Origin of the sequence: Bradyrhizobium sp. A11 (assembly GCF_042077125.1) — a bacterium.
Lineage (GTDB): Bacteria > Pseudomonadota > Alphaproteobacteria > Rhizobiales > Xanthobacteraceae > Bradyrhizobium > Bradyrhizobium japonicum_B.
Genome location: NZ_CP149509.1, coordinates 4,654,176 through 4,711,604, shown reverse-complemented (window position 1 = coordinate 4,711,604; position 57,429 = coordinate 4,654,176). Strand labels below are relative to the sequence as shown.

Below are 57,429 nucleotides of genomic sequence, written 5' to 3'. Positions count from 1 at the left end.
AATCCCCCTACGATTCAAGCCTGCTCGGGCTGGCCGATGCTGACCTTCAGCGTGCCGACACCGTCGACGCCGCATTCGAGCTTGTCGCCGGGCTGGAGCTGCGACACGCCGGCCGGGGTGCCGGTCATGATGATGTCGCCGGCGGCAAGCTTCACCTGCTGCGAGAGCTGCCAGATGATCTCGGGCACGTTCCAGATCAGCTCGGTGAGGTCGCCCTTCTGGGCTTCCTTGCCGTTGACCGTGAGCCAGATCTTACCTTTGGCGGGATGGCCGATCTTGGAGGCCGGCTGAATCGCCGAGCAAGGAGCGGAGCCGTCGAACGACTTGCCGATCTCCCAGGGCCGCTCCTTCTTGCGCGAGGCGATCTGGAGGTCGCGGCGGGTGAGATCGATGCCGACGGCGTAGCCGTAGACGTGATCGAGCGCCTTGTCGGCGGGGATGTTGAGGCCGCCGCTCTTCATCGCCACGACCAGCTCGACCTCGTGATGGAGGTCCTTGGTCAGCGGCGGATAGGGAACGGTGGCGCCGTCGGGCACCAGCATGTCGGCATGCTTGGCGAAGAAGAACGGCGGGGCGCGCTCGTCATTGCCCATCTCGCGGATGTGCTCGAGATAGTTGCGGCCGACGCACCAGATGCGGCGAACCGGATAACGGCCGCTTTCCCCGACGACGGGAAGCGAAGCCTGGGGCGGAAGCGGGATGACGTAGGAGGCGGCGTTCATGAAGCGGTCTCGCTGCTCTTGAGGTGGAACGAACTCTATGCGGTTGCGCTGATCGGCGCCAGCGCGCCGGAATCGTGGTGGTGTTGCAGGCGGAAGAACGAGGCGTAACGGCCGCCCCGGCGGAGCAGTTCGTCGTGCCGGCCCTGCTCGACGATCTCGCCGCCCTCGACCACGAGAATCGCATCCGCGTGCATGATGGTGTGCAGACGGTGGGCGATCACGATGGTGGTGCGGTTTCGGCACAGATGCTCGATCGCCTCCTGCACCTGCCGCTCGGACTCCGAATCGAGCGCCGCGGTGGCCTCGTCCAGGAGGATGACCGGCGCATTCTTGATCAGCGCGCGCGCCACCGCGATGCGCTGGCGCTGGCCGCCGGACAGCTGCGTGCCGTGCTCGCCAACCGGGGTGTCGTAGCCGAGCGGGAAGCCCATGATGAAATCATGCGCGCAGGCGGCCTTCGCCGCCTCGATGATCTCGTCCTCGCTCGCGCCCGGCTTGCCGAAGGCGATGTTGCTCCGGATGGTGTCGCGGAACAGATAGACGTCCTGGCCGACATAGGCGGTCTGCGAGCGCAGGGATTTGCGCGAGACCGCGCCGATCGACTGGCCATCGATCACGATGTCGCCCTGCGTCACCTCATGGAAGCGCAGCAGCAGCGCCAGCACGGTCGATTTGCCGCCGCCGGACGGGCCGACCAGCGCGGTGACCTTGCCGGGCTCGGCGACGAAGCTCATGCGGTTGAGCACGGTCTCGCCGGTGCGGTAAGCGAAGCTGACGTCACGCAGTTCGATCCGTGCGTCGGTGAGCTTCAACGCGGGCTTGTCGTCGTCGGAGCGTTCGCTGGCCGGGCTGTCGACCACTTCGAGCAGCATGCGGGCGCCGACGAGCTGGCTGTTCAGATCGATGTTGAGCCGCGCCAGCCGCTTGGCCGGCTCGGTCGCCATCAGGAACGCGGTCATGAAGGAGAAGAACGCGCCGGGCGTGGCGTTGAGCGCGACCACGCTGTAGCCGCCGTACATCAGGCAGCCGGCGACCGCGAAGCCGCCGAGCATCTCCATCAGCGGATTGGAGCGGTTGGCGACGCGCGCCATCTTGTTGGCGTTGCGCTCGACGATCGCGATGTTCTCGTCGATGCGCTTCTGCATGGTCTCTTCCAGCGTGAACGCCTTGACCGTGCGGATGCCCTGCAGCGATTCCTGCATCGTCTCCATGATGTCGGCGGTGCCGGTGAACTGGTTGTAGGCGAGGCCTTTGATGCGCTTCACCAGCTTGCGCAGGACCAGCATCGCCGGCGGCACCGCGACGAGGCCGATGAACGACATCAGCGGATCCTGCCACACCATCACGCCGATCATGGCGAGCAGCATCAGCAGGTCGCGCCCGATGGCGTTGACCAGCATGTTGAGCACGTCGGTGATCGACTTGGCGCCGGCCGTCAGCCGCGCCAGGAATTCGGAGGAATGGCGCTCGGAGAAGAAGCCGACGCTCTCGCGCATCAGCTTTGCGAAGAGCTGGCGCTGGTTGGTGGCGAGGATCGCGTTCGAGATCTTGGTCAGGATCACCATGTGGCCGTAGGTGGCCACGCCCTTGATGAAGAGCAGAGCGACCGTGATCCCCGAGAACATCGCGATGCCAGGGATGTTCTTGTCGACATAGGCCTGGTTGATGACCTGGCCGAGCACGTAGGTCGCGCACGCCGTCGCGGCCGCGGCCACCGCCATCAGCGCGAAGGCAACGAGGTAGCGCCGCCAGTAGACGATCCCCTGTTCCGTGACGAGGCGGCGCACCAGGGCCATTGCCGCGTAGGGATCGTCGGTGATCTTCTTTGGAAACTGGGCCATCCGGGGTCCATTGACGGCGCAGGACAAAGCCTGCCCGCGCGTCAGGGATCGATGGGCCTCTGTGCCCGCTCAGCTACGGTTTTTCAAGCCCAATTAAGGGCTTGCGCTTGGGATGATTCTAGGCCGAGGCGGCGTGGCGAAGCTCGCCATGGCGCTCGTGGAACAGCTTGTCCTCCCATGCCAGCGCGTGGGCCGCGATAGTCTCGAGGTCCTCGTACTGCGGCTTCCAGTCCAGCAGTCCGCGGATGCGGCTGGTGTCGGCGACCATGGTCATGATGTCGCCCGGCCGGCGCGGCGCGTATTGCACGGCAAAGCTACGGCCCGACACGCGGCGCACGGCGTCGATGGTCTCCAGCACCGAATAGCCGCGGCCATAGCCGCAATTCAGCGTCGTCGAGGCGCCGCCGTTGCGCAGATATGCGAGGGCCGAACGATGCGCCTGCGAGAGGTCCGTGACGTGGATGAAGTCGCGAATGCAGCTGCCGTCGGGGGTCGGATAGTCGGTGCCGAACACGTCGATCTTGGCGCGCTGGCCGGTCGCAGCTTCCACCGCGATCTTGAGCAGATGCGTGGCGCCAACGGTGGCAAGGCCGATGCGGGCGTGCGGATCGGCGCCGGCGACGTTGAAATAGCGCAAGGTTACGTATTGCATGCCGTAGGCGGCAGCAACGTCGTGCAGCATGATCTCGGTCATCAGCTTCGACGAGCCGTAGGGCGACAGCGGCCGGGTCGGCGCGTGCTCGGGCACCGGGACCTGGTCAGGATTGCCATAGACGGCGGCGGTCGAAGAGAAGATGAAGCGATTGATACCGCGCTTGACCGCCACGTTGAGCAAGTTGCGCGCGGTCGTGAAGTTGTTGCGGTAATAGCCGAGCGGATCGCGCATCGAGTCCGGCACGACGACCGAGCCGGCGAAATGGATGATGCTTTCGATGTCGTGCTGGGCGATCACGCCTTCGAGCAGGTTCTCGTCGCCGGCGTCGCCGATAAACAGCGGCACGCCCTCAGGCAGGTAGGCGGAGAAACCGGTCGAGAGATCGTCGATCACCACGACGTCCTCGCCGGCTTCCGCCAGCGCGAGCACCGTGTGACTTCCGATATAGCCGGCGCCGCCGGTGACTAGCACAGTCATGATCTCACCCGTCTTCGATCAACGCTGCAAGCTAACGTCTGCGTGGTGAAGAGGGGGTATCGGCGCGGCCGAACTGGTCACTATGCTTAATGTTGCGTATAGGGGGCCGGTCAAACGGAGCGTGATGTGGCCAATTCCCCCGGCGATCTCGAAGTGATCGTGCCAAATCTGCACAGGCGCTATTCCGGGGTCACCGCGACCAACCGGATGGTGGCGCCGCGGCTGGCAAAGCTGTATCGCGCCGCCTGGTTCGGCTCCGACGCGCCGGCCGGGATTGCGCGGCTGGGCGCTGCCGATTTTCTCAAGCTATGGCGCCGCAAGGCGCCGCTGATCTGGCATGCGCGGCGCAACAACGAGATGATCGCCGGCGTCGTGCTGCGCGCGCTCGGCTGGCCCTTGAGGCTCGTGTTCACCTCGGCGGCGCAGCGGCATCATAGCTGGATCACGCGCTGGCTGATCCGGCGCATGGACGCGATCATCGCGACGAGCGACATCTCGGCCTCGTTCCTCAAGGTGAAGGCGACGGTGATCCCGCACGGCGTCGACACCGACGTTTACGCGCCGCCGATCGATCGCGCCGCTGCTTTCGCGGAAAGCGGTCTGCCGGGCCGCTACGCCATCGGCTGCTTCGGCCGCGTGCGTGCGCAGAAGGGCACCGACCTCTTCGTCGATGCGATGTGCCGCCTGTTGCCGCGCTATCCGGACTTCACCGCGGTCATCGTCGGCCAGGTCACGGCCGAGCAGACGCCCTTTGCCAACGATCTAAACAAGCGGATCGAGGCCGCCGGCCTGCAATCGCGCATCGTCATCACCGGCGAGCTGCCGATCGACGCAGTGCAGCGCTGGTACCAGCGGCTGACGATCTACGCCTTCACCTCACGCAACGAGGGCTTTGGCCTGACGCTGATCGAGGCGATGGCGGCGGGCAGCGCGCTGGTTGCCGCGCGCGCCGGCGCGGCCGAGCTCGTGGTCGAGGATGGTGTAAGCGGCGTGCTGATCCCGACGGGAGATGCCGACGCGCTGGCCGCGGCGCTGGAGCCGTTGATGCGCGATGTGACGCTTGCGACGGCGATGGGCGAGCGGGGGCGGGCGCGGGTGCTGGCAAAGTTCAGCCTCGATGCCGAAGCGACGCGGATCGGCGAGGTCTATCGGTCGCTGCTCTGAACTGCCGCGGTCGCGCCGGCAAACAAAACCGCGAAAACAACCCCATGCACAGTAGACGAGGTCAGCGAAATCAACGGCTTGGCGCCTGCGTAGCTTTGCAGATTCGTGACGCTGGTTTGACACGTCGGACAAAACACCGGCGTGATGTTACCATCCGCACAGGCCCCGCCCGGCTCACGTCGTCGCCTTCGTCCCGGCCTCGCTCAGCACCCGCTGCGCCATCGCCGCCACCTCGCTCGCCGCGATATTCCGCATGCACCTGTGGTCGTTGATCTTGCAGATCGTGCTCTGGCAGGGCTGGCAGGACAGCACTTCCTTGTCCTGCACCACGGTGGCGGCAAGGCCGTTGAGCGGGGCCCAGAGATAGGGGCTGGTCGGGCCGAAGATGCCCATGGTGGGCGTGCCCAGGGCGGCCGCGATGTGCATCAGGCCGGAATCGTTGGAGATGGCGACGCCGGCGGCCGCCATGGCCAGCACGCCGTTGCGCAAATCGTTGCCGGTGAGGTCACGCACGCCGGGGCCGCCAGCCGCGACGATCTCCTGGGCGAGGCCCTTTTCCGCGGGGCCGCCGACCACCCACACCTCCAGCCCGCGCCCGGCGAGCAGGCGGGCGGCCTCGGGATAGTACGTCCAGCGCTTTGAGACGCCCACAGAGCCAGGAGCGAGCGCCACCGCGGCTCCGGCGCCGAGGCCGTTGGCCTGCCGCCAGCGGACGATGTCCTCGGCCGGGACCCGCAGTTGCGGCACCGGCCATTCCGGGGGCAGGGGGGCGCCGTCGGGCTGGGCCAGGGCGGCGTTCTTGTCGATGAAGCGGGGCAGCTTCTTTTCACCCCAGCGCCAGCGGTTGATCAGGCCGAAACGGAACTCGCCGACGAAGCCGACCCGCTCGGGAATACCGGCCAAAGCGGGCGCGATGGCAGCCTTCCAGGTGCGCGGCAGCACCAGGGCCGTGCCGTAGTTTCGCTCGCGCAGCAGCTTCGCCAAGGCCAGCTGACGGCCCACGGCAAGCCGGCCGCGCGGCAGGTCCCAGACGATCCCCTCGCGCACGCCGGGCATGTAATCGACCAAAGGAGCGCATAGCGACGTGGTGAGGAGATCGACCGGCCGGTTGGGCCAGCGCTCCTTCAGGACCCGGACGACGGTGTGATTCCGGACGAAATCGCCGATCCACATGTAGGGAATGATCAGAATCGGGCGGGTATCGCGCCGGTCTGGATCTCCACTAAGCTGTGAATTTTGGTTCATTCGTTGAAGCCGCAATGATTTTGGCGGTTCGGTAGCCGCTCCCAGCCGGTAGGTAAAGCCGGCAAAGCGCTCAATCCCAAAACCGCTTACACTTTAGCGGCTCATGCGCTACGGCAGGACCGGATCGCAAGAAAATCGGCAGGGATTTCCAAATGTTGCTGGTGACCGGCGGGGCCGGTTTTATCGGGTCGAATGTCGTGGCCGCGCTCAATGACGCGGGCCGCAGCGACGTCGTGGTTTGCGATCTGCTCGGCACCGACGGCAAGTGGCGGAACCTCGCCAAGCGCCAGCTTGTGGATATCGTTCCGCCGGCCGAATTGATGGACTGGCTGAAAGGCCGCAAGCTCGATGGCGTGATCCATCTCGGGGCGATTTCCGCGACCACGGCGACCGACGGCGACCTCGTGTTCGAGACCAATTTCCGTCTGTCGATGCGCCTCCTCGACTGGTGCACGGCAAGCGTGGTGCCCTTCATCTACGCCTCCTCGGCGGCGACTTATGGCGACGGCGAAAGCGGTTTCGACGACGATGCTTCGATCCCCGCATTGAAGAAGCTTCGGCCGATGAATCTCTACGGCTGGAGCAAGCACATGTTCGATCTTGCGGTCGCCGGGCGCGTGGCCAATGGCGATCCGCTGCCGCCGCAATGTGTCGGCCTGAAATTCTTCAACGTGTTCGGCCCCAACGAATACCACAAGGGCTCGATGATGAGCGTGCTGGCGCGCCGCTTCGACGACGTCAAGGCCGGCCGCGTCGTGCAATTGTTCAAATCGCATCGCGAGGGTATCGAAGACGGCGATCAGCGCCGCGATTTCATCTATGTCGATGACGTCGTGCGCGTAATCATGTGGCTCCTGGCGACGCCGTCGGTGTCCGGACTGTTCAACGTTGGAACCGGCAAGGCGCGCAGCTTCAGGGACCTGATGCTGGCTGCCTATGCGGCGCTCGGCACCAAGCCCAACATCGAATATATCGACATGCCCGAGCAGATCCGTTCGGCCTACCAGTACTTCACCCAGAGCGAGGTCGTTCGGCTCCGCCGCGCCGGCTATAACGGCGGCTTCACGACGCTCGAGGACGCGGTGAAGGCCTATGTCGGGGATTACCTCGACCGGCCCGACCGCTTCCGCTGAGGCTCCCTCACCATGCCGACGCCCATTCTCGATTTCGACGCTCTCGCGCAAGCCATCTCAAGCCGCACGGTGCTGTGCATCGGCGATATCATGCTGGACGAGTTCGTCTATGGCGAGGTGTCGCGGATTTCGCCGGAAGCGCCGACGCCTGTCATCACGGCGCAGCGCAGCGAGATCCACATCGGCGGCGCCGGCAACGTCGCGCGCAACGTCGCCTCTCTCGGCGCGCGCTGCATCTTCGTCGGCCTCGTCGGCGAGGACGATGCCGGTGCACGGCTCAAGACGGCGCTGGACGAGCTGGCTGCGATCGAAAGCGTGCTGGTGTGCGATCCCGCGCGCCCGACCACGCGAAAGGTCCGATTCGTCTCCGAACATTTTTCCACGCACATGCTGCGCGCGGATTGGGAGCAGGCGGCGCCCGTATCCGATGAGGTCGAGACCAAGCTGATCGAGGCGATCCTGCCGGGGATCGCACGCGCCGACCTCGTGCTGCTTTCGGACTACGCCAAGGGCGTGCTGACGGCGCGCGTCATCCGCCACACCATCGACGCCGCGCGAAAGCTCGGCAAGCCCGTAATCGTCGATCCCAAGAGCCTGAACTGGGCGATCTATCGCGGCGCCACGCTGCTTACGCCCAACCGCAAGGAATTTTCCGAAGCGACGCGCAGCCGCGCCGACACGCCGCAGAGCATCGTCGATGCCAGCGAGGACGTGATGCGGCTCGCCGATTGCGAGGCGATCCTGGTTACCCAGGGCGAGCACGGCATGACGCTGGTGCCGCGTGGCGGCGAGGCCGTTCACGTTCCGGCTTTCCCGGTGAAGGTGCGCGACGTCTCCGGTGCCGGTGACACCGTCGCTGCCGCCCTCGCGGTGACGCTTGCGGCCGGCGCGGACTGGGACACGGCATTGCGCATGGCCAACGCCGCGGCCGCCGTCGCGGTCGGCAAGCAGGGCACCGCCAGCGTGAGCGCGGCCGAGCTGCGCCGCAAGATCCTGCCGCATGCCAGTCTCGCGGCCGAGGAGAAGATCGTGCTCGATCTTGATACGCTCGACGCCCAGCTCGCCGAGTGGAAGAGGCAGGGCCAGCGCGTCGGCTTCACCAACGGCTGTTTCGATATCCTGCATCCCGGCCACGTCAAGGTGCTGACCGCGGCGCGCGCCGCCTGCGACCGGCTGATCGTGGGCCTCAACAGCGACGCCTCGGTGCGGCGGCTCAAGGGCGCGGAGCGGCCGGTCCAGGACGAGCGCGCGCGAGCCGAGGTGCTGGCCGCGCTGGAGGCCGTCGATCTCATCGTCATCTTCGAGGAAGACACGCCGATCGACCTGATCAGGCGGATCAAGCCCGGCGTGCTGGTGAAGGGCGGCGACTACACCCGCGAGCAGGTGGTGGGCCACGAGGTCGTCGAGCAAGCGGGCGGGGCGGTCGTGCTGGTCGACATCCTCCAGGGCTTCAGCACGACGGCACTGGTGCATCGCGCTCGGGGAGGGGGCAAGTGACGGTGCTCGCACGCGAGACGACCGGCGAAAGGTTGCTTCGCCGTCTGCGCAGCCCGGCCGCCTGGCGCGAGACGGTCGATATATTCGCAGTCCTGACCGCGGCCTCGCTGCCCTGGTCGACCTCGCTTGCGGGAATCTTCAACGCGCTGATGCTGGTCTGCATGGTGCCGTTCCTCGACGTCCGCGCGTTGCTGGAGTTCTTGAAGCGTCCGATCTGTGCGGCCCCGATCGCGCTGGTGCTGCTGGCGCTGGTGGGGACACTCTGGTCGGACGCGACCTGGGGTGCGCGATTCTATGCGGTCAATCCGACGGTGAAGCTGCTCGTGCTGCCGTTGCTGCTCTATCATTTCGAGCGCTCGCCCCGCGGCCACTGGATCTTCATCGCCTTTCTGGTGTCCTGCGCCTTGTTGTCGGTGATGTCCTGGCTGGTCGCGTTCTACCCCAACCTCGCGCTCAAGTCCGGTCCGGCCGAGCGCGGCATCTTCGTCAAGAACTACATCGACCAGAGCCAGGAATTCGCGCTTTGCGCGGTCGCGCTGGCCTATCCGATCGTGACGTTGCTGCGCGAGAAGCGCTACTGGCTCGCCGGACTGCTGACGGCGCTGGCGCTGAGCTTCTTCGTCAACATGACCTTCGTGGTGGTGTCGCGTACCGCGCTCGTCACCATCCCGATCATGTTCGGCGTGTTCGCGCTGCTGCACCTCAAATGGCGCAGCATTGCGATCATCTCCGCCGCTCTGCTCGCCGGCGCCGTCCTGGCCTGGCAGGCCTCTCCGCAATTGCGCCATACCGCCGAGAGGTTCACCGACGACTACGCGGGCTATGTGGAAAGGGGCGAGGCGACCTCCATGGGCCTGCGGCTCGAATTCTGGCGGAAGTCGTTGAGCTTCTTGGCGGAGGCGCCGATCATGGGGCACGGCACCGGCTCGACGCGCGGATTGTTCGAACGCGCCGCGGCGCCCGCCGGTCAGAACCGGGCCTCGGCCGAGGTGATCGGCAATCCCCACAACCAGACGCTCAACGTTGCCGTGCAATGGGGCGCGATCGGCATCCTCATTCTCTACGCGATCTGGATCCTGCATCTGCTGTTGTTTCGCGGCGACGGGCTTGCCAACTGGATCGGGCTGCTGGTGGTGGTGCAGAACGTCTTCACCTCGCTGTTCAACTCCCATCTGTTCGACTTCCATGAGGGCTGGATGTACGTCATCGGCGTCGGCGTCGCCGGCGGCATGGTGATCCGGGCACAACGGGGCCAGGCGAAGATGGGGGAAGCCGGTTCCTGAGCGGCCGCGCGGCTGGCAAGTCTGGTTCAGATGGGCTATCAGCGCGGACAGGTTGCATCTAACTGGATTTTCATCGGTCGGCGGATGACGCGTTTATCGCATCTCACCTCGCGCAATTTCCTGATCGCGCTGCACGATGTGCTGGCGACGACGGCGGCGCTTTTCGCCGCCTTTTACGTGCGATTCGAGGGCGGAGACGGCTTCTACGAGCGTTTGCCGCTGCTGTTCCAGATCCTTCCCTATTTTCTAGCCTTCAGCGTCGTCGTGTTCTTCGTCTTGAACCTGACCACGACGAAATGGCGCTTCATCTCGCTGCCCGACGCGCTGAACATCATTCGCGCGGCGACCGTGCTGACGGTTGCCCTGCTCGTGCTCGACTACATCTTCGTTGCCCCCAACGTTCGCGGCGCCTTCTTCCTCGGCAAGGCGACGATCGTCCTCTACTGGTTCCTGGAGATTGCCTTCCTCAGCGCGTTGCGCATGACCTATCGCTATTTCCGCTATACGCGGGTGCGGCGTCATGCGAGAGGCGGTGATGCCGCGCCGACGCTGCTGATCGGCCGCGCCGCGGACGCGGAGGTGCTGCTGCGCGGCATCGAGAGCGGGGCGATCAAGCGGATCTGGCCGGTCGGCGTCTTGTCGCCGTCGTTTTCGGACCGGGGCCAAATCATCCGCAACCTACCGGTGCTGGGCGGCATCGACGATGTCGAGGACATCATTGCGGACTTCGCCAAACGCAACAAGCCGATTGCCCGCCTCGTGATGACGCCGTCGGCGTTCGAGCCGGAGGCGCATCCGGAATCGGTGCTGATGCGGGCGCGCAAGTTGGGTTTGATCGTCAACCGCATGCCCTCGCTCGAGAGCGGCGATACGCCGCGGCTCACCGCCGTCGCGGTCGAAGATCTCCTGCTGCGGCCGAGCGAGGCGATCGACTATGCCCGCCTGGAAGCCCTGATCAACGGCAAGGCGGTGATCGTCACCGGCGGCGGCGGCTCGATCGGTTCCGAGATCTGCGAGCGTGTCGTCGCTTTCGGCGCCGCGCGGCTCCTGATCGTCGAAAACTCCGAGCCGGCGCTCTACGCGATCACGGAACGGCTCGCCGCGCGGGGTGTGGCGGCCGAGATCGAAGGGCGGATCGCCGACATTCGCGATCGCGAACGCATCATGCGCCTGATGGCCGAGTTCAGGCCCGATATCGTGTTCCATGCCGCAGCGCTCAAGCACGTGCCGATCCTCGAGCGCGACTGGAGCGAGGGTGTCAAGACCAATATCTTCGGCTCGATCAACGTCGCCGATGCCGCGCACAACGCCGGCGCCGAAGCCATGGTGATGATCTCGACCGACAAGGCGATCGAGCCGGTGTCGATGCTCGGCCTCACCAAGCGTTTCGCCGAGATGTACTGCCAGGCGCTCGATCGCGATCTCGCTGCAGCCAGCGGCGGCGCCCGGTCGCCGATGCGGTTGATCTCGGTCCGGTTCGGCAACGTGCTGGCGTCGAACGGCTCGGTGGTGCCTAAGTTCAAGGCCCAGATCGAGGCCGGCGGTCCTGTCACGGTGACGCATCCCGATATGGTCCGCTACTTCATGACCATCCGCGAGGCCTGCGATCTCGTCATCACCGCGGCCACGCACGCGCTCGGCGCGCAGCGTGCCGATGTCTCGGTCTACGTGCTCAACATGGGCCAGCCGGTGAAGATCGTCGATCTCGCCGAGCGCATGATCCGCCTCTCCGGACTGCAGCCCGGCTACGACATCGAGATCGTGTACACGGGCATGCGGCCGGGCGAGCGCCTGTATGAGATCCTGTTCGCCTCCGAGGAGCCGACCCGGGAGATCGGGATTGCCGGCATCATGGCCGCACAGCCGAACCAGCCGCCGATGCAGACGCTGCGCAAATGGATCAGCGCGCTGGAGCAGGCCGTCGCGCGCGAGGACCGCGCCACCATCAGGACCATCCTGAAGGATGCGGTGCCGGAATTCGGGTCGACGGCGGCCTGACCATGCCGGTCGATGGGGTGTTGCGCGCTATCCTGTCGGAGCGACGATGAGCGAGACGAAGCCGGTCGCGCTGGTGACGGGAGCGAGCGGCTTCGTCGGCCGTCACGTCGTGAGCGCATTGACGCGCGAGGGCTGGTCGGTCCGCCGGGCGGTGCGCAGACCGGAAGGGGCTGACGGTGAGGTCGTGATCGACTCGATCGGTCCCGACACCGATTGGCAGGCGGCGCTCGAGGGCGTCGACGCCGTCATCCATCTGGCCGCACGCGTGCATTACAAGAACGACGAGCACGCGGCCGAGCTCTACCGCAAGGTCAATGTCGAGGGCACGCTGCGCCTGGCACGCTGCGCAGCAGCGGCCGGCGTGCGTCATTTCATCTTCATCAGCACCGTTCTGGTGCATGGCCGCAGCAATGACGGCCGCGCGCCGTTCAGCGAGAACGATTCGCCGACGCCGCGTGGCCTCTACGGCACATCCAAGGCCGCGGCGGAGGCGGGCTTGAGGACGCTGGCCCGCGACGTCGACATGAAAATCTCGGTGATCAGGCCGCCGCTGATCTACGGCGCGCACGCCAAGGGCAACTTCCCGCTGCTGGCGCGCGCAATCAGGCTGGGGCTGCCGCTGCCCTTTGCGGCGATCCGCAATCGCCGCAACTTTCTTGCAGTGCAGAACCTGTCGTCATTCATCCTGCATCGGCTGCGCCATCCTGACGCGGCGAGCAATTTCGAGATCTTCCTGTTGGCCGACCGGGAGCGGGTCTCGACGCCTGAATTCATCGCCTGCATGGCGCGAGCCTCCAGCAAAACTGCCCGGCTGTTCGGCGTCCCGCCGAACCTGCTCGGCACGGTGCTGCGCGTGATGGGCCGCCAGGAGATGCGGGACGGGCTGATCGGCTCGCTCGAGCTCGACATCTCCAAGGCGATCGCCACCGGCTGGCAGCCGCAGGTCTCCCTCGAGGAGGGGGTGCGGCTGGCGCTGTCGGATCAGGACGCCTGAAGGCGGGAAAAGCGCCGCAGTACGAAGCCGACGGCGACCGCGCCTGCGACCAAGGACGCAACAATGATCGCCATCGAGCCGGCGCGAACGGTGACGATGGCAAGCATCGCCAGCACGAGATTGAGCGCGAACACCTCGCCGATCACCTGCGGGACCGTGAACCCGTTGTCGGTTGCGCGTTGATAGAAGTGGGTGCGGTGCGCCGACCAGAATGGCTCGCGCCGGATGATGCGCCGAAACAGCGTGATGGTGGAATCCGCAAGGTAATAGGCCGGCAGCAGCAGCGCTGCGGCGGGTTGGCCGTGCCAGGCGAGCTCCAGCAGGCACCAGCCGAGCAACAGGCCGATCGGCAGGCTGCCGACATCGCCGAGGAAGACCTTTGCGACCGGCCGGTTGAATGGCGCAAAGCCGAGCATGGCGCCGCCCAGCGCGGTGGCAATCAGCACAGCGGGCCACGAGAGATCCCCGAGCCATCCGAGCAGCAGCAGCGCCGCGGTGACCGGCACGACTTCCGCCACCGTCATCAGGTCGAGACCGTCCATGAAGTTGACGAGGTTCACGAACCAGACTCCGGCAAGGACGATGAGGGCGCGCTCCAGCGGAAGCGGCAGCGCCGGCACGATGCGGGCGGCCTCGGGCGCGGTGAACACTACCGCGCCGACGCAGGCTGCCTGCAGCACCAGCCGCACGAGCACGGGCAGTGACACGATGTCGTCGGCGAAGCCGACCAATGCGATCACGACCGTCGCCGCGACCAGCGCCGGCGGAATCGCGACATTGGCCGAGGCCCCCCATAGCGAGGCGACGATCAGGGTGGCGGCGATCACCGCGATGCCCGCGCCCTGCGGGGTCGGGATGCGATGCGAGGACCGCGCGTTCGGTCGCGCCAGTGCGTAGCGCTGGAGCAGGGGGCGACTGGTCCAGGTGACGAGCGCCGAGATCAGCGCGGCGATCGCAACGGCAAGCAGCACGGCCGCGCCGGCGAGCGCATCGGTGGCCGAGCTCACTCCGGCACTCCGATCGGGGCCGACCCTTGCGCGGCCTTCTCCGCGCTGAGGATCCAGACCAGGCCACCGACCGCGCCAACGATGAAGAACACGGCGCCGTACAGCAGCGAGATGTTGACGCCCTCGTTGGCGGCAAGTCCGGCGAAGCCGAACGCCAGGCCCATCGTGGCTTCACGCACGCCCCAGCCGGCGATCGAGATCGGCATCATCGTGATCAGCATCACGGGCGGCACGAGCAGAAAGACGTCGCTGAAGCGGACCGGGGCCGCAATCGACTGCACCACGCACCAGGCGATGACCACGGCGAGGACGTGAACGAGGATCGACAGGATCGCGATCACCGGTCCGCTGCGGCGATTGAAGATCACGCGGTTGGCGATCACCGCGCAGGCGTGAAGATGATGCGTGGCCCACCAGGTCTTGAGCCAGCGCCATTTCAGGGCGCCGAAGATCAGGAAGCCGATGCCACCGGTGAGCGCCAGGAGGTCGATGAGCAGCAGCGCCGAGCGCCCGTGCGGATCGGTGATGAGGGTGTAGCTCCAGGGCAGGCTCGCGACGATGAGAACCGCGAGCGCGATCAGGCCGATGGCGCGGTCGACGAAGATCGAATAGGTGGCCGCACGCCAGCCGGCGCCGGCGCGCGCGACCAGCCACAGCCGGACCGCGTCGCCGCCGATCGCCGAGGGCAGGGTCTGGTTGAAGAACGAGCCGATCACGTTGTAGCGCATGGCACGGCTGAGCTCGAGCGGCGCGCCGCAGACAGCACTGATCTCGCGCCAGCGCAGCACGCCGACGAGGATCTGCAGAAACGTGATTGCGATCGCCACGCCGATCCAGAGCAGGCTGGTCACGGTGAAGCGCGAAAACAGCTCGGATAGGTCGACCTTGCGCAGCGCCAGATAGAGCAGCGCCGCGGAAATCATGATTTTGGCCGCGGAAAGCAGGATTCGGCGCATTTCGCCCGCATGAACTGGGTTTGCGAAGATTTGAGGCAACCCGACGCAAGGCGCCGAATTCGGCCGCTTTGGTATGGTTTTGGCGCCGATCTTGCAATAGCCCTCGTTCGATCGCCCTCGTTCAATAGCCCCGTTAAGGACGCTGAGAGGAGTCCTCATGAAGCGCTGCGGGCCTATTGCGAGCCGATCGAGCCGGCGGCTAAACAGGGCCGGCTTGGATCCCCAGGGAACAGGATGACAGATCAGGCGATTTTGGTTACCGGCGCGGCCGGCTTCATCGGCTTTCACGTCGCCCGCCAGCTCCTGGGCGAAGGCCGGTCCGTCGTCGGGCTCGATAATCTCAACAGCTATTACGACCCGGCGCTGAAGAAGGCGCGACTTGCGCTGCTCAAGGAGGAACCCCGTTTCTCCTTCGTCGAGGCCGATCTCGCCGACCGCGAGACGATGGCCGCGCTGTTCGCGCAACATCGTTTTGCCAAAGTCGTGCATCTGGCGGCGCAGGCCGGCGTGCGCTACTCGATCGAGCAGCCGCACGCCTACGCCGAGTCCAATCTCGTCGGATTCCTCAACGTGCTCGAGGGCTGCCGCAACAACGGCTGTCGTCATCTCGTCTACGCCTCGTCATCCTCCGTTTACGGCGCCAACACAAAAATGCCATTTGCGGTTGCGGACCGCACCGATCATCCGGTGAGCTTCTACGCCGCGACCAAGAAGGCGAACGAAGTGATGGCGCAGTCCTACAGCCATCTTTATCGCCTGCCGGTCACGGGCCTGCGCTTCTTCACCATCTACGGGCCATGGGGACGGCCCGACATGGCCATGTTTCTGTTCGCGAGCGCCATCATGGCAGACAAGCCGATCCGGCTCTTCAACCATGGCAGGATGCGTCGCGACTTCACCTATATCGACGATGTGACGCGTGTCGTCTCGAAGCTGATCGATCTCGTGCCTGCGGAGGATCCTTCTGCCGCAAATGCGCCGTTTAAGCTCTACAATGTCGGCAATCACCACCCGGAGGAACTGATGCACGTCGTCGGTCTTCTGGAGCGGGAGCTGGGCCGGACGGCGATCAAAGAATTGCTGCCGATGCAGCCGGGAGATGTGCTGGAAACGTTCGCGGATGTCGAGGATCTGATGCGCGACACCGGCTTTGCACCGTCAACGCCGATCGAGCATGGGGTCCATAATTTCGTCACCTGGTATCGGGACTATTTCAAGGTTTGAGAGCACGATGGACAAACGCATAATCCCCCTGATCATGTGCGGCGGTGCCGGCACGCGGCTGTGGCCCGCTTCGCGCGAAGTGCGGCCCAAGCAGTTCCTGCCACTGTTCGGCACGCGCTCGACCTTCCAGGACACGCTGCTGCGCGTCTCCGATCCCTCCCTGTTCGACCGGCCGATCGTCATCACCAACGCGTCCTATCGCTTCATGGTGCTGGAGCAGCTCGCCGAGATCGGCATCGAGGCCGACGTGATCCTCGAGCCGATGCGCCGGGATTCCGGACCTGCGATCGCGGCCGGCGCGGTGTTCGCGCAGAACCGCGCCAGTGAAGCGATCGTGCTCGCGCTCGCCGCCGATCACGTCGTGCAGGACAATGCCGCTTTCGTCGCCGCCTGCCGCGAGGGCCTTGCCGCCGCGAGCACCGGGCGCATCGTCACCTTCGGCGTCAAGCCGGAGCGGCCGGCGACCGAATACGGCTATATCAACCCGGGCGAGGTGATCTCCGGCGAGGTGCATGCGGTCGCGCGCTTCGTCGAGAAGCCGGACGCGGTGAAGGCGTCCGACTACGTCAATTCGGGCTATCTCTGGAACAGCGGCAACTTCATGTTTCCGGCCAGCGTCCTGCTCGACGAATACCGCAAGGTCGATGCTGCGAGCGTCGAGGCGGTCACCAATGCCGTTACCAATGCCGGCCGCGATCTCGGCTTCGTCACGCTGGAGCCGGAGGCGTTCTCCGCGGCGAAGGCGATCTCGATCGATTATGCCGTGATGGAGAAGACCGCGCGCGCGGCGGTCGTTCCGGTCTCGTGCGGCTGGTCCGATGTCGGCTCATGGCACGCGGTGTGGGAATTGTCCGAGAAGGACGCGCAGGGCAATGCCGCGCACGGTGCCGCGGTGTTCGAGGATTCCCGCAATTGCAACGTCACCACTGACCAGGCGCTGGTCGCGCTCGAAGGCGTCGACGATCTCGTCGTGGTCGCCACTGCCGATGCGATCCTGGTTTCGCGCCAGAAGGATGCCAACGGCCTGAAGCGTCTCGTCACCAAGCTGAAGACGGTCGCGCCGAAGGTCACCGAGGAGCACCTCAAGGTGCACCGGCCCTGGGGCAGCTACCAGTCCGTCGACAACGGCGAGCGCCACCAGGTCAAGCGCATCGTGGTGAAGCCGGGCGGGCGGCTGTCGCTGCAGAAGCACCACCATCGCGCCGAGCACTGGATCGTGGTCCGCGGCACGGCCCAGGTCACCGTCAACGAGACCGTGAAAACCGTGCACGAGAACGAATCGATCTACATCCCGATGGGCGCCGTCCACCGCATGGAGAATCCGGGCAAGATCCAGCTGGAGCTGATCGAGGTCCAGACTGGAAGCTATCTCGGGGAAGACGACATCATCCGGATTGAAGACGACTATCAAAGGTCGTAACCACCAAGCTCCGAATCACGAGACCCGGGCCGACAAGCGTTATTTTTCCGCCTAAGGCCCGGGGAACGTGTAACTTTTTGAATCAAATCGTGTCCGGGCCGCGAGGTCGGCATTCGCCACAAATGTGGCGTCCGTGCTAGAAGCGCGCCGGGGATTTGCGTTGAATCGGGGTTTGCTCAGATGAGTTCCAAGGGATCTGCACCGGCAAAGGCCGGCTTGCGCGTCGGCGTCATTGGCGCCGGCGTGATGGGCAGCAATCATGCGCGCGTGCTCAGCGGCCTGCCCGGCATCAGCCTCGTCGGCGTCGTCGATCCCTCACACACGCATCGCACCCGCGCGACGGAACTGGCCAATTGCCCGAGCTTCGAGACGCTCGACCAGCTCATCGCCGCCGGCGTCGACGCGGTCACCATCGCCGCGCCGACGCATCTGCATCACGAGGTCGCGCTCGCCTGCATCGCCAAGAACATCCATGTCCTGGTCGAGAAGCCGATCGCGTCCACGGTCGAGGAGGGCCGCGAGATCGTCGCCGCCGCGCACAAGGCCGGCGTGACGCTGATGGTCGGCCATGTCGAGCGCTTCAATCCGGCGGTTGCCGCCGTCAAGCAGGCGATCGCGGGCGAGGACATTCTCTCCATCGCGATCACCCGCGTCGGCCCGTTCCCGCCGCGCATGTCCAATGTCGGCGTCGTCATCGACCTCGCCGTGCACGACATCGATCTGATCCGCTGGTTCACCGAATCCGACATCGTCGAGGTGCAGCCGCAATTGTCGAGCGCCGTCGCCGAGCGCGAGGACATCGCGCTGCTGCAGTTCCGCACCGCCAACGGCGTGCTCGCCCACATCAACACCAACTGGCTGACGCCGTTCAAGGCGCGCAGCGTCACGGTCGCGACCCGCGGCAAGTACGTGATGGGCGATCTCTTGACGCGCCAGGTCACCGAATGCTTCGGCTTCAAGCCGGATGGCAGCTATTCGATGCGGCACCTGCCGGTCGGCCATGACGAGCCGCTCCGCGCCGAGCTGATCGCGTTCCTCAAGGCGGTGCGCAACGGCGAGACGCCGGCGGTCACCGGCGACGAAGGCGTCGCCAGCCTCGAGATCGCCACCCAGTGCCTGGAGACGCCGTCCCGGCCCGCGGCCAAATCGCCCGCCCTCAAGGGGCCGCGCCGCATCGCCGGCTGATCCCTGTCCATGTCGACGCTCAAGACCAGCAAGGCGCCAAGAACCAGGCCATGAACCAGCATCTGCGCTCCGAACCGATTCCCTTCATCGACGTCGCCTCGCAGCGCCGCCGGCTCGGCGCCTCGCTCGATGCCGCCGTCAAGCGCGTGCTCGATCATTGCCAGTTCGTCAACGGCCCTGAGGTGTTCGAGCTCGAGAAGCAGCTCGCCGCCTATTCCGGCGCCAAGCATGTCATCGGCTGCGCCAGCGGCACCGACGCGATCCTGATGGTGATGATGGCGAAGAATGTCGGGCCCGGCGATGCCGTGCTGTGTCCGTCCTTCACCTTCATCGCGACGGCTTCGCCGGTGGCGCGCACCGGCGCGACGCCGGTCTATGTCGACGTCGACGAGGCCACCTTCAACATGAGCCCGGACTCGCTCAAGCGCGGCATCGCGACCGCGCGCAAGGCCGGCCTCAAGCCGGTTGCGGTGATTCCGGTCGATCTGTTCGGCCAGCCCGCCGATCACGACGCCATCGCCGAGATCGCCAGGGCCGAGGGCCTGTTCGTGCTCGACGACGCCGCGCAAGGTTTCGGCGCCAGCTACAAGGGCCGCAAGCTCGGCACCTTCGGGCTCGCCACCGCGACCAGCTTCTTCCCGGCAAAGCCGCTCGGCTGCTTCGGCGACGGCGGCGCGATCTTCACCGATGACGACGAGCTCGCGGCAACGCTGCGCAGCATCCGCGTGCACGGGCAGGGCGTCGACAAGTACGACAACGTCCGCCTTGGTCTCACGGGGCGGCTCGACACCATGCAGGCCGCGGTCCTGATCGAGAAGCTGAAGATCTTCGACGACGAGATCGCCGCCCGCAACAGGGTCGCCGAGCGCTATGCGCGTGGCCTGAGCAACGTCGTCACGGTGCCACGCCTGGCACCCGGCAATACCTCGGTGTGGGCGCAGTACACGATCCGCCTGCCCAAAGGCACCGACCGCGACGGCTTTGCCGCCGCGCTGAAGGCCCAGGGCGTGCCGACCGCGATCTATTACGGCAAGTCGATGCATCAGCAGACCGCCTACAAGCAATACCCGGTCGCCGATGGCGGCCTGCCGGCTTGCGAGAGCCTGTCGCAGGACGTCATCAGCCTGCCGATGCACGCCTATCTGACCGAAGCCGACCAGGAACGAATCATCGCCGCCGTCCGGGGCGCGCTGGCGGGGTGAATCTTCCCCTCTCCCCTTGCAAGGGGAAAGGGCGCAGCCATGCGCATCGCGAAATGTCTCGATCTTCCCCGCCGCTAGCACCTAGACCAAATCCTGCCATGCTCTAAAACAGACGCATGCTCGGACGCATCTTCACGGTCGGTGGCTACACGCTGCTCTCGCGGCTGACGGGGTTTGCCCGCGACATCATGCTGGCGGCGATCCTCGGCGCGGGTCCCGTGGCCGATGCCTTCTTCGTGGCGCTGCGGCTGCCCAATCATTTCCGCGCGATCTTCGCCGAAGGCGCCTTCAATGCCGCCTGGGTGCCGGCCTACGCCCATGTCCATGGCGAGAAGGGGGAGGCGGCAGCTCATCTGTTCGCCGATCGCATCTTCACGCTGCTGTTGGCCTCGCAGGTGGTGCTGCTGATTGTCGCTTGGCTGTTCATGCCGCAGGCCATGAGCATTCTCGCGCCGGGCTTCAGTGAGGACGCCGAGCAGCGCAAGCTCGCGATCGAGCTGACCCGGATCACCTTTCCCTATCTGCTGCTGATCACGCTGGTGACGCTCTATGGCGGCATGCTCAACGTGATGCAGCGCTTTGCCAGCGCCGCGGCGGCGTCGATCTTCCTCAATGTCGCGATGATGATGACGCTGGCGCTCGCCGCCTGGTTTCCGACCGCGGGCCACGCCGCGGCCTGGGGCGTGCTGATCTCGGGCTTCCTGCAATATTTCCTGCTCGCCGGCGATCTCGCCCGCCATGGCGGCCTGCCGCGCTTTGCGCCGCTCAAACTCGACGAAGATGTCCGCGACTTCTTCAAGGCGTTGGGACCGGCGACGCTGGGCTCGATGGGCACACAGCTCGCGCTGTTTGCCGACACCATCATCGCCACCTTCCTGCCCGCTGGCGCGCTCTCGGCGCTGTATTACGCCGACCGCCTCAATCAATTGCCGATCGGCGTCATCGGCATCGCCATCGGCACGGTGCTGCTGCCGGAAATGTCGCGGCGGATCACCGCGAATGACCAGGACGGCGCGATGAAAGCGCAGCGCCGCGCCTTCGATTTCACGTTGCTGTTCTCGATCCCGTTCGTGGCGGCCTTCCTCACCGTGCCCGACGAGATCATGCGGGCGCTGTTCGCCCGCGGCGCGTTTTCGCAGGCCGACGCGGCCGTGGCCGGCGCGACGCTCGCCGCCTACGCCATCGGCCTGATCCCTTTCGTGCTGATCCGCAGCGCGGTCGCGACCTTCTATGCGCGCAAGGACACCGCGACGCCGGTGCGGGCGTCGCTGACCGGCATCGCCGTCAACGTCGCACTGAAGGTCGCCTTGATGGGGTCGCTCGCGCAGATCGGCCTCGCGCTGGCAACGGCCGTCGGGGTCTGGACCAATCTCTTGCTGGTGCTGTTCTTCGCCGTGCGGCGCGGTTTTCTCGTGCTGGACCGTGGCTGGCTGGTCTCACTCGGCAAATTCCTCGTGACCGGACTGATCCTCGCCGCCGCCTTCTGGCTGATCGCGCACTTCGGTGGCGCTTGGCTGGGCGCGATGCACTTCCGGGACGAAGCGATGCTGGTCCTGCTCGCCGGCGGCGGCACCGTCGTCTACGCGCTTGCGGTTTTGGTTCTGTTCGGTCGGGCCTGGCTGGTCTCGCTAGTGCGAGGTTAGGCAAGCAGTTGTTCGCCTCCAGGATGCAGGAAAGCTGCGCACATCTCTTGATTTTGTGCGGTCGCGGTGGTATGAGCACCGCATGATCAAATCGTCGCGCACCCTCAACCGCAACCACATCACCCGCTTCGGCTGGGCGGTGGGAGGAGTCGTGCGCTAGGATTTCGACGACATCTTTTCCACCAGGCCCCGCCGGCATCGGACGGGGCCTTTTCTTTGGCCACGCTCCCTGCCGGCTCAACAGCAGGAGCGTGCGATGCCACCCCAATTGACGAACATCTCACCCGAAATTGAGATCGATGCCGCAAGGCGCGGCCTCGATCTCTCGATGGTCTTGAGCCTGCTCAAGCGATGCTGGCTTGCATTTCAGGCACGGCGGTCCTGCGTACGGGTCACCTTGCATGACCTCAGCGACAAGGAGCTGCTGGACATCGGCCTGTCGCGCGGCGAGATCGACTGCATCGCACCTGAGCGTGTCATCGACAGGGTGAGAGACAACGCGAGGACGCTGTGGGGCCGTGGTGGGATGTGACGTCTCTCCTTCGAGACGACCGCTGAGCCGGTCGTCGGGCCGCGCTCGGCGGCGGGCGTCTCGAAGGACGGCCACACGTAAATTGGATGCGATTACCCTGACTTACAGGCCAGCACCGGGTGATTTCTTGCGTCCGGCGCCGGCCTAATGCCATTTGCCTTGCCAGTTTTTCCACGGCAATATGCCCGCAAAACAACCATAGGACGGGATCAGAAAATGGCGGCTCCCATCAAGTTCGGCGTTGGCCAAAGCGTGCTGCGCAAGGAGGATGACGCGCTCATCCGCGGCAAGGGCCGCTATACCGACGATTACGCGCCGCAGGCCGCGCTGCGCTGCCTGGTGCTGCGCTCGCCGCATGCGCATGCCAAGTACACCCTCGATGCAAGCCGGGCCCGCGGGCTGCCCGGCGTCGCGCTGATCCTGACGGCCGACGACGTTGCGGATCTCGGCAATCTGCCCTGCCTGTTCAATCTCGAGACCGATCCGTTCACCGGACCGCCTTACCCGATCCTGGCCAAGGACGAGGTGCGCCATGTCGGCGATGCCATCGCCTTCGTGGTCGCTGAGACCATCGACCAAGCCCGCGACGCGATCGAGGCGATCGAGGTCAAATGGAGCCCGCTGCCGGCGGTCACCGGCGTCGTCAATGCCGTGAAGAAGGGCGCGCCGCAGGTCTGGCCGGACAAGCCGGGCAACGTGCTGTTCGACGTCTCGATCGGCGACAAGGCGGCGACCGAAGCGGCCTTCGCCAAGGCCCATGCGGTCGCCGAGATCTCGATCGTCAATCCGCGCGTGGTTGCGAGCTTCATGGAGACGCGCGCGGCAGTCTGCGAATACGATTCCAAGCGCGACCATCTGACGCTGACGGTCGGCAGCCAGGGCAGCCATCGCCTGCGCGACATCCTGTGCCAGAACGTGCTCAACATCCCCACCGACAAGATGCGGGTGATCTGTCCTGATGTCGGCGGCGGCTTCGGCACCAAGCTGTTCCCGTACCGCGAATACGCCCTGATGGCGGTTGCGGCCAAGAAACTGAAGAAGACGGTGAAATGGGCGGCCGACCGCTCCGAGCATTTCATGGGCGATGCGCAGGGCCGCGACAACGTCACCACCGCGAAGATGGCGCTGGCGGAGGACGGCAAGTTTCTCGCGATGGATTGCGACCTGATGGGCGACATGGGCGCCTATCTGTCGACCTTCGGGCCCTACATCCCGCATGGCGGCGCCGGCATGCTGCCGGGCCTCTATGACATCCAGGCCTTCCATTGCCGGGTGCGCACCGTCTTTACCCACAGCGTGCCGGTGGATGCCTATCGCGGTGCGGGCCGGCCCGAGGCCGCCTACGTCATCGAGCGCCTCGTCGACGCCTGCGCGCGCAAGCTCGACATGACGCCGGATGCCGTCCGCCGCAAGAACTTCATCCCGCCGAAGGCGCTGCCCTACAAGACCGCCACGGGCAAGGTCTATGATTCCGGCGACTTCGCCGCGCACCTGAAGCGTGCGATGGAGATTGCCGAGTGGAAGGACTTTCCCAAGCGCGCGAAACTTGCCAAGAAGCAGGGCCTGATCCGCGGCATCGGGCTGGCCAGCTATGTCGAGGTCTGCGGCACGATGGGTGAGGAGACGGCCAATGTCCGGCTCGATCCCAACGGCGACGTCACCGTGCTGATCGGCACGCAATCGAGCGGGCAGGGCCACCAGACCGCCTACGCCCAGATCGTCGCCGAGCAGTTCGGCGTCGCGCCCGAGCGTGTCCACATCCATCAGGGCGATACCGACGAGATCAAGACCGGTCTCGGCACCGGCGGCTCGGCCTCGATCCCCTCCGGCGGCGTCAGCGTCGAGCGTGCCACGCGCGAGCTCGGCCAGAAGCTGAAGGAGATCGCGGCGCAGGCGCTGGAGGCCGGCGCCGGCGACCTCGAGATATCCGAGGGCGTGGTGCGGATCGCCGGCACCGATCGTTCGATCTCGTTCGCCGATCTGGCCAAGCGGCCCGGCATCGATCCGTCGAAGCTGAACGGCAGCGCGACGTTCGCCAGCGCCGACGGCACCTATCCCAACGGCACCCATGTCGCGGAAGTCGAGATCGATCCGGCCACCGGCATCATCAAGATCGTCAACTACGTGATCGTCGACGATTTCGGCAAGACGCTCAATCCGCTGCTGCTGGCCGGTCAGGTCCATGGCGGCGCCATGCAGGGCATCGGCCAGGCGCTGATGGAGCAGGTGGTCTATGGCGCCACCGACGGCCAGCTCATCACCGCGACCTACATGGACTACGCGCTGCCGCGCGCGGCGGATGGCCCGGCCTTCGTGTTCGAGACCCACAACGTCCCGTGCAAGACCAATCCGATGGGCGTGAAAGGGGCGGGCGAGGCCGGCGCGATCGGCTCCTGTCCGGCCATCGTCAACGCCATCGTCGACGCGCTCTGGCGCGAATACAAGATCGACCACATCGACATGCCGGCGACGCCGGAGCGGGTGTGGATCGCCATCAGCGAGCATCACCGTCGCCACAGCCTGTAAGTCCAGGCAAACGCGGAACGCGTTTTTACCAATTGATCCGGAGTGCGACGATTTATCGTCCGCTCCGGATGGAATGAAATCTGCCAATCGGTGTTGGCCATTCAGGGGTCGGCACGATCCTGCATCAGGGAAAGGGATTTTGCGAATGAAGCGAGTATTGATCGTCGGGGGCGCGCTGCTGCTCGGGATGGGCGCCGTCTGGGCGCAACAGGATTCCGCCAAGGAAGTTCAGACGCTCATGAAGGGCAACGGCAAGAACGCCGGCGCGATGTCGGCGATGGTGAAGGGCGAGAAGCCTTACGACCAGGCGACCGTGGACAGCGCGCTGGCGCAGTTCGAGGATACCGCCAAGAAGCTGCCGAACCTGTTTCCGGCCAGCGCCAAAGGCGTGAAGCTCGACGGCGACTACTCGACCTCGCCGAAGGTCTGGGAGGACAAGGCCGGCTTCGACGCGAAGATCGCAAGCTTCGCAAAGGTCGTTAGCGATGCCAAGGCCAAGATCAAGGACCTGGATTCGCTCAAGGCGAGCATGCCCGCGATCGGCAAGGAATGCGGCGGCTGCCACGAAACGTACCGCATCAAGAACAGCTGAGGCGGATGCTTTCGATCATCCGGACATGGGAACGCCAAGGGCGGTTGCGAAAGCAGCCGCCCTTTTCCGTTTACAAGGTTTTTCCGTTTACAAGGTCTGACGGATCGCCGTCCGAACGGTTATGTTCGCAGCAGCGGCCGCGGCGTTGATGCGATGAGACGCATCTCATTCCCGATTGCCTCATGACGTCGGGAGTTCAAGCGCGCGGCGAGGATCTCAATCAACAGCGAGACAGGCCATGGCAAAACCGTTTCCGTCGAAGACGCACATCGGCAACCACATGCTGCATCCCGAAACGCTGATGCTGACCTATGGCTATGACCCGCAATTGTCCGAAGGCGCCATCAAGCCGCCGGTGTTCCTGACCTCCACCTTCGTGTTCAAGACGGCCGATGACGGGCAGGACTTCTTCGATTACGTCGCCGGCCGGCGCGAGCCGCCCGCAGGCATGGGCGCGGGCTTGGTCTATTCGCGCTTCAATCATCCCAACAGCGAGATTGTCGAGGACAGGCTCGCGATCTACGAACGCACCGAGAGTTGCGCGCTGTTCTCGTCCGGCATGGCGGCGATCGCCACCACGATCCTGGCCTTCGTCCGCCCCGGCGACGTCATTCTGCACTCTCAGCCGCTCTACGGCGGGACCGAAACGCTGCTGACCAACACGCTGGCGCGTCTGTCGATCGGCGCCGTCGGCTTCGCCGACGGAATCGACGAAGTAGCCGTCAGGCAGGCCTCGGAGGAGGCCATGGCCAAGGGCCGCGTTTCGATGATCCTGATCGAAACCCCGGCCAACCCGACCAACGGCCTGGTCGATGTCGCCATGATCCGGCGTGTCGCCGAGTCCATCGGAAAGGCGCAGGGGCACACGCCGGTGATCGCCTGCGACAACACGCTGCTGGGCCCGGTGTTTCAGCGCCCGATCGAGCACGGCGCGGACCTGTCGCTGTATTCGCTGACCAAATATGTCGGCGGTCACTCCGACCTGATCGCGGGCGCCGCGCTCGGATCGAAGGCGATCATGAAGGGCATCAAGGCGCTGCGCGGCGCCATCGGCACCCAGCTCGATCCGCATTCCTGCTGGATGATCAACCGCTCGCTGGAGACGCTGAGCCTGCGCATGGAGAAGGCCAACAGCAACGCGCGCCTCGTGGCGGATTATCTGCGCGATCATCCCAAGGTGGCCAAGGTCCACTATCTCGGTCATCACGAGGAGGCTTCGCCGGCGGGCCGCGTGTTCGCGCGACAGTGCCTCGGGGCGGGATCGACCTTCTCGTTCGACATCGTCGGCGGCAAGGATGCGGCGGTCAAATTCCTCAACGCGCTGCAGATCCTCAAGCTGGCGGTGAGCCTCGGCGGCACCGAATCGCTTGCGAGCCTGCCCGCGACCATGACCCATTCCGGCGTTCCCGCCGACATCCGCCACAAGATCGGCGTGCTGGATTCCACCATCCGGCTGTCGATCGGCATCGAGAACCCGTCCGACCTGATCGCCGACCTCGCGCAGGCGCTGAACGCGGCTTGAGCGCGCTCGAATCGAAAAGGCCGGACGCTCCCTCCCTGCGCCCGGCCTTCGCGCCGAAGCAGCGTTGCAGCCTACTTCGTCACCTGACCGCGGATCTCGCCGCCCGGATTGGCCGCGGTGTGGATATTGATGTAATACTTGCCGCCGAGCAGATCGGCGGCCTGCGCGTCCGTCAGCGTCGCTTCGCCCTTGACCGGACTTGTGGCGGCGTTCGGGATCGCGACCGCGACGCCGGCATTCTTGCCGGCTTCGGCGGGCCCGTGGAAATGCGCGGCGGTGGCGGGACCGGAGAGTCCGGAATAAGTGACGGTCCAGGACAGCTTCTTGCTGGCGGCATCATAGTTCAGTTCGGCGGTTCCGGTGCCGCTGCCGGCGGTTGGCGGCACCTCGGACTTGCCGTCGAGGGTTGCCTTGAGCTTTTCGGCGCTGGCCGGGCCTGCGAAGGTCACGGCACCGAGCGCCAGGGCGGCAATGACGGTCTTGTTCATGACATTCTCCCTGCTGAACCCGTTCGGGCTGGCAAACTTCCAACAGCCGGCATTTCAGTTTATTCCCGTGTCCGGCCGAGGCGGGCTAAATTCTTCGTGGCTGGAGCCGCGACGACATCGGTCATAAGTTCGCCGCGACGATTGAATGGATCTGCATGTTGCAACGAACAATTCTCATCGGGCTGCTCGCGGCGCTCGTTGCCGCAGGCACCTATTGGTGGCTCAGCGCGCCGAAGGGTGCGGCCGCGGGCAACGCGCCGGCCCATGTGGCCAACCTTGCCAATGGCGAGGTGATGTTCAACGCCGGGGGCTGCGCGTCCTGCCATGCCACGCCCGACCAGCCCGATCGTGGCAGGCTCGGTGGCGGCGTCGCGATCAAGTCGCCGTTCGGAACGTTCTATGCGCCGAACATCTCTCCGGATCCGAACGATGGCATCGGCAGATGGACGGACACCGACTTCGTCAATGCGGTGATGCACGGCGTCTCGCCGGGCGGGCAGCATTATTTTCCCGCTTTCCCCTACACGTCCTATCAGCACGCCAGGCGTGAGGACGTGCTCGATCTCTTCGCTTACATGAAGACGCTGCCGCCCGTGACCGGCAAGGTGCGCGACCACGACATGCAGTTTCCCTTCGACGTCCGGCGCAATGTCGGCATCTGGAAGTTGCTGTTTCTGGACGACAAGCCGCTCGCCGCCGACAGCAGCAAGTCACCGCAATTCAATCGCGGCGCCTATCTCGTCAACAGCTTTGGCCATTGCGCCGAATGCCACAGCCCGCGCAACGCGCTGGGCGGCATCATCTCGAGCCAGCGCTTCGCCGGCGGGCCCAATCCCGAAGGCGAGGGCTGGGTGCCCAACATCACCCAGAAGCGGCTCGGCGAGTGGAGCGTGAAGGATATCGCCTATTTCCTCAAGAACGGCGAATTGCCCGACGGCGACAGCGTCGGCGGCGCGATGACGCGCGTGATCAAGAACACCTCGCAGCTGCCCGACGAGGATATTGCGGCGATGGCGGAGTATCTCAAATCGCTGCCGCCGGTGGACGGTCCGCCGCGACCGAAGCGCAAGGAAGCCGGGGGCTAGCTCGTACCAAACGCCTTGAACGTGATGATGGTGAGGGTGTCCTGGATGCCCGGCAGCACCTGCACCTTCTCGTTGACGAAATGGCCGATGTCGGTGTCCTTGTCGACGTAGAACTTCACGAGCAGGTCGTATTGGCCGGCCGTGGAGTAGATCTCGGAGGCGATCTCGGCTTCGGCAAGCGCATTGGCCACCGTGTAGGACTGGCCGAGCTTGCATTTGATCTGGACGAAAAAAGGAACCATCGCGGGCACTCCGAAAGCGTATTCTTCCGGCTAATAGGCCAAACCCGGCACGATTTAGCAAGCGGGCCTGCCGGCTGCCGGCGGCCGGCCCGAGGCCTTGCCGCTATTCTGCGGTCGCGCTAGGACAGGCCATGGCGGTGTCCGTATCCAGCAAAGGTGCCCGGCGATGACGACCCCGGTCGCACTCACCATCGCCGGCTCCGATTCGAGCGGCGGCGCCGGCATCCAGGCCGACCTGAAGACGTTTGCGGCGCTCGGCGTCTACGGGGCGTCCGTCATCACGGCCTTGACCGCGCAGAACACCCGCGGCGTCACCGGCATCCACGCCGTGCCGGCGGCGTTCGTCACCGAGCAGATCGATGCGGTGTTCTCCGATCTCGACGTCGGCGCGGTGAAGATCGGCATGGTGGCCCAGGTCACCAGCATCGAGGTGATCGCGGCCGCACTGTTGCGCTGGTCGCCGGGGCACGTCGTGCTCGATCCCGTGATGGTGGCGACGTCGGGGGATCGCCTGCTCGCCGCGGAGGCCGTCAATGCGCTGCGCACAAAACTGGTACCGCTGGCGTCGGTGATCACGCCCAATCTGCCGGAGGCCGCGGCGCTGCTCGACGAGCCGGTCGCGGCAAGCGAAGCGGGGATCGAAAGCCAGGGGCGGCGCCTGCTGGCGCTCGGCTGCCGTGCGGTTCTGATCAAGGGCGGGCACGGCGAGGGCGCCGAGAGCATCGACTATCTCGTCAGTGGCGAGGGAACGCTCGCGCTGGCCGCGCCGCGCGTGGCGACCCGCAACACCCATGGCACCGGCTGCTCGCTGTCCTCGGCGGTCGCCGCAGGGCTCGCCAGGGGCGAGGATCTGGCAAGCGCCGTGCGCAACGCCAAGACCTGGATCAGCGCGGCGATCGCCGCCGCCGACCGCTTCAGCGTCGGACACGGCCACGGCCCGATCCATCATTTTCACAAGTTCTACTGACGCGGGCGCGCGCGGGAGCGCCGCCGCGTGCACTTTGGGGGCACCGCTAGCCCCCACATCGTCATGGCCGGGCCTGTCCCGGCCATCCACGCCTTGCCACGCAGCACGAAGAACGTGGATGCCCGGTGCCTTCGCCGCGCCGAAGCGGCCCGGGCATGACGATCACCTTCTGCGGCGCCGTCGCCTGATTGTCGCATGCGACTGATATTCGCAGGGAGGGCGAGGCTAGGCGTGATTCGTATCTAGAGGTGCCTCAAGGGTTCAACCGGTCATCCCCCTGTCACGGGACATTGTTACAGGCTGGCGCATGGGAAGTTACGATGTGAGTGACGAGGGCCCCGAGCGGCGCTTTCGCACGTTGTTCATCTCCGACGTTCATCTCGGAGCCCGCGGTTCTCAAGCCGATCTTCTGCTCGACTTCCTGCGCTACCACGATGCCGACACGATCTATCTGGTCGGCGACATCGTCGACGGCTGGGCGCTGAAATCGAGCTGGCACTGGCCGCAATCGCACAATGATCTGGTCCAGAAGCTTTTGCGCAAGGCGCGCAAGGGTGCCAAGGTCATCTACATCCCCGGCAATCACGACGAGTTCCTGCGCAACTATTACGGCACGCATTTCGGCGGCATCGACGTGGTCGAGAGCACCGTCCACACCGGCGCCGACGGCAAGCGCTATCTCGTCATCCACGGCGACATCTTCGATCTCGTGGTGCAGAACGCGCGCTGGCTCGCTCATCTCGGCGACAAGGCCTACGACTTCGCGATCCAGATGAATCGCTTCGTCAACTTCTTCCGCCGCTTGTTCAAGGTGCCCTATTGGTCGCTGTCGCAATGGGCCAAGCAGAAGGTCAAGAACGCGGTCAATTATATCGGCGCGTTCGAGCAGGCCCTCGCCGCCGAGGCGCGGCGCTACGACGCCGACGGCGTGATCTGCGGCCACATCCATTATGCCGTGATCCGCGACGAGGGCGACATTCGCTACATGAATTGCGGCGACTGGGTCGAGAGCTGCACCGCGCTCGTCGAGCACGACGATGGTCGTTTCGAGATCATCACCTGGGCGGATCACCTGCAGAAGCCGGCGGCCGTCCCGCAGGTTGCAGCCAGAGCCGCATAACAGAGGCCGCCCGATGCGCATCCTGGTCGCGACCGACGCCTGGCACCCGCAAGTCAACGGTGTGGTTCGGACGCTGACCAAGCTCGCTGACGCGGCTGAGGGGCTTGACGTCGAGGGTTCCGGCGTTGCGTTCACGTTCCTGACGCCGCAATCGTTCCGCACCTTTGCGATGCCGAGCTATCGCGACGTGCGGCTGGCGATGCCGCGCCCGGCGCGCATTGCCAGGCTGATCGAGGAGGCGCGCCCGGACAGCATCCACATCGCGACCGAAGGGCCGATCGGCCTGATGGTCCGCCGCTATTGCCGCCAGCGCCGGCTGCCGTTCACGACCAGCTTCCACACCCGCTTTCCCGAATATGTCCGCGCCCGCGTGCCGGTTCCGGGCTCGCTGATCTGGCGGGCGCTGCGCCGCTTCCATGCTCCCAGCCGTGCCGTGATGGCGGCAACGCCTGCGCTCGCCTGCGAGCTGGCCGAGCGCGGTTTCGACAATGTCGTGTTGTGGCCCCGCGGCGTCGACACAAAGGTGTTCCATCCGCGCGCCATCGACCTCTGCCTGCCGGCACCGGTGTTCCTGTCGGTCGGCCGCGTCGCGGTGGAGAAGAATCTCGAAGCGTTCCTCGATCTCGATCTGCCCGGCACAAAGGTGATCGTGGGCGACGGCCCGGCGCGCGCCGCGCTGGAAGAGGCCTATCCCGATGCGATCTTCCTCGGCGAGAAGCACGGAGAGGCCCTGGCGGACATCTATGCGGCGGCCGACGTGTTCGTGTTCCCGAGCAAGACCGACACGTTCGGCCTGGTGCTATTGGAGGCGCTGGCGAGCGGCCTGCCGGTCGCGGCCTTTCCGGTGAAGGGGCCCCGCGACGTGATCGGCGATGCCCCGGTCGGCGCCCTCGATCACGACCTACGCAACGCCTGCTTCGCGGCGCTCGATATCTCCCGGCAGGACTGTGTCGAATTCGCCGCCAATTACACCTGGGAAGCCTCGGCGAGGGCTTTTGTTGATAACATCCAGGCGGTGGGGGCCTTGCTGCCGGGCCGGGACGGCACGGAACAGCCGCGCTTCGTCGCCTGAAGGGAAGATTCCTCGCGCGGAGGTGTCTTGCCCGCGGCTCGATGGCCGCGATAAGGTCTGATATGACCGAACAGCTTCTCCCGATCGGCCCCGCCGACATCGACGCCGCAGCGCGCGTGATCGCGCCCTACGCCATCCGCACCCCGCTGTTGTCCTTTCCGGTGCTCAACGAGCGGGTTGGCGCCAAAGTCTTCCTGAAGCCGGAGATGCTGCAACGTACCGGCTCGTTCAAGTTCCGCGGCGCGTTCAACAAGGTGTTCTCGATCCCGCAGGACAAGCGCGCCGGCGGCGTCGTCGCGTTCTCCTCCGGCAACCATGCTCAGGGCGTGGCGGCGGCGGCAAAAATCCTCGACATGCAGGCGACCATCGTGATGCCTGCGGATGCGCCGCTGTCCAAGCGCGAGCGCACCAAATCCTACGGCGCCGAGGTCGTGCTCTATGATCGCGACAAGGACGACCGCGAGGCGATCTCGCGCGGCATCGCCGAGAAGCGCGGCGCGACGCTGGTGAGGCCCTACGACGATCCGTTCGTGATCGCAGGGCAGGGCACCGCCGGCCGCGAGATCGCGGAGGACATGGCAACGCTTGGCCTTTCCCCCGACATCGTGGTGGCACCGGCATCCGGCGGCGGCCTGATCGCGGGCGTCGCGACCGCGGTGAAGGCACGCTATCCGCTGGCCGAGATCGTGGTGGCCGAGCCCGAGGCGTTCGACGATCACGGCATTTCGCTGAGCGCGGGTCATCGCGAGCCGCACGGGCCCGCGGGCCGCACCATCTGCGATGCGCTGATGGCCCTGATCCCCGGCGAGATGACCTTTGCGATCAACAGCAAGCTGCTGGCGCGCGGCGTCACCGCATCGGACAAGGAAGTCGGCGCCGCCGTCGCGTTCGCTTATCGCGAGCTCAAGCTGGTGGTGGAGCCGGGCGGCGCGGTGGGTCTTGCCGCCCTGCTGGCGGGACGTCTCGACGTCGCCGGCAAGAACGTCGTCATCGTGCTCTCCGGCGGCAATGTCGATGCGGATCTGTTCGCGGAGCTGGTGGCCTGATTTCTAAAGCGGTCCGCTCGCTTTTGCCTGCCGGACGCAATCGCACGTCCGATGCGTGTTGGAGCGCGTGGTCGCCTCCACGGCGTCATGGCCGGGCTTGTCCCGGCGATCCACGTCTTTGCCGGCAGCACCAAGAACGTGGATGGCCGGGACAAGCCCGGGCATGACGGCTCCTCTGAATTGCCCGCTACCCTGACATGAAAAGGGGGGGAGCATCGCGGCCCCACCCCTCGTCGTTGTGTGGCTCGCGCGATCAGCGCATGAAGCCGCCGCGGCGATTGCCGCCATTGCTCATGCTCGGCGCCTGGTTCATCGACTGCCGGAAGTTGTTGTTGCTGTTGCTGTTGACCATGCGGCTCGGCATCGTGTTCAGCTGCGGACGGTTGGTCTGGACGCTGTTCTGCACCTTGTTCACCGGGTTGTTGTTGGGCTTCACGATGCCGGTGTTGCCGTTGTTGACGCGGATCGGCTGGTTCTGGGTCTGAACGACCGGCTTTGCGTCGATCGTCGAGCCGCCCTTGCCGACGTTCACCGGCATGCTCACGATCTTGCCCGGCTTGCCGCTGACGTTGCCGCCGTCCGGCTTGCTGCTGGTCGCAGGCAGCGTCACGATCTTGCCGATGCCGCCCTTGTTGGTGGTGGTCGGCGCGGGCAGGGTGACGATCTTGCCCGGGGTCTGCGACGGCGTGCCGTTTTGCTGGTTGTTGTTGCCCGAGGGCAGGTTGACGATCTGGCCGCCATTGCCGGGCTTGCCGATGACATTGCCGTCGATCGGCTTCTGCACGATCGGCAGGTTGCCATTGGGCTGACCGCCGCCATTGCCCTGCTGCAGCAGCGGCATGTATTTCGGCTGGCCGAGATTGCCGATCTTGATGGCCGGGGCAATGTTCTGCGGCGCCAGGAACTTGGTCGCCTGCATCAAGGGGATCTGCTTCGGCTGCGCCTGCAGCTTCAGCGCGACCTGCGCATAGGGGCTGTTGCCGTAGCTGTCATAGAAGCTCTTGTACCCGACTGGCGAGTTCGCCAGCACGGTCTTGTGCCAGGCCTGCGAGATCAGGATGTTGTTGAGCAGCCAGCGGACATGGTCGCACAGCGGGTCGTGCGGATACATCCGGATGAACTCCTGATAATATTCCGGCCGGCCCTCGGACACGACGTAGTCATAGGCCTGGCGCGTCGAACGGCTCGGCAGGTTGGAGGCCATCTGCACCACCGGCGCTTTCACCGGCGCGCGGTTGGCGGCGACAGCGGTGTCACCGAAGAAGGTGAAGTCCGACGTGAGTGAGGAGCTCTCCCACGGGATCTGCGCGCCGCTGGTGGTCTGGTTGACCTGCAGGCGGACGCGCTTGAACAATTGCTCGATCGGCACGTTGGGCTCGCGCGCCACGTTCAGGAAGGCTTGCGTGTACGGGCTGTGGCCGCTCGTGCCGTCGAGCGCCTCGGCGCCCGGCGCGGTCGAGTAACCGACAATCGAGCCGTTCGGCGCATCGACGATGGCAAGGCCGCGGCCGGCGTCGTTGACTTCAGGGAACGGGTTGTTGCGGCAGGCATCGAGGATGACGATGCGCATGCGGCTCGGGATCGTCTCCAGTGTCGACATCACGTCGACGAGGCGCACCGAATTGTTGACGAGCTCGGTCGGGCTGGAGACCTTGGCGTCGACCGGAACGAGATAGTTCTCGCCGGCGAGCTGCACGCCGTGGCCGGCGTAATAGACCATCGCCACCGTGTTTGGACCGCGCGAGGCGACCTTGGCGGAGAAGTCCTGGACGACGCGCAGCATGTCGTTCTGGGTCAGGTCGGTCGCTGCGACGACCTCGAAGCCGGCAGAGTTCAGGAACTGCGCGATCGACTGGGCGTCATCGTCGGGGTTCGCCAGCTGCGGCGCATTCTGGTAGTTCGCATTGCCGATCACCAGCGCCACCCGCTGCTCCGGGCCTTGCAGCGCGGTGGGGGCAGGCTGGACCGGGGCGACTTGCGCGGAAACGGGCCCGCAGGTGAAGCCGAACAGGCTTCCCACGAGGCCGGCCGTCATCAAAAAAGGCTTTAGGCGGAACATGGCGTGCTCCTTTGGCACTCATCTCGATACGAGATTGGTTGCGACCAAGCCTGGCCGCGTTCGAGCGCGAGGTCCGTGATCCCTGTCACCATGGCGATGGACGTGATCTGAATCACGCTTGGAACCTGCTATGGTTAGCGATCGCTGAGAGGAGCCGTCGTCACATGCTGAAATCGATCGATCCGATCCTGACGCCCGACCTGCTCTGGCTGCTGGCCTCCATGGGCCACGGCGACGATCTCGTGGTCGTCGACGCCAACCACCCGGCCACGCATATCGCTCGCAGCACATCGTCGCAGCGGCTGATCCAGTTGCCGGGCATGACGATGGAGACGGCCGTCCGCGCCATCATGTCGGTCTATCCGCTCGACGATTTCGATCCCGATCCGGTACGCGTGATGATGCCGGTCGATGATGCCGATCGCGTACCCGAGGTGCAGCGCGCGGTGCTCGCCGAGATAGAACGCGCCAGCGGCGTTCCGGTCAGTCCCGGCAAGCTCTCGCGATCCGATTTCTATCGCGCGGCCGCGGCTGGTTTCGGTGTGGTGCAGGTCGGCGACAGCAGGGGCTATGGCTGCTTCCTGATCAGGAAGGGCGTGATCAGCTAGCGGGCCTCATCAGCGCCGAGGGCCAGCCGATCCTAACGAGGAGGCCGTCAGGGCCGTTGATGCCGAACTCATACATGCCCCATTCCCGGTGCCGCAGGACGCCGCCGGGACGGATGATGAGATCGTCGACGCGCGCGGCGATGGCCTCGACCTCGGGCGTGCGGATGAAGACGCCAAAGGGATTGTGCGCCGGCACGCGCCATGGGTCATCGCCAGCCTGCGTGAGATGCACCTCGCATCCCCAGCCGCTCATGATGACATAGCCGGCGTCACCGCCGGTGCGCGCAAAGCCGAGACGTTCCCAGAACGGAATCGCCGCAGGAAGATCGTTGCTGGGAATGATCGCAAAGGCGCCGACGCGCGGGGTCTCCGACATTCACTCACTCCGGATCATGCAAGCCGTGATCGCAACGCTCGTGCGAGTCTCGCAGCCTAGCCGGCGCGGCTGATCAGGAGAAGCGGCGAAACATCCCGCACTCGAATTTGAATGGCGTGTCTCGAGCCGACTGTCTATTGTCACCTCATGTCTCGCCTCATGTGTCTATTTGTTGCCTTCGTCCTGTCTCTGCTGCCGGCGGTCGCGCCCGCCGAGCCTGCGCAAAAGCGTCCCAAGCCGGTCTGGAAAGGCTATGGGTTCCTGCCGGGCTATCGCCAGCCGCTGAGCAACAGCATCCCGCTCTACAAGCAGAAGGACGCGATGCGGCGCCTCGCGCGCAACGAGCGCCGCCACTGGTACATCGACCCGGTTCCGCAATATTACCGCTGGGACGGCGAGTGGCACTATTTCGGCCGCCCCGGCTTCAACGGCGGCCGCTACAACGGCGGCAGCTTCGGCCCGTGCTGGACCCGCACGCCGATCGGGGCGGTGTGGAATTGCGGGTGAGGGGGCGGCGGTCAGGGGAAACTGCGGACAACCTCGATCGCGCCCACAATCGCGGCATTGAACGCATTGAGGTCTTCGGCCGGAATCCAATACTCCAGATGCGATCGGCCACCGGCTTCCTGCACGTCGTACTTTGCGATGAAGTCGCGCTTGACCGCAAAGCGCGTCACAAAACCTGAGCCGCTCGCCGGGACATTCCAGTCGCGCGCGATCTTGATGGCGTAGTCCTCGGTCAGCACCGGATAGAAGATTGGTTGGTCCGGCAGGCGCGGCGGAAACGCGCGCATGCCAGATTGTTGGATCAGCTCAAGCTCCTTCGGTCCGACCGGGCGCCAGAGAGTGAGGGTGGCTTCGATGTTGGACATGGTGGATGACCCTCGGTAGGCCCGCCTACGTCGACGCATTTGCTAATCCATTACCGTCACCCTGAGGTGCTCGCCCTCTTCGGCGAGCCTCGAAGGGTGGCGGCCCCGCTGCATCTGGGCCGCGCATCCTTCGAGGCTCCGCTTGCGATGCTGGCGCATCGCAAGCCTCGCACCTCAGGATGACGGAACCAGCAACCGCGATGTGACGAGCCCCCAGCTTTACGAGAAGAACGCGATCTTCTCGGCCTGGGTCATGCGGCGGATCGGGGCGAGGGGGTCGTTTGCCGGGGCGCGGGGCTTTTGCAGGATGCCGCTGGCGAGGATGGTGGCGCCGAGCGAGGGCTCCGGCACGGGCGATGGCGTCGGCAGCGTTGTAGCCGGGGCCGCGGCGAAGATGGCACTGGCCGCCATCGCCGGGGCCGGCTGCTCCCTCACCTCGGCGGCGGCCTCCGCGATGGCGTCGGTGAGGCGCGCGAGCGAGTCCATCGATATCGGCGCGTCGGCGGGCTCTTCGACCACGGGAGCGACGACCGGTTGAAGCGCGGCCGGCTCGGCAGCGACGGGCGCTGCGGTCTCCGCGAGACTAGGCTCCGGAACGGCCGCGTCCATCTCCGCCGGTGCGATGATCTCGTCGAACTCCGGATCGGGGGCGGCCATCTCCAGCGCGATGGCCTCGAGCACGGCATCGTCCTCGGCCTGCGCGGCGGCATCGAGCGCGAGCGCGTCGGCGACGTCCGACAAGGCGGTGGATCCAGTTGCCGGCTCTTCAAACGAGACGTCTTCAGGCGCGGCATCTGCACGCGCGACATGTTCCGGCGCGGCCTGGTCGAGCGCGGCGTTTTCGACAGCGACCTGACTTTCGGCCGCGATCTCCGTCGCGACCGCGGTTTCCATTGCCTGCTCGGCCGCGGCGAATGCTTCGGCGGCGCCGGCCGTCTCCACGGCGGCTTCAGGCGCGGCACTTGCTGCGACGTCCGGCGCCGTCTCCGTAAGAGCCACGGGTGCTTCGGCGGTCATCGCTTCCGGCGCGGTCTCGACAGCCGCTTCGGCGACGGATGACGGCGCTTCCTGCACTGGAGCCGCCGCCGGCTTCGTTGCGCCGCCCTCGGTCTGCTCGACCCGATCCTTCAGCAGACCGAAGGCGATCCTGAGCTCGACGCGGGGATCGATGGCCTGGGCCTGACCGCAGGCGGCCTCGATCGAGGCGAGCTGCGAATCAATGAGGTCGCAGATTCGCCCGTCGGCGCCGATCTCGCGCCAGCGCCAGGAGATCTCCTTGATGATGCGCACCCCGCGCGGAATCGGCGCGAGGCTGGCTTCGATGGCGGCGGGGTCGAACGCCGCAAGCGCAATGGTCTCGGCCTCGCGGATCGCGCGGCGGATCTCGACCAGCGCCTCGGGCAGGCGGTCCTCGACGACGGGTTGCCGCTGCGCCGCAAGGGTTTCCTCGATCTTGGCGACCGCGTCGAGCACCATGCGCGTGTCGGCATTGCGGTTGCGCTTGGCGTATTCGCCGAGGAACCAGCGGCCGCGCGCGGTCTCCATGAAGGCCTCGCGGATCGCGTCGTAATCCTGCTCGTTCGGCTCGGCCGCGCGGGCAGACATAGGCGAGAGGGCGAATGCTTCGTTGGCCATGACGATCTCGTCGCGCAAATCACTACGCGTTACTGTAACGATCACCACGATATCGACCGAATCGCAATTGGTTTGATGCAGTCCGAATCACAAATCCCCATCGCGGCATCGAGGAAGCGGCGATTCGCCGTCAGCCTCGCTCTGTTCTATTCGGCCGTGTTCGCGGTTTCTGGCACGCATCTGCCGTTCTTTCCGGTGTGGCTGAAGGCGATCGGCATCGACGCGGCCTGGATCGGGCTGATCAACGCGCTGCCGGCGATCACCCGCTTCACCACGTTGCCGCAGGTGACCGCCTTTGCCGAGAAGCGACAGGCGATCCGCGCGGCCATGATGCTGTCGGTGCTGGCGACCGCGATCGGGTTTACGGCGGTCGGCCTGCAGCAGCAGCCGCTGGCGCTGTTCCTGATCTATGCGCTGACCTGCGTGATGTGGACGCCGACGATGCCGCTGACCGATGCCTATGCGCTGCGCGGCGTAGCCCGTTACGGGCTCGATTACGGACCGTTGCGGCTGTGGGGCTCGGCGGCCTTCGCCGCGGGCTCGCTCGCCTGCGGCTATCTCGTCGACGTCATCGCCGCGCGCGACCTGATCTGGATCATCGTCGCATGGGCCGTCGTTGCGGTCGCGGCCAGCCTGCTGCTTCAGCCGCTCGACGACCTCAGGCGCAAGTCGGCGGAGAGGCATGCCGGCAAGGCGCTGCTGCGCGATGCCGGCTTCTGGGCCGTCATCGTCTCGGCGGCGCTGATCCAGGGCAGCCACGTCGCCTACTACACCTTCTCGGCCATCAACTGGCAGCTCCATGGGATCAGCGGGCTGACGATCGCGGGGCTATGGACGCTGGGCGTGATCGCGGAGATCGTCGTGTTCGCGCTGTCGCCGCGCTTCTCGTTGCATCCATCCACCATGATCGCGATCGGAGGGCTTAGCGCCGTGGTGCGCTGGATCGTCACCGCGAACGAGCCGCCGCTGGCGCTGCTCGCGATCGTGCAGCTCGGCCACGGCTTCACCTTCGGCATGACCATCGTCGGCACGATGAATCTCCTGGTGCAGCGCGTGCCGCCGCATCAGATCGCACGGGGGCAGGGCTATTACGCCGCCTGCAACGGCCTGTTGGGCGCCACCACCTCGATCGCGTCAGGCGCGATCTACGCCCGCATCGGTGACGGCCTGTACTACGTCATGGCGGCGATGGCCGCCGGCGGCGCGCTGCTGATCTGGTCGGCGCGGCACCGGCTCATGGCTCAGCCCCAGAGCGAGGCGTCCGGCGGATAGACCAGGCTGTCGTCGTAACGCAGCCCGTGGTCGCGGTCGCGTGCCAGCAACAGCGGGCCGTCGAGATCGACGAAGCGCGCCTGCGGCGTCACCAGCATGGCCGGGGCCATCGACAGCGAGCTTGCGACCATGCAGCCGATCATGATCTCGAAGCCGAGCGCCTGCGCCGCATCGGCCATCGCGAGCGCCTCGGTGAGGCCGCCGGTCTTGTCGAGCTTGATGTTCACGGCGTCGTAGCGCTCGCGCAGGGGAGCAAGCGAGGAGCGGTCATGCACGCTCTCGTCGGCGCAGACCGCGAGCGGCCGCCTGATCCGCGCCAGCGCCCCGTCCCGGCCCGCCGGCAACGGCTGCTCCACCAGGGTGACGCCGACGGCGGCGCAGGCGGCGAGGTTGGCTTCCAGATTTGCTTCGGTCCAGGCCTCGTTGGCATCGACGATCAGCTCGGATTCGGGCGCGGCCTTGCGCACCGCCGCGATCCGTTCCGGATCGCCGTCGCCGCCGAGCTTGATCTTGAGCAGCGGCCGGTGCGCCGCCTTCGCGGTCGCGGCCGCCATGGCCTCGGGGGTCCCTAACGAGATCGTGTAGGCGGTGGTGCGCTCGCCCGGCGCCGGGCGCTCGAGCAGCTTCCAGGCGCGCAAGCCCGCCGCCTTGGCCTCGAGGTCGACCAGGGCGCAATCCAGGGCGTTGCGGGCCGCGCCGGGCGCCATGGCGGCCTGAAGGGCCTGCCGTGAGATACCGTCGGCGAACGCCTGCTGCATGGCCTGGATGGCCGCCAGCGTCGCCTCGGGCGTCTCGCCATAGCGGGGATAGGGCACGCACTCGCCACGGCCGGTCAGCCCGTCCCGGCTGACCTCCGCCACAACAGTCACGGCCTCGGTTTTGGCGCCCCGGCTGATGGTAAAGCTGCCCGCGATCGGGAAGCGCTCGATTCGCGCCGCCACGGAGGCAAATTTCATGGAAGTCATTTTGAACTCTGGCGAAATCTGAACCTGCTAGTTACCTCTAGCAACTAACATTAACCACTTGGGGATACCTTCTCTGGGTAAGGGCGCGTGCGCAACTCTGTGATTTTCTCCGCCCCGGTACGGGAGCGGACATTTGGATAGCGATCCGAAGCTGGAACGGATTGCCAAGGGCAACGCGCTGGCACTTTGCGCCACTGGGACCTGGACCGCGAGCTTCGCGCCGGTGCTGGAACGGATGGTAGCCGACGCCGAGAAGCTCGCCGGCGGCCCCCAAAGCATCTTCATCGACGTCTCCGAAGTCGCCAAGCTCGACACCTTCGGCGCCTGGCTGATCGAGCGGCTGCGCCGCAGCCTGACCCAAGGCGCCGTCGAGGCCCAGATCGCAGGGCTGTCCGTCAATTATTCCAGCCTCGTCGACGAGGTGCGGCGGGTCAGGGCGGGGGCCGTGGTCGACAACAGCCCGATCACCATCGGCGGCATGCTGGAGCAGATCGGCCGGACCGTGGCCGGCCTGGCCGGGACGGTCGCGGGCCTCGTCGACATGCTCGGTGCCGTGCTCGCGGCATGGTTTCGCGTGCTGATCCATCCGCGCTCGTTCCGCCTGACCTCGACCGTGCACCACATGGAGCAGGTTTGCTGGCGCGCGGTGCCGATCATCGTGCTGATCACCTTCCTGATCGGCTGCATCATCGCCCAGCAGGGCATCTTCCATTTCCGGCGGTTCGGCGCCGACATCTTCGTCGTCGACATGCTCGGCGTGCTGGTGCTGCGCGAGATCGGTGTGCTGCTGGTCGCGATCATGGTCGCGGGCCGCTCGGGCAGCGCCTACACCGCCGAGCTCGGCTCGATGAAGATGCGCGAGGAGATCGACGCGCTGCGCACCATGGGCTTCGATCCGATCGAGGTGCTGGTGCTGCCGCGCATGATGGCGCTGGTGCTGGCGCTGCCGATCCTGGCTTTCCTCGGCGCCATGGCCGCGCTCTATGGCGGCGGGCTGGTGGCCTGGCTCTATGGCGGCGTCGAGCCAGAGGCCTTCCTGCTGCGCCTGCGCGACGCCATCTCGATCGATCATTTCATCGTCGGCATCGTCAAGGCCCCGGTGATGGCGGCCGTGATCGGCATCGTTGCCTGCGTCGAAGGGCTTGCCGTGCAGGGCAGCGCGGAATCGCTGGGCCAGCACACCACAGCCTCGGTGGTGAAGGGCATCTTCTTCGTCATCGTGATGGACGGCGTGTTCGCCATCTTCTTCGCCTCGATCGGGATGTGACGATGACAGGCGAAATTCAGGATCCCATCATCCGCGTCCGCGGCGTCACCGTGCAGTTCGGCGAAACGCGCGTGCTCGATGGCCTCAACCTCGACGTCAAGCGCGGCGAGATTCTTGGCTTCGTCGGCCCGTCGGGCGCGGGCAAGTCGGTGCTGACGCGCACCATCATCGGTCTCGTGCCGAAGGTCGCAGGCTCGATCGAGGTGTTCGGCGTCGACCTGGATTCCTCCAGCACCGCGCAGCGCCGCAACGTCGAGCGGCGCTGGGGCGTCCTGTTCCAGCAGGGCGCGCTGTTCTCCTCGCTGACCGTGCGGCAGAACATCCAGTTTCCGATGCGCGAATATCTGCGGGTCTCGCAGCGGCTGATGGACGAGATCACCATGGCTAAGCTCGCCATGGTCGGCCTCAAGCCGGAAGTGGCCGAGCGCTTTCCCTCAGAGCTCTCCGGCGGCATGATCAAGCGCGTGGCGCTGGCCCGGGCGCTGTCGCTCGATCCTGACCTCGTCTTCCTGGACGAGCCGACCTCGGGCCTCGATCCCATCGGCGCCGGCGACTTCGACGAGTTGGTCAGGACGCTCCAACGCACTTTGGGGCTGACGGTTTTCATGGTAACCCACGATCTCGACAGCCTATACACAGCATGTGACCGCATCGCCGTTTTAGGGAACGGTAAGATCATTGCGGCAGGGTCGATCGCCGACATGCAGGCCTCGCAGCATCCCTGGTTGAGGCAGTATTTCCATGGCAAGCGCGCCCGCGCGGTCATGACTTGAGTAGCCGGAGCACCTGATGGAAACGCGGGCGAACTACATCTTGATCGGGTCGTTCACGTTGGCGGTGATCGCCGCGGCGATCGGCTTCGTGCTGTGGTTTCAGTCGCTGCACACCACCAAGCAGCGCAGCCCCCTGCGCGTCGTGTTCGAGGGTCCGGCGGCGGGCCTGCGCAACGGCGGCAGCGTCAACTTCAACGGTATCCGGGTGGGCGAGGTGGTCTCGGTGAAGCTGGACAATCCGCGGCGGGTTGTCGCACTCGCCATGATCGAGAACAACGCCCCGATCCGCAAGGACACCCTGGTCGGCCTCGAATTCCAGGGCCTGACCGGCGTCGCCGCGATCTCGCTCAAGGGCGGCGACGAGGCTGCGGCCCCGCCGCCGCTCGACCAGGACGGCATCCCGACGCTCACCGCCGATCCCAACAAGCTGCAGGACGTCACCGAGGCGATCCGCGCCACGCTGCAGAACGTCAACAAGATCGTCGCCGACAATCAGGAATCGGTGAAGAACTCGCTGAAGAACCTGGAGACCTTCACCAACTCGCTGGCGCGCAATTCCGAGAAGATCGACGGCGTGATGGCCAAGGTCGACGGCGTCATGCTCAAGGCCGACAATCTCATGCTCGGCCTCAACACGCTGGCCGGCGGTAAGGATGGCGGCGAGCTGTTCCAGGCGGTGAAGTCGATCCGCGAGCTCGCCGACGATTTCGACAAGCGCTCCGGCGCGCTGATGGCAGACGGCCGCCGCACCCTCGGCGACATCAGCCGCGCCGTGAACAATTTCGACCGCAACCCGACCCGCGTGCTGTTCGGCGCCAGCAACTCGTCACAGCCCGCACCGCCGCCCGAACCGCCGAAGCCGGCGGCTGCGCCGAGACGGTAGGCGAACACGCTCGTGTCCCGGACAAGCGGCAACGCGTCAGCGTTGCAGCGCAGAGCCGGGACCCATATGTGGACGGCCCCCGTGGCACAAGAGCTTTGTAAGGTTTGATCGGATCGCTTGCATCCATATGTCCGGCCTGTTGATGCGGCGTGTTGAACCGCGGGCCAAGATGGTTTTCGCGACGCGAGTTCCAATCAGAAGGGCGGTCTTGTTCGACCACTGGGTCCCACGGATTTGCTCGCATCTCGGAACGATCGATCGCACCATCTCCTCTGCTCTTGCAGCTCCGGTTCGGCCGGTGGGCGAGCCCGCCGGTCGGCCGAATCTCAACTACGCGGCGGCGGCCACTTCGGCATCGCTTTTGGCATCGAACCGCGCGCGGTCATAATCCTCTCCCGTCGCCATCAGCTTCCAGGCGATGCGTGCAGTCTTGTTGGCCAGCGCCACGGCTGCCTGCTTCGGCGTCTTGCGCTGGAGTAGGTCGAGCAGCCAGCGCGATCCACGACGGCGCTTCCCGGTCGCTTGCTTGACGACCGCGGTCGCCCCGACCACAAGAAGTTGACGTAATCTCTCGTCGCCGGCTCGGGTTATCTTGCCGAGCCTGGTCTTTCCTGCGGTGGAATGGTCTTTGGGCGTCAGGCCGAGCCAGGCTGCGAACAATCGTCCCGAACGGAAGGCGTGCGGATCAGGCGCCTTCATCACCAGCGCGGCCGCCGTCACCGGGCCGACCCCCGGGATCTGCGCCAATCGCCGGCTCGTGGCATCGGCCCGGTGCCAGGCCCGCAGCTTGGCCTCGATCGCCTTCAGCTCGGTCTGCACCTGGTCGTATTGCCGAGCAAGCATCACAAAAAGCTCGCGGGCCAGCACGGGCACACGTTCGTCCCGCTCGATCGCGGCCAGAAACGCAGCGAGCTTGTCCAGCCCCTTGGCCTCGGTCAGACCGAACTCCGCCGCATGACCGCGGATCGTGTTGGAGAGTTGCGTGCGACGCCCGACCAATTGCTCGCGGACGCCAAGCAGCATCAGTGCGGCCTGCTGCTCCGCCGTCTTTACAGGCACATACCGCATCCGCGGCCGGCTCGACGCCTCGCAAAGTCCCTCCGCATCGCGTCCGTCGTTCTTGTTGCGCGGCACGTAGGGCTTCACCAGTTGCGGCGCAATCAGCTTGACCGTGTGTCCCAGCCTGCCGAGCTCCCGTGCCAAGTGGTGAGCAGCCCCGCAAGCCTCAATCGCAATCACCGTCGGCGGCAGCTTAGTGAAAAACTCCAGCATCGCCTTGCGGGTCAGCCGCTTGCGCAGCACCACCTGCTCGGATGCATCAACCCCATGCAGTTGAAAAATATGCTTCGACGTATCCATCCCAATACGGATAATCTGGTTCACGGACGGCTCCTGTGAATGGGTGTCTGACAACCTCATTCTGGCACAACTGATGCCGTAGGGGGCCGTCCACCCCATCAGGCGGCAACACGGTACACGCGGAGACATGGGCCCCGGCTCTGCAGCGCACCGCCGAAGGGGCGCTGCGCTGCGTCCGGGGCACGGCAGCGAGGATGCCCAAAACAAAAAAACGGAGGCCTGAGGCCTCCGTTTTGCGTTCGCTACCCGTCACTCGCTATTTGCCGCTCACCCCAGCCGGCCCGCCGCATGCGCCAGCAGCGTGTACACCAGACCCGTCTCGGAGGTCAGGTGGCTGCGCAGCTCCTGCGGGCCGCGGCCGTCGCGGGCGACTTCGTCGAGCAGGCGCTCGAACTCGGCGACGTAGCGGTCGACCGTGCCCTTGAAGTTGCGGTCGGCGCGGTACTTGCGGGCGACCTCGTCGAAGGCCTTCTGGCCGGCGGGCGTGTAGAGGCGCTTGGTGAACGCCTTGTTCTCGCCGCGCTGGTAGCGGTCCCACATCTCGGCGGCGAGGTTGCGGTCCATCAGCCGGCCGATGTCGAGCGACAGCGATTCCAGCGGATTGCTGCTGGCCTGCGGGGCCTGCGGCTGCGGCGCGGGGCGGCCACGGGGAGCCTCACGTCCGGTCGGGGCGCCCTGATTGGCGTCGGTCCGGCTGAGCAGGTCCGACAGCCAGCCGTCACGGCCCTGGTCGTTGCCGGAAGGCGCGACCGGCGGCGCTTCGGTGCGGCGCGCGGCCGGCATGCCGAGATCCGGCGGCGGCAGCGTGGAGGCGCTGCCGGTGTCGCGCATGCGGGTCTCGGTCGCGCGAGCGGCCGCAACGGCCATCACCGGCTCTTCCTGGCGATGCACGGCGACGGAGGCGCGGCCCGCCGTGGTGACGTCGAGGCCGCGGCCGTGCTGGGCCACGATGCGGTTCAGCTCGGCGAGCGCCTCGATCTGGTCGACGATCACCTTGCGCATTTGCGCGGTGCTCTCGGCGGCCTCCTGCGGCATCTCGAGCACGCCGCGGCGCAGCTCGTTGCGGGTGGCTTCGAGCTCGTTGTGCATCTCGAGGGCCATCTGCTTCATGCTGGCGACGAGGTTGGTGAACTTCTCGGTCGACTGCTTGAACATCGCGTCCGCCTCGTCGGTGGTCTGGCGGTAGATGTCGTGCATCGCCTCGATGGTCTGGCGGTGCTCCTCCTCGGAGGCCACGCGCACCGCCTCGAACTGGCGGGTGATCGCGGCCGAGCCGGCGCCGGCGGTCTCGGCGACGACGCGGGCGATGTCGCGGGCGCGCTCCTCGGCCGCGGCCAGCGATTCATCGAGCAGGCCGGTGAAGCGCGACAGCCGCTGGTCGAGATCGGCGGTGCGCAGGTCGATCGTGGTGACCAGCGATTCCAGCGCCTGCTTGCGCTCGGCGAGCGAGGCGGTGGTGTTCTTGTTGCTCTGCTCGACGACCTGGGCGGCCTCGACCAGCGCCTTGCCGTGCGCGTCGAACTGGGTCGACAGCTCGCCGAGATCCTGCAGCGCCTTCGTGGTCTTGCTGTTGAAGACGTTGAGCTGCTCTTCCAGGTTCTGCGTCGCCGCGCCGTTGCGCGAGGTGACGTCGTTCATCGCCGAGACGAAGTCGGCGACGCGCGTCACCAGCGCCCGCTCGAGCGAGTTGAGGTTGTCGTGCGCACCGGTCAGCACTTCCTGGAGCAGGATGTTGCCTTCGCGCAGACGCTCGAACAGCGCCACGGTGTCGGTGCGCAGGATCTTGCTGGTCTCCTGCATCTCGGTGACGGCCGCGACCGAGACCTGGCGCGACTGGTCGATCGCCGAACGCGAGGCCTGCTCGAGGTCCTTCAGCGACTTGCCGACAGCGCTGGTGGCGATCTCGCTCGCCGCGTTGATGGTGCGGGCGACTTCCGAGCCGTTGCCCATCATGGTCTGCGAGAAGGCCTGGCCGCGCGTTTCGATCGACTTCAGCGCGTCCGAGGTGACGCGGTCGATGTCGAGCGTGAGCTGGCTGGTCTTCGAGCCGATCGCGTCGACCAGCGCGCCGCGCTTGGCGTCGATCATGTTCGACAGACGGTCGGCCTGCTGCTGCACGTAGGTGACGATCTCGTCGGTCTTGCCGGTCATGGCCTGGCCGAAGCTGGAGCTGGCAGCGAGCACCGAACGTTCGACGTCGGCCGAGCTCGACTTGACCCGCGAGCTCGCCTCGTTGGAGGCCGAGATCAGCGCGTTCTGGGCGTTGAGCGCGCTGGTCTGGATGTCGTTGGTCGCGTTGGCGGCGGCCGCGCTCAGCGTGCGCTCGATCTCGGTCGAGATCGTGCGGATCTGGCTCGCGGCGTCCGCTGAGGTCGAGGTCAGCGAGGTCTGGGCCTCACGGGCGCTGTTGAGGATGGTCGAGGCGGTGTCGGCGCCGACCGCGGTCAGCGTGCGCTCGATGTCGGTGGTCAGCGACTTGATCTGGGTCGCCGCGTCGGTCGAAGCCGAGATCAGCGTGCCCTGGGCCTCGCGCACGCCGCTGGTGAGCGCCTCGATGGTGGCGCCGCCGGCAGTCGCCAGCGCGCGCTGCATCTCGGCTGCGAGCGAGCGGACCTGGCTGGTCTGCTCGGCCGAGACCGTGAGCAGGGTGCTCTGGGCGTCGCGGGCGCTGGTGGTGATGGTCTCGGCGGTCGACTGGCCGACCTGCGAGAGCGAACGATGCACCTCGGCCGCGAGCGACTTGACCTGGTTGGCTGCCTCGGACGACGCCGTGACCAGCATGCTCTGCGCTTCACGCGCGCCGGCCGTGATCGTTTCGGCGGTCGAGGTGCCGGCCATCGAGAGCGAGCGCTGCACGTCGGCGGTGAGCGACTTGACCTGGGCCGCCGCATCCGCGGAGCCGGCGACCAGCGTGTTCTGCGCCTCGCGTGCCCCGGTGGTGAGGATCTCGGCGGTCGAAGTGCCGGCCATTGTGAGCGAACGCTGCACGTCTGAGGACAGCGCCTTGATCTGGTTGGCGGTCTCGCTCGAGGCCGCGATCAGCGCGCTCTGCGCGTCGCGGGCGCCGGCGGTGATCGATTCTGCCGTGGTGGTGCCGGCCAGCGACAGCGAGCGCTGCACGTCGGCCGTCAGCGTCTTGACGTGGTTGGCCGCGTCCGAGGACGCCGTGACGAGGGTGGTCTGCACCTCGCGGGCGCCGGCCAGGATCGAGGCTGCGGTGGCCGAGCCTGCCGCCGAGAGCGTGCGCTCGACGTCGGCCGCGAGCCCCTTGATCTGGGTGGAGGCTTCGCCCGACGCCGCGACCAGGGTCGACTGCGCCTCGCGGGCGCTTGTCAGGATCGAGTTCGCCGCACCGGTGCCGACCGCGGTCAACGCCTGTTCGACCTCTGCGGAGGTCATCTTGAGCTGGGCGTTGACGTCGGAGGAGACCGTCATCAGCGACTGCTGGGCGGCGCGTGCGCCGGTCTGGATCGTCTCGCTGGTGTTGACAACGAGGTTGGTGAGCGAGCGCTCGGCGTCCTCGACATGCGAGCGGATCGCGGTCGAGATCATTTCGGCGCGGGACATCATGTCCTCGCTGGCCTGGCGGCCGCTGCTCTCGATGCGGCCGGCAACGGCCTCGACGCGCGAGCCGAGCAGGTCCTCGAACTGCGCCACGCGCACGTCGATGTCGCTCGCGACCGAGCCGACCTTGGTCTCGATGGCCTGCTGGATCTCCTGGAAGCGCGCGGTGACCGTGTCGGTCAGGTGCATGCTGCGGCCGTCGATGATCTCGGTGACGCCGGTGATGCGGCGGTCGACCGCTTCGATCGCCTGCGCGGTGCCGTCGGTGAGCGTCGAGGTCAGCAGCGTCAGGCGCGTGTCGATCGACTGCACGGCCTGCGATGCCCCGTTCGTCACCGCGGTGGTCAGGTAGGTGAGGCGGGAGTCGATCGATTCGAGCGCCTGCGTCGCGCCGCCGGTGAGCGTCGTCGTGAGATGCGTCAGCCTCGTATCGATCGACTGGATGGTTTGCGACGCGCCGTCGGTCAGCGTGCTCGTGAGGTGGGTGAGGCGGCTGTCGATCGACTGGATCGCCTGCGCGGCGCCGTCGGTCAGCGACGAGGCGAGCGTGTTGATGCGTCCGTCGATCGTCTCGGTCATCGACTTCGCACGGCTGTCGAACGACTGCTCGAGCGCGGTGACGCGGCCGCCGAGCTGCTCGTCGAAGGTCTTGATGTGGCCTTCGATCGTGGAATCGAGGCCGGAGATCTTGCCGTTCAGCGAGGCGTCGAAATTGCTGACGCGTTCGCCTATAGTGGTCTCGAACTGCGCCAGGCGCTGGTCGAGGATCGCGGTGATCTCGCCGCCATTGGCGGTGAAGCGGGTGTCGAAATTGTCGACATAGGTCTTCAGCGACTCATGGATGTCCTGCGTGCGCTGGCCCATGCGCTCGACGATCTCGCCGCCGAAGGTCTTCACGGTGCGGTCGAACTCGGAGATGTGGCGCGTGATCAGGGCGCCCAGCGTGCCGGAATCGCGGGCGAATTTCTCGACCAGCTCGGTGCCCTGGTTCCTGACCAGTTCGTCGAACGCGCTCATCTGCAGCGACAGCGAATCGTGCGCGGTCTCGGTCTGGCTGACGACCTTGGCGACCAGGGTGTTGACGGTGGCGTCGAGCGCCTCGCTCGCCTTGTCGCCGCTCGTCATGATCTGGCTGGCGAGGCGGTTGCCGGCGTCGTCGATCTTGGCGGAAAGGTCATTGGAGCGCAGCTCGAGCTCGAGCAGCAGCGAGTCGGACGAATTCTTCAGGCTGTCGTGCACCTGCTCTGTGCGCTCGGAAATGCCGTCGACGATCGCAGCGGAGCGCTGCTCGAATTCGCCGGTGATGCGGTCGATGCGCTCGTTCAGCATCTCGTGGACGCGGTCGGCGAGGTCGACGAACTCGTCGTGGACGTGCCCGGTCTTGAAGTTCAGGCTGGTGGTCAGCCGCTCGCTGGCGTCGAGCACGGCGCGCGTGGTCTCGTTGCTGGCCTCCTCGAGGCGGTCGAGCAGGTCGCCGCCGCGCTCGCCGAGCGCCAGGATCATGTTGTCGCCGGCATTGCTCAGCGCACTGGTGATGTGGGCGCCGCGCTCTTCCAGCGCGCCGGTGATGGACTTGGCGACCTCGTCGACGCGCGAGGCGATCGCGTCCGAGATCAGCGCGATGTCGTGGCGCAGATCGATCTGCACGCCGGAGATGGCGCTGCGGACCTGCTCGGCCTGGCCGACCAGGTTGTCGCGCTGATGCGCGATGTCCTGGAGCAGGGCGCGGATGCGCACTTCGTTGTCGGAATAGGCGCGTTCGAGCGCCGCGACCTCGTTGGCGACCAGCGTCTCGAGCTCGCCGGCGCGCGCGATCGCGCGCTCGATGCCGTCGCCCATCGCCGCGACCTCGCGGCGGATGGCCTGGCCGACGGTGACCATGGAATCGGAGGCCGAGCCCTCGGGCTCGGAGAAGCGGATCGCGACCTGCGCCATCGCCTGCGCGATCATGCGCATTTCCTGGCCGCGCCAGACCAGGCTGGCGAGGAAGTAGAACAGCATGATCGGCGCGAAGAACATCGCGATCAGGCCGGCGATGACGAGCACGCCGCCGCTCTGGCCCATGGCGGCCTGGATCGAGGGCAGGAAGCCGAACGTCAGCGCGGCACAGGCGGCGAGCCAGACGCCGGCGAAGATGGTGGCGAAGGTATAGACGCTGCGGGCAGGGCGGCCCTTCTGCAGCGCCTGCAGCAGCTGGCCGATGGTCTCGCGGTCGTCGTTGGCGGCGCGACGCGAGGCGCGCGGCTCCTCGACCGGGTCGAACACGGTCGAGCGTTCGTTCGCGGCAGGGCGCGGCTCGAAGCTCGGCTCGTCGAAGGCCGGAGGCGTCACCGGGGGCGCCGTCTCGCTGCGCATCGCGGCGTTGCGGCTGGTATCCGCAGCGGTGTCGCTGATGTTGAGGGCTTCCTGAATTGCAGAAAGCGCGACTTCTGTGGGGTCTTTGACCTTTTTCGGAGTGTTCGCCATGTTCAGTCCGAGCCCTCGTTACTTGTACGCGTCCCCCCGCGAGCCCTGCGCCCTGCGCAAGCCCACAGACCGGATCATGCCGCTTGCGCGGATCTCCGAGCCGTCCCCACCCGGACGGCTTGTCCGCCAATTTCCGCAACATCCTATTGGCAGAGCGTCGCGAATGAAATGCCTGCGATTAAGACATTCTTAATCATCGTTAACAGGATCGCGCCGTAACGCCTTAGCAATAAATGAAATTCTCCACCGGACTCGGCCGATTGCGGCAACTTTTCGTCAATAAACGGGCAGAACTGCGTCTGCGACCCCAAACATTTCGTTAACCATTTCCATGCTTGGGTGAGGTGAACTCACCGCCGGACCGGCGGAACCGTCGCGCGATGCCGGGGCCTTTCGCCATGACGCCTGAACTGCAACGGATGGACTGGATGCCCTCGCCCCCGCTTGCACCCATCGACAGCGCGCTCGACCTCGACCATCTCTCCCGGATGACGCTCGGCGACGCCGAGCTGGAGCAGGAAGTGCTGGCCATGTTCGCCGAGCAGGCGGTGCGCCTGGTGGCGGCGATGGCGGGCTTGCCGGCCGAGGCCGGCGCGCTTGCCCACAAGCTCAAGGGGTCGGCGCGCGGGATCGGCGCCTTTGCGGTGGCCGATGCCGCCGCGAGCCTGGAGACCGCGATCCAGATCGGCCATAACGAGCGCCACGCCTTCGCCGCGCTGAAGGAGGCCGTGACCGAGGCTCGCGCCGCCATCGAGGCGATCCTGAAGGCTTGAGGCCGCGCGGCCGAGCCGGATACCAGGCTCTTGTCTTAGCCTCTTGTTTTGACGCATTTTCTTGCCGTAAAGCGGCATTCACTTCGCATCAAAACCCTATGGCGCCGGGCTGATCGACCCGTTATAGGACAGCCCGGACCCTCCTTCATTCCCAGCACCGCGGCAACACGAGCACACATGGCCAAGATTCACTTTGTCGACCACAAGGGCGAAACCCGCACGGTGGAAATCGAGAACGGCGCAACCGTGATGGAAGCCGCGATCCGGAACAGCATTCCCGGGGTCGAGGCCGAATGCGGCGGCGCCTGCGCCTGCGCGACCTGCCATGTCTATGTCGACGAAGCCTGGCGCGAGAAGGTCGGCAGCCCGACCCCGATGGAAGAGGACATGCTCGACTTCGGCTTCGACGTGCGCCCGAATTCGCGCCTGTCCTGCCAGATCAAGGTCACCGACGACCTCGACGGTCTCGTCGTGACGACGCCGGAACGTCAGGCCTGATCGTCCCTCGAAAGACTAACCGCTCGGCGGCGCGACCTCGATGCCGCGCTTGTGCCAGGGTCTGAATTTCTCGATCACCTCAGGGGTCAGCGGGGCCGGCCGGCGCGTCGCCTCGTCGAGCAAGACGCCGACCGACGTCGCCGAGGCGACGCATTTTCCTTCCGAGAACACGACCTGCTCGAAGGTCACGGACGTGCGTCCCAGCTTCACGACGCCGAGGCCGAGCTCGATGGTGCCCGGCCAACGCAGTTCGGCGCGAAAATGCATGTCGAGGCGCACCATGATCCAGGCGAGGCCCGGTGGCGTCAGGCCGTATTCCGGCAGCTTCATCAGCGTAACGCGGCCGGTCTCGAAATAGGTGGCGTAGACCGCGTTGTTGACGTGCTGGTTGGGATCGAGGTCGCCGAAGCGGACGTTGTCGCTGAGGCGGTAGGGAAAGTCCTCCAGGCGCGGCGTCGTATCGAGGCGACTTGGTGCGTTCACCGATTGATCTCCGTCATATCCTTGCTGGTTACAGCCCAGTTATGCTGCCCCTGCAAGTGGGCGCGGCCGCGGGGCGCTCCCGCTTTTATGCCTTCCCTGATCCATCCCCGTTGGCTAGACAGGCAAGGGTCACCTCGGCCCAAAGGGCGCCGTCCAACAGATAGCGACAGACAAAGAGACGACATGAGCGACGCGATCAAAACCGATGTGCTGATTATTGGCGCCGGCCCCTGCGGTCTGTTCGCCGCCTTCGAGCTTGGCCTTCTCGACATGAAGGCGCATTTCGTCGACATCCTCGACAAGGTCGGCGGCCAGTGCGCCGAGCTCTATCCGGAAAAGCCGATCTACGACATTCCCGGCATTCCGCAGGTCTCGGGGCAGGGCCTCACCGACGCGCTGATGGAGCAGATCAAGCCGTTCCATCCGACCTTCCATCTCGGCGAGATGGTCGAGACCGTGGAGAAGATCGGCGATCCCCTGTTTCGCTGCACCACGGACGCCGGCAAGGTGTTCGAGTGCAAGGTGCTGGTGATCGCGGCCGGCGGCGGCTCGTTCCAGCCCAAGCGTCCGCCGGTGCCGGGCATCGAGGCCTATGAAGGCACCTCGGTGCATTACGCGGTGCGCAAGATGGAAACGTTCCGCGACAAGAACGTGCTGGTCGTCGGCGGCGGCGATTCCGCGCTCGACTGGACGCTCAATCTGCATCCCATTGCCAAGCGCATCACGCTGCTACACCGTCGCGACGAGTTTCGCGCGGCGCCCCACAGCGTCGAGCAGATGCGCGCGCTGGTTGCCGGCGGCAAGATGGATCTGAAGCTCGGCCAGGTCACCGCGCTGTCAGGCGCCGACGGCAAGCTCACCGGTGCCACCGTCAAGGGCAACGACAACAGCATCACCGAGGTCGCCTGCGACACTATGCTGCCGTTCTTCGGGCTGACCATGAAGCTCGGTCCGGTCGGGAACTGGGGCATCGCGCTGGAGAACAATCTGGTGCCGGTCGAAACCTCCGCGTTCGAGACCAACGTGCCGGGCATCTTCGCAATCGGCGACATCAACACCTATCCCGGCAAGATCAAGCTGATCCTGTGCGGCTTCCACGAGGGCGCACTGATGTCGCAAAAAGCCCATCGCTACGTCTATCCGGAGAAGCGGCTCGTGTTCCAATACACGACCTCGTCCTCCAGCCTGCAAAAGAAGCTCGGTGTCAACTGACGGCGACGGGGGCGGCAAGGCATGCCCCATGTTTCTGGTGCTGGAACCGTTCGCGAAATCGCCGTAGTCTGCGGCCATTCCGGTCGTGGAATAGCAAGGTGATCTCATGCGGAATTTCTCCAGCCTTCGGCTGCTCTCCTTCCTCGCGCTCGCATTGTCGCTCGCGACGGTGAGGCCGTCTGCGGCGCAGACAGCCGAGCCCACGGCGGCGGGCCTGTGGCAGAAGGTCGAAGACGGCAGGACGGTCGGATGGTTTCTCTTCGTCGACCGCAACGGCGTCTTCGAAGGCGTGATCGCAAAGACCTTCCCGCGCCCCGGCGACGATCCGAACGAGGTCTGCAGCAAGTGCACCGATGACCGCAAGAACGCGCCGGTGCTCGGCATCTCCTTCGTCCGCAATATGAAGCGCGAAGGCTTGAAGTACGAAGGCGGCAACGTGCTCAATCCGCGCGACGGCCAGATCTGGAAGGCCAACATGAAGGTCAGTCCCGACGGCCAGACCCTGACGCTGCGCGGCTATCTCGGCATTTCGCTGCTCGGCAAGGACGAGACCTGGACGCGTCTGCCTGACGCCAACATCGCCCAGGTCGATCCCGCCATCGTGGCAAAATATCTGCCCGCCCAGGCCGCGGCCACCAAGCAAACGGCGCCCGCGAAGAAGGGCGGCGCGATGATGGCACCGGCGCCGAAGCAGTAGAGCCGTTGGGCGTGTCATAAGCGCCCGACCGATGTCCGCTTTTCCCCGCGAGCGGGGCAAACGCGGACTGGAGCCTGAAGTCCGGGTCGGGCCTGATTATGTTGCAAGTCGCTGTGACCGAAGCATGCCCGTCTGCTATTTGGCAAAGTGGATCCGACCCTGACGCTCTCTGCGCGATGCACACAGCGTGAGCGGGTGGAGGTCGCGCGACGAGCGAAGACAAGCGAGGCACATCCCGGGCGTGCTCGGCCAGCTTAAGGTGCCTGCCGAATGCAAACGAGCTTAAGATGGTTGATCCTGATTGCCGCGCATATTCGCTAATGCCGCAATCGCCCAGCCGAGAATCGCGGCAGCGCCGATCCAAATCAGGAAGTCGCTCCATCTTCCGGCGAAGCCGAGGACGAGTCCCGGCATCAACATCGCCAGCAGGAGCAATCGCCGGATGCGCGGGCGCACGGTGATGCCGTTACGACGCCTCCGATCAAGTCTTGCAAGGATCGCGACGCAGACGGCGCTGAAGAAAGCCGCCCCTAAGCCGAGCCAGCCGAGCAGCATCATTCGGCCGACTGCATGATGGCGCCCGCGCCGAATGTCGTTTGTTCGCGACGGCGCAAAGACAAGCCAGCCGAGACTACGCACACAAGGCCGCCGAGCACTACCAGTCCATCCATTACGGGTATCGCGCTCTGGCCTGCCGCGAGCGCCGCGTTCCAATCGGGTCCTCCAACGGCAGTGCGCAACACCGGGATCACGACCATCAAAATGCCGGTCGCGCCGAATAGCAGCGGCGGGACTCGTTCGACCGAGCGCATCACTATCGCGGGAATCAGCGCAAGTGCGGCCGCAATCAGAAAGGCCACAGGAGTCCAGAACACCGTGGCGAGCGACGGCAGGCTGGCAAAATAAGCCACGGCTGCAACCGTCATCGCGAATGGCAATCCGCCACCCACCCAGGCCGTGGCGCGGCCAAGCCCACGCCAGCCACGTTGATTGGAGCGACGACGAACCCATAAATTCAAACCGCTCCATGCGACGTACGCGCTTGCAGCACCCAGCGCGAACCATACCGAACGCGACCACCAGCCGGCAAAATTGCCAAAGTGAACTGGGCCGATGAGGCCAAGAAGCGACGCCCCCCAAGACGGCTTCAAGCCGATGATCGGCCGCTCGCGGATCAACTGGCCGGTCGATCCGTTGTAGATCAAGCGCATCGCCGTCAGGTCCCCGCTCCGCGGCGTCGGAAAGACCGTGATCCGCGAATCGGCGCGACCACGGTTTTCCCATCCTGCACTCATCAGCGGGGCACCGGCACGGTGACGCGCATCGGACAGTATGCGATCAATGTCGGCGATTGCCGCCGGACGGGCGTCGACGCTATTCAAGCCATTCAGCGTCGTGACCATTTCGCGCACATCGCCTTTGAAAGCGATTTTCGCCAACATCGGCAGCGCCACGGCGATGGCAAAGCTGAGATACGCGCCGGTGAAGGCCAGCACGAAGGCGTGTGGCAACGTCCATGTCCCCGCGACGGAATGCAGATCGCGCAGGCCGACAAGCCGATCGCGTCCGCGCATCAGGAAGATGTCCCGGAACAGATGCCGGTGCATCAGGATACCCGAGACCGCCGCCACCAGCATGGCAAGACCTAAGATGCCAGTCAGGATCAGTCCCCACGGATTGGGCACGTGAAGACGCACGTGAAGATCCACATAGAAGCGTCCGAGCGCGGCGTGGGGATCATTGGCCGCAAGTTCGTTCCCAAGTCCTTCCTGGCGCGAGATCACGCTTTCGTTCGGTCCGATCTCGTACAGGACGCCGCGCTCGCGGCGGACGCCGTTTACAGTTTCATCGGCATGGAAGAACGCATGCACGTTGCCGGCCGGTGTGGCTCGAAGACCGAGGTCGTCACGAAACTCCTCAGGTGTTTGCGCTTCGAGCCGCGCCAGCACAGCGCCGAGCGGTTGGTTCAGCGGATCGCTGATACCGAGCAATCCGCCCGACCAGGCTTTGATCTCGTTCGAGAACACCGCCGCCATGCCCGTCACGATGACGACGTAGAGCAAGAGGCCTAACACGGCGCCGGCCCAGCCATGGACCGCTACCAGCGTCTTGGTTTCGGGTGCTTTCAGATTGATCACATGCTTCTCCCCGCGAGCTAACCGGCAAACATGCGGTTTAGTGCGATTGCGTGAATGGCGGCGATGACCGTCATTGTAATCGCAACGCGGCCGAGGTTCCGATCCAGCAGGGCATAAAAGAAGATGATGCCCCAGATCGCGGGCATGAAGAACAATGGAAACGCGATGTGGTCAACGCCTCCGGCGCCTTTCGGCATCCAGAACGGCATCACGGACAAGATCAGCGCCGTGAGTGCGAGCGCGCACGGTCCTGCCAGCAGGGCCCGCAGCCAGGGATGCCAGCGGCTGCGATCCCGCACCTTTGAATGCGACGCTGCCAAACGGTGGACCTCGCCTCAAAAATTAAACGTGGTCGACATCAGATAGGTGCGCGGCGCGCCGAGCGAGACTGCGCTGCTGACCGTGCGGTAAGAGTTGTAGTAGGCCACGTTGAAAACGTTCTCGACGCTCGCGCGAACGACAATGGGCTTGCCGTTCCACGGCGAAGCAAAGGTATAACGTGCCCCGACATCGACCCGCGTCCAGTCAGGCAGCACTTGTGTGTTGGCATCATCGGCAAAACTTTCGCCGGTGTAGATGACCCTGCTCGTAAGCGTCAGGCCATCGACGAAAGGAGTGTCCCATTCAGCGCCGATATTGAGGTTCACCGTCGAGATGCCGACCGGTGTCCTGCCGTTGTAGTTGAATGTGA

Annotated in this window: 50 protein-coding genes (1 of these 50 cut by a window edge); 30 read left to right on the top strand and 20 right to left on the bottom strand. The window is 65.8% G+C overall.

Annotated features, from left to right (window positions below; genetic code table 11):
* Positions 1-14 precede the first annotated feature (14 nt).
* From WI560_RS22175 to galE, 3 genes are all read right to left on the bottom strand, one after another.
* Positions 15-722, bottom strand: a complete 708-nt coding sequence (locus WI560_RS22175) for a fumarylacetoacetate hydrolase family protein (protein WP_375304862.1) — start codon at positions 720-722, stop codon at positions 15-17.
* A 35-nt stretch (positions 723-757) separates the two neighbouring features.
* Positions 758-2,563, bottom strand: a complete 1,806-nt coding sequence (locus WI560_RS22170; protein WP_375304861.1) for an ABC transporter ATP-binding protein — start codon at positions 2,561-2,563, stop codon at positions 758-760.
* Between the two features lie 118 nt (positions 2,564-2,681).
* Entirely contained in the window at positions 2,682-3,695 is a 1,014-nt protein-coding gene (gene galE / locus WI560_RS22165; protein WP_257175590.1) for a UDP-glucose 4-epimerase GalE, read from the bottom strand.
* Between the two features lie 126 nt (positions 3,696-3,821).
* Between galE and WI560_RS22160 the strand changes: the two genes are divergently transcribed.
* Positions 3,822-4,859 (top strand): glycosyltransferase family 4 protein, encoded by a 1,038-nt coding sequence (locus tag WI560_RS22160; RefSeq protein WP_375304860.1) that lies wholly within the window; start codon positions 3,822-3,824, stop codon positions 4,857-4,859.
* A 174-nt stretch (positions 4,860-5,033) separates the two neighbouring features.
* Here the strand turns inward: WI560_RS22160 and waaF are convergent, their stop codons facing one another.
* A complete protein-coding gene (gene waaF / locus WI560_RS22155; protein WP_375304859.1) occupies positions 5,034-6,104 on the bottom strand; it encodes a lipopolysaccharide heptosyltransferase II in 1,071 nt (356 codons plus the stop codon).
* Between the two features lie 152 nt (positions 6,105-6,256).
* On the opposite strand from waaF, the gene rfaD reads away from it, so the two are divergent.
* From rfaD to WI560_RS22130, 5 genes are all read left to right on the top strand, one after another.
* Positions 6,257-7,237, top strand: coding sequence for an ADP-glyceromanno-heptose 6-epimerase (gene rfaD, locus WI560_RS22150; protein ID WP_375304858.1), 981 nt, complete (start codon positions 6,257-6,259; stop codon positions 7,235-7,237).
* Between the two features lie 12 nt (positions 7,238-7,249).
* Positions 7,250-8,734, top strand: coding sequence for a D-glycero-beta-D-manno-heptose-7-phosphate kinase (gene rfaE1, locus WI560_RS22145; RefSeq protein ID WP_375304857.1), 1,485 nt, complete (start codon positions 7,250-7,252; stop codon positions 8,732-8,734).
* Complete coding sequence (locus WI560_RS22140) at positions 8,731-10,017, top strand: O-antigen ligase family protein (protein WP_375304856.1); 1,287 nt, start codon at positions 8,731-8,733, stop codon at positions 10,015-10,017. The genes rfaE1 and WI560_RS22140 overlap by 4 nt, the downstream gene beginning before the upstream one ends.
* 84 nt (positions 10,018-10,101) lie before the next feature.
* Positions 10,102-12,015: an SDR family NAD(P)-dependent oxidoreductase gene (locus WI560_RS22135; protein ID WP_375304855.1), complete on the top strand. Its 1,914-nt coding sequence runs from the start codon at positions 10,102-10,104 to the stop codon at positions 12,013-12,015.
* A gap of 46 nt (positions 12,016-12,061) precedes the next feature.
* On the top strand, positions 12,062-13,009 hold the full coding sequence (locus tag WI560_RS22130) for an NAD-dependent epimerase/dehydratase family protein (protein ID WP_375304854.1): 948 nt from the start codon (positions 12,062-12,064) through the stop codon (positions 13,007-13,009).
* Here WI560_RS22130 and WI560_RS22125 read toward each other — a convergent pair.
* Positions 12,997-14,016, bottom strand: coding sequence for a glycosyltransferase family 4 protein (locus WI560_RS22125; protein WP_375304853.1), 1,020 nt, complete (start codon positions 14,014-14,016; stop codon positions 12,997-12,999). The two genes, WI560_RS22130 and WI560_RS22125, sit on opposite strands and share 13 nt — an antisense overlap.
* The gene (locus tag WI560_RS22120; RefSeq protein ID WP_375304852.1) at positions 14,013-14,972 is read right to left on the bottom strand and encodes a lysylphosphatidylglycerol synthase transmembrane domain-containing protein; all 960 of its coding nucleotides are present in this window, start codon (positions 14,970-14,972) and stop codon (positions 14,013-14,015) included. The genes WI560_RS22125 and WI560_RS22120 overlap by 4 nt, the downstream gene beginning before the upstream one ends.
* Positions 14,973-15,206: 234 nt before the next feature.
* On the opposite strand from WI560_RS22120, the gene WI560_RS22115 reads away from it, so the two are divergent.
* From WI560_RS22115 to WI560_RS22075, 9 genes are all read left to right on the top strand, one after another.
* The gene (locus WI560_RS22115) at positions 15,207-16,196 is read left to right on the top strand and encodes an NAD-dependent epimerase (RefSeq protein ID WP_375304851.1); all 990 of its coding nucleotides are present in this window, start codon (positions 15,207-15,209) and stop codon (positions 16,194-16,196) included.
* A gap of 7 nt (positions 16,197-16,203) precedes the next feature.
* Positions 16,204-17,616, top strand: coding sequence for a mannose-1-phosphate guanylyltransferase/mannose-6-phosphate isomerase (locus WI560_RS22110; RefSeq protein ID WP_375304850.1), 1,413 nt, complete (start codon positions 16,204-16,206; stop codon positions 17,614-17,616).
* Between the two features lie 180 nt (positions 17,617-17,796).
* The gene (locus tag WI560_RS22105; protein WP_375304849.1) at positions 17,797-18,801 is read left to right on the top strand and encodes a Gfo/Idh/MocA family oxidoreductase; all 1,005 of its coding nucleotides are present in this window, start codon (positions 17,797-17,799) and stop codon (positions 18,799-18,801) included.
* Positions 18,802-18,851: 50 nt separating this feature from the next.
* Positions 18,852-20,003, top strand: coding sequence for a DegT/DnrJ/EryC1/StrS family aminotransferase (locus WI560_RS22100; protein ID WP_375304848.1), 1,152 nt, complete (start codon positions 18,852-18,854; stop codon positions 20,001-20,003).
* Positions 20,004-20,119: 116 nt separating this feature from the next.
* Positions 20,120-21,646, top strand: a complete 1,527-nt coding sequence (gene murJ, locus WI560_RS22095; protein WP_375304847.1) for a murein biosynthesis integral membrane protein MurJ — start codon at positions 20,120-20,122, stop codon at positions 21,644-21,646.
* A 256-nt stretch (positions 21,647-21,902) separates the two neighbouring features.
* The gene (locus tag WI560_RS22090; RefSeq protein WP_375304846.1) at positions 21,903-22,178 is read left to right on the top strand and encodes a DUF1127 domain-containing protein; all 276 of its coding nucleotides are present in this window, start codon (positions 21,903-21,905) and stop codon (positions 22,176-22,178) included.
* A gap of 216 nt (positions 22,179-22,394) precedes the next feature.
* Positions 22,395-24,704: a xanthine dehydrogenase family protein molybdopterin-binding subunit gene (locus WI560_RS22085; RefSeq protein ID WP_375304845.1), complete on the top strand. Its 2,310-nt coding sequence runs from the start codon at positions 22,395-22,397 to the stop codon at positions 24,702-24,704.
* 145 nt (positions 24,705-24,849) lie between these two features.
* The gene (locus WI560_RS22080; RefSeq protein ID WP_375304844.1) at positions 24,850-25,296 is read left to right on the top strand and encodes a c-type cytochrome; all 447 of its coding nucleotides are present in this window, start codon (positions 24,850-24,852) and stop codon (positions 25,294-25,296) included.
* A gap of 238 nt (positions 25,297-25,534) precedes the next feature.
* Positions 25,535-26,818, top strand: coding sequence for a cystathionine gamma-synthase family protein (locus tag WI560_RS22075; RefSeq protein ID WP_375304843.1), 1,284 nt, complete (start codon positions 25,535-25,537; stop codon positions 26,816-26,818).
* 71 nt (positions 26,819-26,889) lie between these two features.
* Here the strand turns inward: WI560_RS22075 and WI560_RS22070 are convergent, their stop codons facing one another.
* On the bottom strand, positions 26,890-27,306 hold the full coding sequence (locus tag WI560_RS22070) for a CHRD domain-containing protein (RefSeq protein WP_375304842.1): 417 nt from the start codon (positions 27,304-27,306) through the stop codon (positions 26,890-26,892).
* Positions 27,307-27,461: 155 nt separating this feature from the next.
* Here WI560_RS22070 and WI560_RS22065 point away from each other — a divergent pair, with 155 nt between their 5' ends.
* Complete coding sequence (locus WI560_RS22065) at positions 27,462-28,391, top strand: c-type cytochrome (RefSeq protein ID WP_375304841.1); 930 nt, start codon at positions 27,462-27,464, stop codon at positions 28,389-28,391.
* Here the strand turns inward: WI560_RS22065 and WI560_RS22060 are convergent.
* Positions 28,388-28,633 carry an Lrp/AsnC family transcriptional regulator gene (locus WI560_RS22060; protein WP_135162037.1) on the bottom strand — a complete coding sequence of 82 codons (246 nt, stop codon included), beginning with the start codon at positions 28,631-28,633 and terminating at the stop codon, positions 28,388-28,390. The two genes, WI560_RS22065 and WI560_RS22060, sit on opposite strands and share 4 nt — an antisense overlap.
* A 166-nt stretch (positions 28,634-28,799) precedes the next feature.
* Here WI560_RS22060 and thiD point away from each other — a divergent pair, with 166 nt between their 5' ends.
* From thiD to WI560_RS22040, 4 genes are all read left to right on the top strand, one after another.
* Positions 28,800-29,600, top strand: a complete 801-nt coding sequence (gene thiD, locus WI560_RS22055; protein WP_375304840.1) for a bifunctional hydroxymethylpyrimidine kinase/phosphomethylpyrimidine kinase — start codon at positions 28,800-28,802, stop codon at positions 29,598-29,600.
* A gap of 307 nt (positions 29,601-29,907) precedes the next feature.
* Positions 29,908-30,720, top strand: a complete 813-nt coding sequence (locus WI560_RS22050) for a UDP-2,3-diacylglucosamine diphosphatase (RefSeq protein WP_375304839.1) — start codon at positions 29,908-29,910, stop codon at positions 30,718-30,720.
* 13 nt (positions 30,721-30,733) lie between these two features.
* Positions 30,734-31,792: a glycosyltransferase family 4 protein gene (locus WI560_RS22045; RefSeq protein WP_375304838.1), complete on the top strand. Its 1,059-nt coding sequence runs from the start codon at positions 30,734-30,736 to the stop codon at positions 31,790-31,792.
* A 62-nt stretch (positions 31,793-31,854) separates the two neighbouring features.
* On the top strand, positions 31,855-32,838 hold the full coding sequence (locus tag WI560_RS22040; protein WP_375304837.1) for a threonine/serine dehydratase: 984 nt from the start codon (positions 31,855-31,857) through the stop codon (positions 32,836-32,838).
* A 253-nt stretch (positions 32,839-33,091) separates the two neighbouring features.
* Here WI560_RS22040 and WI560_RS22035 read toward each other — a convergent pair whose 3' ends face one another.
* Positions 33,092-34,897 (bottom strand): caspase domain-containing protein, encoded by a 1,806-nt coding sequence (locus tag WI560_RS22035; RefSeq protein WP_375304836.1) that lies wholly within the window; start codon positions 34,895-34,897, stop codon positions 33,092-33,094.
* A 164-nt stretch (positions 34,898-35,061) separates the two neighbouring features.
* On the opposite strand from WI560_RS22035, the gene WI560_RS22030 reads away from it, so the two are divergent.
* Positions 35,062-35,505 carry an RbsD/FucU family protein gene (locus WI560_RS22030; protein ID WP_375304835.1) on the top strand — a complete coding sequence of 148 codons (444 nt, stop codon included), beginning with the start codon at positions 35,062-35,064 and terminating at the stop codon, positions 35,503-35,505.
* Here the strand turns inward: WI560_RS22030 and WI560_RS22025 are convergent.
* Positions 35,498-35,881 (bottom strand): VOC family protein, encoded by a 384-nt coding sequence (locus WI560_RS22025; RefSeq protein WP_375304834.1) that lies wholly within the window; start codon positions 35,879-35,881, stop codon positions 35,498-35,500. The two genes, WI560_RS22030 and WI560_RS22025, sit on opposite strands and share 8 nt — an antisense overlap.
* A 147-nt stretch (positions 35,882-36,028) precedes the next feature.
* On the opposite strand from WI560_RS22025, the gene WI560_RS22020 reads away from it, so the two are divergent.
* Complete coding sequence (locus WI560_RS22020; protein ID WP_375304833.1) at positions 36,029-36,388, top strand: hypothetical protein; 360 nt, start codon at positions 36,029-36,031, stop codon at positions 36,386-36,388.
* An 11-nt stretch (positions 36,389-36,399) separates the two neighbouring features.
* Here the strand turns inward: WI560_RS22020 and WI560_RS22015 are convergent, their stop codons facing one another.
* Both WI560_RS22015 and WI560_RS22010 read right to left on the bottom strand, forming a co-directional pair.
* The gene (locus WI560_RS22015; protein ID WP_375304832.1) at positions 36,400-36,753 is read right to left on the bottom strand and encodes an ADP-ribosylation/crystallin J1; all 354 of its coding nucleotides are present in this window, start codon (positions 36,751-36,753) and stop codon (positions 36,400-36,402) included.
* A 219-nt stretch (positions 36,754-36,972) separates the two neighbouring features.
* A complete protein-coding gene (locus tag WI560_RS22010) occupies positions 36,973-38,388 on the bottom strand; it encodes a hypothetical protein (RefSeq protein WP_375304831.1) in 1,416 nt (471 codons plus the stop codon).
* A gap of 75 nt (positions 38,389-38,463) precedes the next feature.
* Between WI560_RS22010 and WI560_RS22005 the strand changes: the two genes are divergently transcribed.
* Positions 38,464-39,660 carry an MFS transporter gene (locus tag WI560_RS22005; protein ID WP_375304830.1) on the top strand — a complete coding sequence of 399 codons (1,197 nt, stop codon included), beginning with the start codon at positions 38,464-38,466 and terminating at the stop codon, positions 39,658-39,660.
* Here WI560_RS22005 and dgcA read toward each other — a convergent pair.
* The gene (dgcA, locus tag WI560_RS22000; RefSeq protein WP_375304829.1) at positions 39,630-40,625 is read right to left on the bottom strand and encodes an N-acetyl-D-Glu racemase DgcA; all 996 of its coding nucleotides are present in this window, start codon (positions 40,623-40,625) and stop codon (positions 39,630-39,632) included. The two genes, WI560_RS22005 and dgcA, sit on opposite strands and share 31 nt — an antisense overlap.
* A gap of 133 nt (positions 40,626-40,758) precedes the next feature.
* Here dgcA and WI560_RS21995 point away from each other — a divergent pair, with 133 nt between their 5' ends.
* From WI560_RS21995 to WI560_RS21985, 3 genes are read left to right on the top strand one after another with little or no spacing between them, the layout of a single operon-like run.
* Entirely contained in the window at positions 40,759-41,892 is a 1,134-nt protein-coding gene (locus WI560_RS21995; protein WP_375304828.1) for an MlaE family ABC transporter permease, read from the top strand.
* A 2-nt stretch (positions 41,893-41,894) separates the two neighbouring features.
* Positions 41,895-42,665, top strand: a complete 771-nt coding sequence (locus tag WI560_RS21990) for an ABC transporter ATP-binding protein (RefSeq protein WP_375304827.1) — start codon at positions 41,895-41,897, stop codon at positions 42,663-42,665.
* Positions 42,666-42,681: 16 nt separating this feature from the next.
* Positions 42,682-43,548, top strand: a complete 867-nt coding sequence (locus WI560_RS21985) for an MlaD family protein (protein WP_257175558.1) — start codon at positions 42,682-42,684, stop codon at positions 43,546-43,548.
* A 330-nt stretch (positions 43,549-43,878) separates the two neighbouring features.
* On the opposite strand, the gene WI560_RS21980 is transcribed toward WI560_RS21985, so the two are convergent.
* A complete protein-coding gene (locus WI560_RS21980; protein WP_375304826.1) occupies positions 43,879-44,931 on the bottom strand; it encodes an IS110 family transposase in 1,053 nt (350 codons plus the stop codon).
* Positions 44,932-45,174: 243 nt separating this feature from the next.
* A complete protein-coding gene (locus tag WI560_RS21975; RefSeq protein ID WP_375304825.1) occupies positions 45,175-50,937 on the bottom strand; it encodes a negative regulator of septation ring formation in 5,763 nt (1,920 codons plus the stop codon).
* Positions 50,938-51,335: 398 nt separating this feature from the next.
* On the opposite strand from WI560_RS21975, the gene WI560_RS21970 reads away from it, so the two are divergent.
* On the top strand, positions 51,336-51,710 hold the full coding sequence (locus tag WI560_RS21970) for an Hpt domain-containing protein (RefSeq protein ID WP_375304824.1): 375 nt from the start codon (positions 51,336-51,338) through the stop codon (positions 51,708-51,710).
* 177 nt (positions 51,711-51,887) lie between these two features.
* Positions 51,888-52,208 carry a 2Fe-2S iron-sulfur cluster-binding protein gene (locus WI560_RS21965; RefSeq protein WP_028137518.1) on the top strand — a complete coding sequence of 107 codons (321 nt, stop codon included), beginning with the start codon at positions 51,888-51,890 and terminating at the stop codon, positions 52,206-52,208.
* A gap of 15 nt (positions 52,209-52,223) precedes the next feature.
* On the opposite strand, the gene WI560_RS21960 is transcribed toward WI560_RS21965, so the two are convergent.
* Entirely contained in the window at positions 52,224-52,691 is a 468-nt protein-coding gene (locus WI560_RS21960) for a thioesterase family protein (protein WP_257196289.1), read from the bottom strand.
* Positions 52,692-52,874: 183 nt separating this feature from the next.
* Here WI560_RS21960 and WI560_RS21955 point away from each other — a divergent pair, with 183 nt between their 5' ends.
* Positions 52,875-53,903: an NAD(P)/FAD-dependent oxidoreductase gene (locus WI560_RS21955; protein WP_375304823.1), complete on the top strand. Its 1,029-nt coding sequence runs from the start codon at positions 52,875-52,877 to the stop codon at positions 53,901-53,903.
* Positions 53,904-54,009: 106 nt separating this feature from the next.
* Positions 54,010-54,600: a DUF2147 domain-containing protein gene (locus WI560_RS21950; RefSeq protein ID WP_375304822.1), complete on the top strand. Its 591-nt coding sequence runs from the start codon at positions 54,010-54,012 to the stop codon at positions 54,598-54,600.
* Between the two features lie 282 nt (positions 54,601-54,882).
* On the opposite strand, the gene WI560_RS21945 is transcribed toward WI560_RS21950, so the two are convergent.
* The 4 genes in view from WI560_RS21945 to WI560_RS21930 are tightly spaced (at most 17 nt apart) and all read right to left on the bottom strand, a layout consistent with a single transcriptional unit that may run on beyond the window.
* Entirely contained in the window at positions 54,883-55,158 is a 276-nt protein-coding gene (locus WI560_RS21945) for a hypothetical protein (protein ID WP_375304821.1), read from the bottom strand.
* A complete protein-coding gene (locus tag WI560_RS21940; RefSeq protein ID WP_375304820.1) occupies positions 55,155-56,738 on the bottom strand; it encodes a PepSY-associated TM helix domain-containing protein in 1,584 nt (527 codons plus the stop codon). The genes WI560_RS21945 and WI560_RS21940 overlap by 4 nt, the downstream gene beginning before the upstream one ends.
* Before the next feature lie 17 nt (positions 56,739-56,755).
* Complete coding sequence (locus WI560_RS21935; protein ID WP_375304819.1) at positions 56,756-57,058, bottom strand: hypothetical protein; 303 nt, start codon at positions 57,056-57,058, stop codon at positions 56,756-56,758.
* A gap of 15 nt (positions 57,059-57,073) precedes the next feature.
* Positions 57,074-57,429 carry the 3' end of a TonB-dependent receptor gene (locus tag WI560_RS21930; RefSeq protein WP_375304818.1) on the bottom strand. It continues 1,747 nt past the right edge of the window, so the window shows 356 of its 2,103 coding nt (coding positions 1,748-2,103); its start codon lies beyond the right edge, outside the window; its stop codon occupies positions 57,074-57,076.

Bases quoted from the DNA above. Each gene is read 5' to 3' on its own strand.
- WI560_RS22175 (WP_375304862.1), bottom strand. From the start codon at position 722: ATGAACGCCGCCTCCTACGTCATCCCGCTTCCGCCCCAGGCTTCGCTT.
- WI560_RS22170 (WP_375304861.1), bottom strand. From the start codon at position 2,563: ATGGCCCAGTTTCCAAAGAAGATCACCGACGATCCCTACGCGGCAATG.
- galE (WP_257175590.1), bottom strand. From the start codon at position 3,695: ATGACTGTGCTAGTCACCGGCGGCGCCGGCTATATCGGAAGTCACACG.
- waaF (WP_375304859.1), bottom strand. From the start codon at position 6,104: ATGAACCAAAATTCACAGCTTAGTGGAGATCCAGACCGGCGCGATACC.
- rfaD (WP_375304858.1), top strand. From the start codon at position 6,257: ATGTTGCTGGTGACCGGCGGGGCCGGTTTTATCGGGTCGAATGTCGTG.
- rfaE1 (WP_375304857.1), top strand. From the start codon at position 7,250: ATGCCGACGCCCATTCTCGATTTCGACGCTCTCGCGCAAGCCATCTCA.
- WI560_RS22135 (WP_375304855.1), top strand. From the start codon at position 10,102: ATGACGCGTTTATCGCATCTCACCTCGCGCAATTTCCTGATCGCGCTG.
- WI560_RS22130 (WP_375304854.1), top strand. From the start codon at position 12,062: ATGAGCGAGACGAAGCCGGTCGCGCTGGTGACGGGAGCGAGCGGCTTC.
- WI560_RS22120 (WP_375304852.1), bottom strand. From the start codon at position 14,972: ATGCGCCGAATCCTGCTTTCCGCGGCCAAAATCATGATTTCCGCGGCG.
- WI560_RS22115 (WP_375304851.1), top strand. From the start codon at position 15,207: ATGACAGATCAGGCGATTTTGGTTACCGGCGCGGCCGGCTTCATCGGC.
- WI560_RS22110 (WP_375304850.1), top strand. From the start codon at position 16,204: ATGGACAAACGCATAATCCCCCTGATCATGTGCGGCGGTGCCGGCACG.
- WI560_RS22105 (WP_375304849.1), top strand. From the start codon at position 17,797: ATGAGTTCCAAGGGATCTGCACCGGCAAAGGCCGGCTTGCGCGTCGGC.
- WI560_RS22100 (WP_375304848.1), top strand. From the start codon at position 18,852: ATGAACCAGCATCTGCGCTCCGAACCGATTCCCTTCATCGACGTCGCC.
- murJ (WP_375304847.1), top strand. From the start codon at position 20,120: ATGCTCGGACGCATCTTCACGGTCGGTGGCTACACGCTGCTCTCGCGG.
- WI560_RS22090 (WP_375304846.1), top strand. From the start codon at position 21,903: ATGCCACCCCAATTGACGAACATCTCACCCGAAATTGAGATCGATGCC.
- WI560_RS22085 (WP_375304845.1), top strand. From the start codon at position 22,395: ATGGCGGCTCCCATCAAGTTCGGCGTTGGCCAAAGCGTGCTGCGCAAG.
- WI560_RS22080 (WP_375304844.1), top strand. From the start codon at position 24,850: ATGAAGCGAGTATTGATCGTCGGGGGCGCGCTGCTGCTCGGGATGGGC.
- WI560_RS22075 (WP_375304843.1), top strand. From the start codon at position 25,535: ATGGCAAAACCGTTTCCGTCGAAGACGCACATCGGCAACCACATGCTG.
- WI560_RS22070 (WP_375304842.1), bottom strand. From the start codon at position 27,306: ATGAACAAGACCGTCATTGCCGCCCTGGCGCTCGGTGCCGTGACCTTC.
- WI560_RS22065 (WP_375304841.1), top strand. From the start codon at position 27,462: ATGTTGCAACGAACAATTCTCATCGGGCTGCTCGCGGCGCTCGTTGCC.
- WI560_RS22060 (WP_135162037.1), bottom strand. From the start codon at position 28,633: ATGGTTCCTTTTTTCGTCCAGATCAAATGCAAGCTCGGCCAGTCCTAC.
- thiD (WP_375304840.1), top strand. From the start codon at position 28,800: ATGACGACCCCGGTCGCACTCACCATCGCCGGCTCCGATTCGAGCGGC.
- WI560_RS22050 (WP_375304839.1), top strand. From the start codon at position 29,908: ATGGGAAGTTACGATGTGAGTGACGAGGGCCCCGAGCGGCGCTTTCGC.
- WI560_RS22045 (WP_375304838.1), top strand. From the start codon at position 30,734: ATGCGCATCCTGGTCGCGACCGACGCCTGGCACCCGCAAGTCAACGGT.
- WI560_RS22040 (WP_375304837.1), top strand. From the start codon at position 31,855: ATGACCGAACAGCTTCTCCCGATCGGCCCCGCCGACATCGACGCCGCA.
- WI560_RS22035 (WP_375304836.1), bottom strand. From the start codon at position 34,897: ATGTTCCGCCTAAAGCCTTTTTTGATGACGGCCGGCCTCGTGGGAAGC.
- WI560_RS22030 (WP_375304835.1), top strand. From the start codon at position 35,062: ATGCTGAAATCGATCGATCCGATCCTGACGCCCGACCTGCTCTGGCTG.
- WI560_RS22025 (WP_375304834.1), bottom strand. From the start codon at position 35,881: ATGTCGGAGACCCCGCGCGTCGGCGCCTTTGCGATCATTCCCAGCAAC.
- WI560_RS22020 (WP_375304833.1), top strand. From the start codon at position 36,029: ATGTCTCGCCTCATGTGTCTATTTGTTGCCTTCGTCCTGTCTCTGCTG.
- WI560_RS22015 (WP_375304832.1), bottom strand. From the start codon at position 36,753: ATGTCCAACATCGAAGCCACCCTCACTCTCTGGCGCCCGGTCGGACCG.
- WI560_RS22010 (WP_375304831.1), bottom strand. From the start codon at position 38,388: ATGGCCAACGAAGCATTCGCCCTCTCGCCTATGTCTGCCCGCGCGGCC.
- WI560_RS22005 (WP_375304830.1), top strand. From the start codon at position 38,464: ATGCAGTCCGAATCACAAATCCCCATCGCGGCATCGAGGAAGCGGCGA.
- dgcA (WP_375304829.1), bottom strand. From the start codon at position 40,625: ATGACTTCCATGAAATTTGCCTCCGTGGCGGCGCGAATCGAGCGCTTC.
- WI560_RS21990 (WP_375304827.1), top strand. From the start codon at position 41,895: ATGACAGGCGAAATTCAGGATCCCATCATCCGCGTCCGCGGCGTCACC.
- WI560_RS21985 (WP_257175558.1), top strand. From the start codon at position 42,682: ATGGAAACGCGGGCGAACTACATCTTGATCGGGTCGTTCACGTTGGCG.
- WI560_RS21975 (WP_375304825.1), bottom strand. From the start codon at position 50,937: ATGGCGAACACTCCGAAAAAGGTCAAAGACCCCACAGAAGTCGCGCTT.
- WI560_RS21970 (WP_375304824.1), top strand. From the start codon at position 51,336: ATGACGCCTGAACTGCAACGGATGGACTGGATGCCCTCGCCCCCGCTT.
- WI560_RS21965 (WP_028137518.1), top strand. From the start codon at position 51,888: ATGGCCAAGATTCACTTTGTCGACCACAAGGGCGAAACCCGCACGGTG.
- WI560_RS21955 (WP_375304823.1), top strand. From the start codon at position 52,875: ATGAGCGACGCGATCAAAACCGATGTGCTGATTATTGGCGCCGGCCCC.
- WI560_RS21950 (WP_375304822.1), top strand. From the start codon at position 54,010: ATGCGGAATTTCTCCAGCCTTCGGCTGCTCTCCTTCCTCGCGCTCGCA.
- WI560_RS21945 (WP_375304821.1), bottom strand. From the start codon at position 55,158: ATGATGCTGCTCGGCTGGCTCGGCTTAGGGGCGGCTTTCTTCAGCGCC.